Origin of the sequence: Archangium sp. (assembly GCF_036277355.1) — a bacterium.
GTDB lineage: Bacteria > Myxococcota > Myxococcia > Myxococcales > Myxococcaceae > Archangium.
Window position 1 is genome coordinate 56712 of record NZ_DASUNC010000051.1, and the last position, 55899, is coordinate 112610.

The window sequence follows — 55899 nt, forward strand, 5'->3', positions numbered from 1 at the left end:
CTGCTGCTGGCGGCCTGGGTGGACGTCCTCCACCTGCTCGATGTGGCCTTCAAGCACGGCTACAACTCGTTGGAGACGCTGTTCGTGGAGATGGACCGCTGGCAGAAGATGGTGGAACCGGCCATGACCGCACTGGCCTCGCAAGAGCCAGGGCAGGTGGATGCAGCGGCGCAGGACCTGCCCGCGCTGATGGGCCACCTGTCCGGCGAATTCAACGTGACGGCGCAGCGCCTCCACTCGGGGCTGCGGAATATCCAGAAGGTGATGGCGCTGGCGCAGCTCATGGAGATGGTGACCATGGTGTCGGCGATGAAGTTCTCGCTGCCTCGGCTGGGACCGTCGGTCCCCGTGACCCTGGGAGTGGGCATGGTGATGGGCGGCGACGGGGTGATGATGGGCACACGCATCGTCGTCTCCGCCGAGTGGGTGGAGATGATGCGGCGGCTGGTGCGGGCGGGTGTCCTCTCGCTGCCAACCGTGAGCGCGGCGGTGCGGATTCAGGCCGGCCAGGTATTGATGGCCGAAGCACACGACGAGCTACCGCGCGGCGTGCGCGAGGCGCTGGGCGACAGCCCCGAAGTACGGGGCATGCGGGTGACGGGTAGAACGGGGGCAGGCATGGCCGAGCCACCGCGACACCACGTCCTGCCCAAGGAGTTCCGAGAGTGGTTCGAGAAGCGCGGCTTCACCGGCGAGATGAGCATCGACCAGTTTTGCGTCAAGCTGGAGCAGGCACACCATCAAGCCATCCACGGCGGTGGGAACTGGAAGCTGGGGCGCCTATGGCCTGGTGAATGGAACCGGATGATCATGGAGACACTGCTCGAAGCCGAGACGACGGCCGGCCGGATGTTGACGCAACATGAGATTCTGGGAACAGTCGCGAAGCGAATGAAGGACTACGACATCCCCATGAAGTTCCTCCCGTGGAGGGGGCGATGAGCGACGGGCAGTCCTGGCAGGGCAACTGGAAGGTACGCCTGTATGAGCGGGTCCGCGAGCGCGGCTACGATTCGCTCACCGCCTTCGCGGATGCACGCCCTGCTGTCCCGCTACACTTGCTGGCTGAGGAACTCGGCAAGGATGATGTCGCGGGTGTGCAAGTATTGAACGGGCTGCTCGCCGAGGCGGAGCGGCGCAAACAGCTCACGCGTTTTGTGCGCGATGTATTCACACGCCTGTGGTCCCAGAGCGTCCCTGACGGCTGGCCGTCCGTGCTGGACGACGCGAACCGATTCAAGGTTGCCGAAGCGCTCGGCTCGTGGATTGCCTACACTCCGGAAAACCACAAGGAGCGCGCCAGACAGGTCAGGACAGCGCTCCTCGCCACGCCGCCTCCGGCCGGTTGGCGCCCGCTCGGCCCCGACGACGAGTTGCTGCTCACACTCCTGCCCGATGAGGAAGCCTGAGCAGCGGAGCTCCGCCCCGTTCACCGGCGCTCCGGGTACCTCCGCCGGAACTCCTCGCGCAGGGACTCGAGGTAGGCCGGGGCCTCCGGTGTGCCCTCCGCGGGCGCCCAGGGCGCGAAAGCCTTGTCATGGGCCGGTGCGTACGGCCCGTTCTTCACCTCGTAGATGACGGTGTCCGGCGCCAGGGCCACCAGCCCGTGGAAGATGCCCGGAGCGAGGTCCACCCCGAAGTGCTCGCCCCCCGCCTCCAATGACAGACAGTCGCGCACGCGCCCATCGTCCTCGAAGGTGAAGAAGGCCAGCGCCCCGCGCAACAATATCCACGCCTCGGCCTTGGGCGGCTCCAGGTGCCGGTGCGGCCGCACGTAGCTGTCCGGCTGGACGACGTTGAACATCCGGTGCAGCGGATCCGCGTCGCTCTTGTGGAACGGTTGGATGATGCGGCGGCGGAGGACCACCAGCTCCCCTTCCGGGGCATCCAGGGCACGTCGGTAGGAAGCGCTCATGGCCCCGAGCGGAGCACAGGTGCGCTCCGCCGGCCAGCCCGCACCTCGCCTCCCTCACGGATGCGGCGGGTGGGGCGCTTCCTGTCCTCCCAGGCGGCGCAGACTCGCCTGGGCCCGTTGCTCATAGACCCGCATCCCGTGCTCCCGCGCGAAGCGGATGGCCTCGAGGAACGCCGCACGCGCCTCGTCCTCGCGGCCCGCCAGCCGCAGCAGCTCGCCCCGGACGCGGTGCAGCTCCGGCAGGTACGAATACTCCTCCGTCACCGCCGGCCACGTGAGCGCCTCGTCCACCGCGGCCAGTCCCTCCTGCGCCTGTCCCAGCCTCAAGTGGATGTGGGCCAGCATCCCCAGGTTGTGGTGCATCCCCGCGACGATGCCCGAGCGCTGCCACCCCTCCAGCACCTGCCGCATCTGCACCAACCCCTCCTGCGGCCGTCCCAGCTCGGCCAGGGCCCACCCCCGCATCGCCGCGGGCCACAGGTACCACAAGAGGAAGCGGTGCTCGCGCGCGAGCGGAATGCATTGCTCGACCAGGCCCAGCGTCGTGCGCGCATCCCACCGCAACTGGCTGCCGATGGCGCAGTACGTCAGCGCGAGCGCCGTCGTGTGCGGGTGGCCGATGCGGCCCGCCAGCTCCAGCGCCTCGCGGGTGAAGCGCTCGGCCCGCTCCTCCTGTCCGGACACCGAGAGCGGCAGCGTCGCGTACGCCAGTGCGCCCACGCGCGGGTTCACCCACTGCCGGATGGCGAGCGCCCGGTGCTGCTCGAGGCTCACCTCCGGCACCGCCAACGCCTGCTCCAGGTGCTTCAGCGCGGTGTCCACCTGCCCCCAGGTGAACAGGTCCGTGGCCATCATCCGGTGCCCCATGGCGAGCAGCTCCGGCTTGTGCTGGCGCTCGCCCAGCTTCACCAGCAGCTCGGCCACCTCGTGCGAGTCGTGCGACTTGCCCCGCGCGAAGTAGTACGCGAAGGAGCCCCAGAAGCTCAGCTCCAGGCGGGGCAGCTCCTCGCCCACCTCGCGGAAGAGGGCCTGCACCCGTGTGTACGTGCGCTCCACCTCGGGCGAGCGGTAGCCCTGCACCTGCACCAGCGGCATGCCCAGGGCGATGAGCAGTTGCAGCTCGTCGCGCGTCAGCACCGGGGCATCCGGCAGGTTGCGCAGCAGCTTCAACGCCTGCGACAGGTGGCTCACCGCTTCCTCGTTCGCCGAGCGCTGGCTCGCCCGCATCCCCGCCAGCTTCCAGTAGTGGATGGCCAGCTTCAGCTCCCCGGCCTCGGTGTAGTGGTGGGCCAGCAGCTCCGGCCGCGTCTCCGCCACCGCGGGGAAGTGCGTGCTCAGGGATTGGGCGATGCGCTGGTGGTACTGCCGCCGCGCGCTCCGGGGCAGCGACTGGTAGGCGGCCTCCTGGATGAGGGCGTGGCGGAACTGGTAGCCGGGCTCGGACTCGTCGTCCCGCGCCTGGAGCAGCCCCGCGGCCATCAACCCCGCCAGGTCCCTGCGCAGCACCGTGCCCCGGAGCCCCGTCAACTGCGCGAGCAGCGCCGAGGAGAAGCTGCGCCCCACCACCGCGCACAGCTGCGCCAGCTGCTTCTGCCGGCGCGGCAGCGAGTCCAGCCGGGCCAGCAACAGCTCCTGCAGGGTGACGGGGATGGAGGCCGACGCCCCGCCCTCCAACATCACCCGCGTCATCTCCTCCACGAAGAGCGGAATGCCGTCCGTGCGCTCCACCAGCTGCGCCACCACGTCCGCGGGCAGCTCCTGGCCCCGCGTCACCTCCCTCACCAGCTGCTCGGTGCGGGACGCGGACAGCCGCTCCAGGGGGATGCGCTGGAAGGCCGCGTGCTGGGCCCAGGGCGGGCGGAACTCGGGGCGGGCACTGAGGACGAAGAGCAGGCTCGCCCGCTCCACGAAGCCAATCAGGAAGCTCAGCAGCTGCAGCGTGGACGGGTCCGCCCAGTGCAGATCCTCCACCATCACCAGCACCGGACGCTCGCCCGCGTTCTCCATCAACAGGGTGGCCAGGGCCGCCAGCGTCTCGTCCTTCTGCCGCTGGGGGGTGAAGCGCAGGTGCGGCGAGTCCTCCCGCACCGGCAGCGACACCAGCGAGGCCAGCAAGCGCACCTGCATGGGCGTCAGGCCCCGCTTCTCCAGGTGCCGCTCCACCGCGCGCAGGTTCTCCTGGGGCGAGCGCTCCGGGCTCAACCATACGCGCTGCAGCATCTCGATGACGGGGTGCAGGGCGCTGGTGCTGTACTGGTGCCAGCACTGGAGCCGCAGGAGGATGGGCTTGTCCGGCAGCACCCGCTCGCGCAGCTCCTGGATGAGGCGGGACTTGCCGATGCCGGCCTCGCCGCACAGCAGCACGTAGCCGCCATGCCCCTCGCGGGCCCGCGCCCAGGCGGCGAGCAACTGCCCCAGCTCCTCCTCGCGGCCCACCAGCGGGCTCAACTCGCCCGTGGGCAACCGGGTGCCGGCCGCGCGCGAGCGGCCCAGCACCTGGTGCACCTCGAGGGTGCGCCGCCCGTCGAAGGCCCGGGCACCGAGCGGCCGGGTGTCGAAGGCGCGCCGCACCAGGCTGTGGGTGCTGGGGCCCACCACCACCTCGCCCGGCCCGGCCTGCCGCGCCAGCCACGCGGCGATGCGCGGCGCCTCGCCCTGGATGGTGGGCGTGTGCCCCCGAAGCTCCGGGAGGATGTCGTCCAGCACCACCGGGTCCGTGTCGACGCCCACCCGCACCGCCAGCTCCGCGGACGTCCCCGGCGGCAACCGCGCCTGGAGCGCCGCGAGCACCACCGGGGGCAGCTCCAGCCCCGCCCGCACCGCGCACTCCGCGTCGCCCTCCTTCGCCACCGGGTAGCCGAAGCACGCCAGCACCTCGTCTCCCAGGCACAGGGTGATGAAGCCCCCATGGCCTTGAATGGCCTCGGAGGCCGAGCGGTGGAAGGCCGCCTCCAGCTCGCCGAAGTCCTCCGGGTCCAGCGCCTCGGCCAGCGCGCTGAGCCCCGTCACATGGCAGTGCAGCAGCGTCACCTGCCGGCGCTGCGGGGCCGTCGAGCGCTGCGGCGCCCGGCCCGGCCGCAGGTTCTCCTCCAGCTCGCGCAGCTCCTCGCGCAGCTCCTCGGCCGGCAGCAGGCGCTTCTCGGGGTCCTTCTCCAGCAGCACGGACAGCAGCGACTCCAGCTCCCAGGGCAGCTCCGGGTTGCGCTCGCGCGGCGAGGGCACCGGCTCCAGGGAGAGCACCTTCGCGCGCAGCTCGCCCACCATCAGGTGAGGATAGGGCAGCTCTCCGGTGAGCAGCTCGTACAGCATGACGCCCGCGGCCCAGATGTCGGTGCGCGCGTCCACCTTCTCCCCGCGCCACTGCTCCGGGGCCATGTAGGGCGGCGTGCCGGCCGTGGGCAGCTCCGGCTGCTCGGAGGCCAGGCCCGGCGCGGGCGCCAACCACGCCAGTCCGAAGTCCAGCAGCTTCACCGTGCCCTGGCGGGTGATGAAGACGTTGCTCGGCTTGAGGTCGCGGTGGACGATTTGATGCTCGTGCGCGTGCGCCAGGCCCGCGGCCACGTCGCGCATGATTTCCAGCGTGCGCGTCAGCGGCAGACTGCGCTCCCGGCGCACCAGGTCCGCGAGCGACTCGCCCCCGAGACATTCCATGACGAGGAAGGGGACGGTGGGCTCGCCGGGCCCCCCGCTCCACTCCGACACGTCGAAGATGCGGACGATGTTCTCGTGGTCCAGCCGCGCGATGGCCCGGGCCTCCCGCAGCCCCATGCCGGCCAGCTCCTCGCGCGGGAAGAGGAACTTGAGGGCCACCACGCGCTGCAGCTCCTCGTCCTGGGCCCGGAAGACCTGGCCCATGGCGCCCTCGCCCAGCGACTCGAGAATCTCGAACCGGCGCCCGTCCGCGCCTCCCAGCCGGTCTCCCGGCAGCAGCCGGCGGAACGGCGTGGGCACGTCGGAGCTCAACACCTCGTTCAGGAACGAATCGCCGAAGTCCAGCTCGTCGTCGAAGTCGAAGTCGCCATCGAGCTCCAGCCCCTCCTCGAGCCCCTCCTCGAGTCCGGCCTCGGCGTCCTCCCCATGGGGAGCCCCCGGCTCCTGGCCGTCCCGCGCGCCATTGCGTCCCATGGTGCTTCCCCCCGCCCCTCTCGATGAAAACTAGGGGCGCCCAGAAGGCCGGGCAACGCGCCCACCCGGCGGGGAGGGGGAGACGTCGCCTTTCCACCGTCATTCCCGCCCGGCTGGCTGGCCTTGACGGCGGACCCCTCCGCGTCCAGCAACGGAGCAGGCGGGCCCTTCTCGGGGAGAAGTGGCCATCCCGTGCAACGCGCACCAAATCACACACATCACACCAGGGAGACGTGGACTCCACCGGTTAGAGGCGGGAACCGGAGCTCCCTTCCTGGAGAAGCCCGGATCGCTCTCTCTCTCCCCTCCCTGCGGAAAGGACAGGACGAATCATGAGCACCATTCTTCTCGTTGATGACGAACCCGAGCTCCTCGATCTCTACACGGAAGTGTTGGAGCTGATGGACCATCGCGTGCTGCGTGCACATGATGGAAGGGAGGCGCTGGAGATCGCCCACGCGCGGCGGCCGGACCTCGTGGTGACGGACTGGCAGATGCCCCGGATGAGCGGGGTGGAGTTGTGCCAGCGGCTCGTGCAGGACGAGCAGCTGTGTGACGTGCCCGTCATCATGCACAGCGCCGCGACGGATCCCCACGCGCCCGGTGTGACGGCGTTCCTCTCCAAGTGCTCGGAGCTGAGCGAGTTTGAAGAGGTGGTCAACCGGGCGCTCTCGGACTCGGGCGTGTACCCGCAGGGGCCGCCGCCGCGCGGTCCGTACCTGGAGTGGGAGCACGAGCAGGTGTGCTCCATGGGCCAGTAGGGCCCGGACAGAGCGGGTGACCGAGCGGGCCGGAAGAAATTCTTCCGGCCCGCGTGCTTTTCGCGGGGTGGCCCCCTCTATCCAGGCAGGAGGCCACACATGCCACGCATCGACTCTGGAATCAGCCGGGAGTTCACGGATCTCATCGCGCCGCACAGGGCCTTGTTGAGGGGGCTCGCGCACAAGCTCTGCCGCAACGGCGGGGTGGAGCCCGAGGATCTGATGCAGGACACGCTGGAGCGCGCGCTGGTGCACTTCGAGCTGTTGCGCGGCTGGAGCGAGGGCACGCGCCGCGCGTGGTTGTGCACCACGCTCCAGCGGCGCTTCCTGGACCACTGCCGGCGCCAGCGCACGGAGAGCCACGAGGGGCCCACGTTGGAGCTGCTGCAGGCGCCCGTGCTCGTGCGCGAGCCGCGCCAGTGGCACCCCTGGGAGCGCGTCTCCGAGGAGGAGTTGCACCAGGCCATCTCATGTCTGCGCTCCCCGCTGCGGGAGGCCTTCGAGCTACACACGGCGGGCATGCGCTACAAGGACATCGCGAAGCGGCTCGGCACCACGCCGGGGACGGTGGGCTTCTGGCTGCACCAGGCCCGGCTCGAGCTGAGGAGCCTCTTGCGGCCGCTCGCCACGGAGCGCGCGGAAGAGCTCGCGGCCTGAGCGGCCAAAGCCAGACAAAATCCCCGCACAAGAATTCCCACACCGCGCGTCATGAAGCCGGCACCCGCTGCCAATCAGTAAAACCCCCAAGCCCAAAGACAGACACCCATGAACTCGCCCATGCGTCAGACGAATCCCGTTGCCCCGAGCTCCTCCTCCTCCTCCCGCGCCGGCGGGAGCCGCCAGGGCTGGCGCCCGCGCCTGGTGCGCACGCTGGCGGAGCACCCGAAGCGCGACTACTGGCTGGAGCGCGTCCCCGAGACTCCCGGCCGCTACCAGGTGCGCGGCGTGACGGGCGTCATCTTCATCCTCTTCGGGCTGATGAAGTCCTTCGACTTCACGCTGCCCATCCTCGTGGGCGCGCCGGGGCTGCACGTGCACACGGGCGTGGAGGGCTTCGCGCAGTTGATCGCCGGGCTCGGCATCCCCTTCCCGCTGTTCAACGCGGCGATGGTCATCACCATGGAGATAGTGCTCGGCCTGGGGCTCATCCTCGGTGCGTGGATGCCCGCGACGCGGCTCATCACCCGCCTGTGCGCCCTGCCGCTGGCGGTGGACATGATGATGGCGCTGCTGGTGGGCATCCGCCAGGTCCAGGGCAACCCGGTGGTGCTCGGGGGCTTCCCCATCATGAATCAGTTCTGGCGGCTGCCGCTGGAGCTGGGCCTGCTGGCCGGCATGGTCTACCTGCTGTGGCGGCCCGCGGCCCGGGCGGTGGCCCCGCGGCTGGTGCCCGTGCCCGCGCGTGAGGGCTGAGCGGCGGGCAGGCGAGCACCCCGCGCCCTGGTCTCCTGGCGAGCGGCGGGCCAGGAAGCCGGGGTGCTCGTGTATTCGAAGCAACCGCACGGCTCAAACCTGGAACTCCAGGAAGGAGCTACAGGCCCGCCCTGCTTCCCACCGAGCAGGGGACCGAGGCCACCGAGCCGTTACACGGCCCGTGCGTAGTTTCACCCCCGCACCACAACGCAGCACGGAGGGGTCTCCATGACACCGACTCTCACGACCAGCGCTTATGTGCTTCACAACCTCGGCCTCGCGGCGGGCTTCGGCGGTTCGCTCTTCGGCCGTGTCGCCCTCAACCCGTCGGCCCGGCTCATCAACGACAAGCAGGAGCGGGCGAAGATCGTCAACGCGGCCTGGAACGGCTACAACATCATCAACGCCGTGGGCCTGGGCGCCACCGCCCTCACCTGGCTCATCGGCCGCTCCAAGATTTCCGGCCGCTCCATCTCCGCCAGCGCGCGCAAGCTGGTCCTCGTGAAGGACTTCCTGATGGGCGCCACGCTCGTCAGCGGTGTCATCAACCTCATCGGCGGCGGCTTCCTCGCCAAACGCGCCCTCCAGGACGGCATCGCCATGGAGTCCGGCGGCCAGGCCGCCGATGACGCGCCGGATGACGTGAAGAGCGCCACCAGGCTCGTCAACTGGCTGGGCGTCTTCAGCCTCGCCACCATGGCCGGCCTCATCGGCGTGTCCACGTGGCTGGACAACACCGCCCAGGCCAGCGGCAAGTGGAAGTTCATCGCCCGCGCCCTGCCGTGAGCACGCTGCCGGCGCAATGACAGACACATGACAGACCGTTGAAGCCACGGCCTCCGCGCGCCCTGCGAGCGGGGGCCGTCGTGTTTCCGCGCCGTGCAACCCGCCCCCGGGCGAGCCGCTCGCCCGCCTGCTCTCCAGCGTGGGCAGCGGCGGTGGGCGGGCCGGAGTGGCACGCAAGCCCGCTCCCCAGCGGCCCGCGCGGTGCACACCCTCTGCCGCGAGGGGGGGTTGAATGGGCTGGCGGGAACGGACTCGGGTCCTGGTATGTGCGTGTGCGGTTCTCTTCGTGGCGGGCTGTGATTCCACCGGAGGCGAGGTGGAGCCGCCCGCGTCCGAGGCGCCCGCGACGGAGACGCCCGTGCCCGATGACGTGCCCACGCCGCCGCCCGAGCCTCCGGTGGTGGTGACGCCCGTCGAGCCGCCACCTCCACCCGAGGAGCCGAGGCCGCCACCGCCCATGTTCCAGCCGGGCTTCCACCAGGCGCTGCGCTGGTCCTACAGCACGGGCGGCGTGACGTTCCGCCTGCGCGTGCCGGTGGGCCGGGCCGGAGAGCGGGTGCGGCTCGCGTTCCGCGCGGGAGATGGGAGCCTGGTGCTGCGCAAGGCCACGGTGGCGCTGGCGGGGCCGAATGGCTCGCTGGCCTCGGCGCCGGTGGCGGTGACGTTCTCCGGCACGCCGGGCTTCTCCGTGGCCGCGAGGACGCGCGTGGTGTCCGACCCCGTGCCGCTGCCCGTGCAGTTCCGCGACGAGCTGGCCGTGTCCTTCGAGGTGCAGGGCGCGCTGGGCGTGAGCGCCATCCATGCGCTGCCGGGCAGCTATGTGCGCTCGGGCGCCTACGCGGGCGTCACGGGCCCGCTGGGGGGCACGCCGTGGGACAGGGCCGTGGGACTGGCCACGGTGGACGTCGAGGGCCCGCCCGCCCGCGCCTTCGTGGCCCTGGGGGACAGCATCACCGAGGGCTACATCGACGAGCAGGACGACACGCGCCAGGCCTGGCCCTCCGTGGCCCAGGCGCAGCTGGGCGTGCCCATCGTCAACGCCGGTGTGTCGGGCCAGGGCTTCTACGACGCGCTGCGGAACCTGGACGCCGAGGTGCTCTCGCTCCAGGGCATCACCGACTGCATCGTCCTGCTGGGCACCAATGATTTGAGCGCACTGGACATGGGCGGCCTGAAGTCGCGGATGAACACGCTCGTGTCGCGGCTGCAACCCTTCTGCCGCCTCTGGGTGGGGACGCTCCTGCCCAAGGAGAAGAGCAACCACGGCAGCTACGAGGTGGTGAAGCAGCAGCGGCTGGAGCTGAACGCGTGGATTCGCGCCACCTTCCCGGACGTCATCGACTTCGAGGCGGTGACGCGCCAGCCGGGCAACGTGCACCTCTTCCTGGACGGGCTGGAGGTGGACGGCATCCACCCGAGCGTCGAGGGCCACCGCGTCATGGCCACCGAGGCGGCCCGGGTGCTGCGAGAAGCAGGCGTGCAACCTGGCCCGGGCGTGCTGCGGCCCGCCGAAGGGGCGCCCTGAGGGCACCTCCAGGTCGAACGGCTCGCCAGGAGGAGGGCGGGCCGTTATGTCTCGCGGTGCCGGACCCCCGGCACGGCCCCATGACGAACACCTGGTACGACGCAGTGGTGGTGGGCTCCGGCTTCGGCGGACTGGCCACGGCCCTGGAGCTCACCCGGAGGGGCGCCCGTGTGGCGCTCTGCGAGACCCTCAACTACCCGGGAGGCTGCGCCAGCACCTTCCGCCGGCATGGCTACGCCTTCGAGGCGGGCGCCACCCTCTTCTCCGGGCTCGACGAGGAGCAGCTCTTCGGGCGGTGGGTGCGCCAGCTCGGGCTGGACGTGACGGTGGACTGGTTGGATCCGATGGTGGAGCTGCGCACCCCGGCCATGCGGCTGGAGGTGTACCGCGACCGCCAGCGGCTGATTGAGCAGCTGTGCGCCTTCCCCGAGGCCCCCGCGGACGCCGTGCGCGGCTTCTTCACGCTGCAACAGCAGGTGGCCCAGGCGCTGTGGCCCCTGTTCGATGATCCTTCGCTGCTGCCGCCGCTCGACGTGCGCGCGCTGCTGCGGCATGCCTCGCGAGCCCTGCGGTACACCCCGCTGGTGCGCTGGATGGGGCGGCCCCTGGGCTCCGTCCTGGAGCGGCTCGGGCTGCTGCGCTTCACCCCGCTGCGCACGTACCTGGACGCGCTCTGCCAGATTACCGTGCAGTGCGCCGCCGCCGAGGCCGAGGCGCCCTTCGCGCTCGCGGCCATGGACTACTACTGGCGAGGCACCGGGCACGTGCGGGGAGGGATTGGCCGGCTGGCCAGCGCGCTCGCGGGGGCGGTGACCGCGGGGGGTGGCGAGGTGCTGTACACCAACCGGGTGAAGTCGCTCGAGGCCGTGCCAGGAGGGTGGAAGGTGTCGGCGCGCCGGGGCGAGCTGCTCGCGCGCCACGTGGTGGCCAACGTGCTGCCCCAGGGGCTGACGCGGCTGCTGGGCCTCCCGCCCGAGCAACTGCCCCCACGCCTGCGGGAGCTGGCCGGACGGGTGGCGGATGGCTGGGGCGCGGTGATGTTGTACCTCGTGGCGCGAGCGCCCGGGGACGCGTCACCGGGTGCGCACCACCTGGAGCTGGTGCAGAACGAGCAGGCCCCCTTCGTCGAGGGCAACCACCTGTTCGCCTCGCTCAGCGGCGAAGCGGATACGGGCCGGGCGCCGCCGGGACACCGCACGCTCACGGTGTCCACCCACGTGCCGCTGCGCTCGCTGACGGGGCGGCCCGAGGAGGAGCAGGCGCGCATCATCTCCACGATCCAGGAGCGGATGCGGCAGGGATTGAGGCGCCTAGCACCCGAGTGGATGGAGAACCTGCAGCACGAGATGACGGCGTCCCCGCGCACCTTCGAGCGCTTCACGCAACGCGAGGCGGGCGCGGTGGGCGGAGTGCCCCGGCGGGCCGGGCTGTACCACTACCGCACCCTGGGGCCGAGGCCCGTGATGGACGGGCTGTGGCTCGTGGGGGACTCGGTGTTCCCGGGGCAGAGCACGCTGGCCACGGCGCTCGGAGGCGTGCGCACCGCCGCGTGCATCGCGCGCGGGTGACGCCCCGGATGGCTCAGTCTCCCTCGAAGCGCACGCCCGCGGCCTTCGCCTCGGCCACGAGCGTGTCCACCTTCTCGAGGTAGGCCTCCATGTCCGCCTTTCGCTCCAGGCCTCCCGAGGACATGTAGCGCACGGTGCCGAAGATCTCGCGCTCGCCCCAGGGCCGGTCGTGCAGGCCGAACAGCCAGCCCACGTTCGCGTAGGAGTTCGCGTCGCGCCCGTCCAGGAAGTACCGGTTGTTGAGGGCCAACGTCGTGGCGTGGGCGTGCTCGGGGGTGCTGCTCCACTCCAATATCTTCTTCCCCCAGTACATGCGCATGGCGTTGTGCATGTAGCCCGTGTAGCGCATCTCCCGCGTGGCGGCGTTCCAGTACGGGTCGTGCGTGCGCGCCTGCTCCAGTTGCTCGCGCGAGTACGGGTGGCGCCGCTCGTCGCCACGGTGCTTGTCCAATGTCTTGCGCGCCCAATCGGGCACGCACGCGAAGGTGTCGTAGTGGGGCGAGTACTCGGCGAAGTTCTGCGCCAGCTCGCGCCGGACGATGAGCTCCTCGAGGAAGCTCTCGCGCTGGTTGTCCGCGGCCTTGGACTCGCGCGCCGCGAGCGCCACCTCCACCGGGCTCACCTGACCGAAGTGGAGGTATTTGCTCATGTGCGAGACGTGCGTCGTCTCCGGGTGGGGCCGGCTCTCCTCGTACTCGGGGAGGTGCTCGGTGAGGAACTTGCGCAGCAGGCGCTTCGCCTCGCTCGTGCCGCCCCGGAAGCGGTGGCTCACGGGAGGCACGGTGCGGTCCAGGTCCAGCTTCGCCAGCACCGCGTCGAGGTCCTCCAGATCGAGTCCCTTGACACCGAGCCCCAGCGAGTCCGTCTTCAGCGGCGTGGGCGAGAGCTCCACGAGGTACGCGCTCCAGAGGCGGTGGATTTTGGGGCGGAGGGTGCGCGCGGCGTACTCGGCCTTGCCCGAGGCGGCCTCCACCGGCACCACCACGTCGCCCTCGACTTGAATCACCGGGCAGGAGGCCTTCTCCGCCACGGACTTGCGCCACAGCTTCTGGTGACGCAGGTAGCCCCGGTCACACACCACGAGCGCGGCCTTCTTCGCGAGCTTCAGCGCCACCTCGTCCGGAGCACCGCGCTGGAGCACGAGGGGAATCTTCCGGCGAGCCAGCGTGCGCTGTGCGTCCTGGAGCCCCTCCAACATGAAGCGGTAGTGACGGACGTTGGCCTCGGGGTAGCCGTCCATGAGGCCGAAGCCCACGAGCAGCGGCAGCTTCGCCTCGTTGGCACGTTGGATGGCGTACTCGAGCGCCGGGTTGAACTCCGCCCGCTGGCTCTGCTGCATCCAGTAGAGGATGTAGTCGCCGGTCCTGGGCTCGTGCGTGTTGAGTTGCTGGATGCGGCTCTCTTCGATGGTCCTGCTCGCCATGGCTCCCTTTCTATAGAAGCGCCCGCTCCACGGCCAGGAATGACCCTTCTCCGTGACGGAGCTTCCGCGTTAAGAGAGAAGTAGAAAGCCCTCAGGAGAAGGATTCATGCGCTGGCGAGGCGTGCTCATGTCCACGGTGTGGATGGTGATGGGGACGGGGTGTCCAGAGACATGGCGGGAAGGTGGCACCATCGACCGGGCCATGGCGAAGGACCTCGCGGAGGAGATGCACCGGCATGACTGCTACTTGAGCGAGGAGGAGTGGAAGAGTCGATGTGAGGTTCCCCCAGAGCTGTGGGAGGACAAGAAATGCCCTCATGCGTGTCAGTTCGAGGTCGACCCATGAGCCGTTGGCGCATGGCGCTGGCCCCCTTGCTGGGCCTCTTCCTGCTCCTGCCCCTCGCCTGGGCCATCCATACGGCCATGCTCGGAGGATTGCGGCCGGCTCCCGAGGTGAAGCTCGTTCCGATGCTCTCCCCCGGAGAGCGCCAGAGCCTGATGAGCTACCAGCGCCCTTGCAAGGGCCGCGCGGACTGCGAGCCGCCGCTCACGTGCTTCTTCAATGCGCGCTCCATGTGGAGGTACTGCACCGACAGCCGGTGCATGACGGATCAGCAGTGCTCGGAAGACATGGTGTGCCGCACGATGGAGACGCGGAAGGGAGGTCCCCGCCTGCGCCAGTGCACGCTGGTGGGCGTGCGCAAGGAGGGGGAGCCATGCCTGGACATGTCCGATTCACGAGAAGCGTCATGTGAACGGGGCCTGCTGTGCCAGGACCGCCGGTGTGGCCGGCCCTGCCGGGTGGAAGAGCCTGAAAGCTGTCCGGAGGGATTCTTCTGCCGCGAGGGCCTCGATGGGCCTTCCTGCCTGCCCACGTGTGAGGGCCGTGCGTGTCCAGAGGGCCAGGACTGCATCCAGCCCAGCGGCGAGAAAGGTGTGTCGGTTTGCGCGCAGGTGTATGGCCAGAACTGCCAGCGGACGCCCTGCCCCGAGAGCCAGAAGTGTTCCATGTGGAATGTCTTCGACCATCCGCGCGAAGCCTGGGGGACGTGTCTCATCCGTTGTGGTGAGGAGCACACGCCTGCCTGCCCCGAGGGATTCGTCTGCCAGATGCATTATTGCAGGAAGAGCTGTGACCCGGCCGTCCCCGAGGCCTGCGGGCCTCATTACAAATGTGACCGCCTCCACACGAAGTCCGACTGGACGTGCGAGCCGGACTGGTGAGGCGCGCCGCTGGCTCTACCGGCGCAAGGACCGGGGCTCGCGCGTGTTTCGCGAGCGCGCCGAGACCGGCATGTAGCACTTGCCCCTGTACTCGGCCTGTTTGTCGTGACAGGGCGGGCGCTTGGCGAGTTCCACCCAGCAGCCCCCGTTGATCTCCACCTCGCCCTCATTGGGGATGCAGGGGGCCTTGGCCTGGTCGTCGAACGGCCTCCCAGGCAGGGGATAGGCGATGGCGCCCTGCCCCACCGCGGCCTTGTTGATCAGCGCGGGCGCACGGCGCACGGGCGAGGGCCGCACGGGCACCTCCCGCTCCACGACCCGAGGGCTCATGTCCCAATTGAACCCATACACCTCCATCTCCACCAGGTGGACGGCCAGGCGCAAGCACAGGTACACCAGGAAGCAGACCGCGAAGGTGCGCCCGCGGCTGGCGCGCGTCCACCTCCAGGCGCGCCCTGCCCGGTGCCGCAGCGCCTCCAGCGGCCCCATGGGCGGGCGCGTGAGGTGGACCCGCGCCTCTTCCCCGTTCCCCAGCCGCTCGACGGCGGCTCCGAGCAACTCGAGCGCCCCGCGCAACTGCGACAGCCTTCCCGAAGCCGGAGCCTCCTCCACCTCCAGCGCGACGTAGGGCGGCTCGGCCTGGGAGCGCAGGCGCACTCGCCATTCCTCCTGGGGCTCCACGGGCGCGCGCTCGCTCGGGATGAGCACCAGGGCCGGTTTGTCCGTGAGCACGTTGCGCGCCTCGTAGACGCGGCCCAGCTCGCGGCTCTCCGGCTCCGGCTGGCGCGTCGTGTACCGCCGGATGAGCTTGAACGGCCCCAACCACCCCTTGAAGAACCGGCTGCCCGCCATGAGCACCTCCTCGTCCCTTCTCTTGTAGCGCATCTCCCGCCTGGCGGCGTTCCAGTATGGTCAGAGCCCCCATCCAGCCCCTGGACTCCCAAGGGCGGAAGGAGCCGGACATGAAACCAAGAGTCACTCACGCCCTGTCTCTGTTGATGTGGGTGGCACTGTCGCTCGGGGCCGCACCCGCGGGAGCCCAGCAAGCGCTGCCGGTGCTGGAGCCGGTGGAGGTGCGCGGCTACCAGGGGGAGGAGGGGCAAGGGCTGCGGCTGCGCTTCCAGAGGGTGAAGCCCCACCCGGCACTGGCGCTGTGGACGGTGGCGCAGGCCCGGGAGGTGGTGGCGGCGCTGGAGGAGGAATTCCAGCAGACACCCGCGAGGCCTGGACTGACGCTGCTGCCGGAGGCCCACACGCGGGCGAGGGCCGGCCTTCCACCCCTGCCAGACCTGCGGCCCTCGGCACTACTGGAGAGGCGGGTGCGCGAGGAGTACGAGGCGCTGTTGGGTGCGGCCCTGGTGGAGCTGCCCGGCTCGCTGGAGAGTGCCCGGTGGTTCCAGGCGCTGAAACTCTCGCCGCGCTACATGGGCGAGGGCGTGCGCGAGGCCGCCGTGCAACTCTTCAGCTCGCCCGCCGTGCTGCTGTCCGTGGGCACGTCCCTGGCCCTGTATGCGCTGGCCTGGGCGGCACCCGAGCCCGTGTTCTCCAAGGCGCTGGCGGGAGCAGTGACCCTGGCGCTGCTGCTGACGTACAGCGCCGCGGAGCTCTACAACGTGGGGCTGGCCTGCCTGATGCTGTACCGGGAGGCGGAAGCAGCGAGGACGCAGGAGGAGTTGGAGGCGGTGGCCGAGCGCTTCGGCAAGGCGCTGGGAGGCGTGGGGCTGCGAGTGCTGGTGACGGTGGCGGGGGCGAAGCTGGCGCGAGGGCTGCCGGAGGTGCCGAAGGGCGGGCTGTGGGCGAGTCTGTCACCGCCGCGCTTCGCCCTGGCGGGAGTGGGCGCGCGGGGAAGCGTGAGGGTGGCGGCGGGGACACGGGCTCAGGTGAGCGTGGCGGACGGGACGGTGGTGCTGATGGGCGTGACGGGGAGCACGGCGGCAACGGCGGTGACGTCGGCGGTGAGCGCGACACGGACGACGGGGGCCTGTGCGGAGTCGGGGCGGGACGGCCACCAGCGCCACCACCTGTGCACCAACAAGAATGACATCTCCGAGAGCAGCGGCGGCCCCTGGACGCCCCGGTTCGAGGAACTCTTCGAACGAGCCGGAATGAGCCTGGATGACCCGGCGAACATCGTCTACCTGCGAGACCACAAGGGACCCCATCCCGAGGCATACCACGCCGAGGTGTTCGAGCGATTGGAGCAGGCGTTGTCGGATTGTTGGCCCCGGGCTGATTGTCGAGCGAAGCTCGTGGACGAGCTCGACAGGATTGCAGGGGAGGTCTGCAAGCAGGGCTCCAAGCTCAACAAGCTCGCCACGAGAAAGCAATGACAGCGCAGACACAGCATTATAAGCTATACGACGATGTCTATATCCCGGGGCGCTGGCACTTGAGGATGCCACTCTTCGCGGATGGCGAGCCCGAGAGAGGGCGTGAGGAAGACGACCAGCGCGAGTTGTTCGACGTCTGGCGATTCAAGAAGGGCCGCGTCCTGGAGATCGACCAGCCCATCCGCTTGACCATGAAACCGGCGGGCCTCGCGCTCGAATTCAGTCATGCCATGGGGGTTCCCATCGTCCACCGGCGGGTCGTCTCGCTCTTCGAGCGTCTGGGACTCCAGAAGGACGTGCAGTTCATCCCCGTGGAGATAGAAGGACAGACGGAGCCCTGGTTCATCCTCAATGCCTTGCGCATCATCCGGTGCATCGACGATGCCAGGTGTGAGGAGGTGCTCTACTGGCTGCCCGAGGACAACCGCCCGGACAAGCTGGGGCAGTACCGCAACGTCGCGGGACTGAAGGTGGACCCGGAGAAGATTGGCGACGCCCACATCTTCCGTCCCTGGGGCTGGAAGGTCGTCCTCATCGTCTCCGAGCACGTCAAGTCCGCCATGGAAGCCGCGGGCATCTCCGGCGCCAGATTCCTCGAAGTCTGAAGACAGCCGGCCCGAAGCCGGAGCCTCCTCCACCTCCAGCGCGACGTGGGGCGGCTCGGCCTGGGAGCGCAGGCGTACCCGCCATTCCTCCTGGGGCGCCTCGGGCGCGCGCTCGCTATCGCCCCAAGGCTGGCATAAGAGCCCCGTCCCCTCCCTGGACTGCCAAGGGCGGAAGGAGCCAGACATGAAGCCGAGAGTCACGCACGCCCTGTGCCTGTTGATGCTGGTGGCCCTGGCGCTCCGGGCCACACCGGCCGGAGCCCAGCAAGCGCTGCCGGTGCTGGTGCCGGTGGAGGTGAGCGGCTACCAGGGGGAGGCGGGGCAAGGGCTGCGGCTGCGCTTCCAGCGGGTGAAGCCTCACCCGGCGCTGGCGCTGTGGACGGTGGCGCAGGCCCGGGAGGTGGTGGCGGCGATGGAGGGGGAATTCCAGCAGACACCCGCGAGGCCTGGGCTGACGCTGCTGCCGGAGGCCCACGCGCGGGCGAGGGCCGGCCTTCCACCACCGCAGGACCCGCGGCCCTCGGCCCTGGAGAGGCGGGTGCGCGAGGAGTACGAGGCGCTGCTGGGTGCGGCCCTGGTGGAACTGCCCGGCTCGCTGGAGAGTGCCCGGTGGTTCCAGGCGCTGAGGCTCTCGCCGCGCTACATGGGCGAGGGCGTGCGCGAAGCCGCCGTGCAACTCTTCAGCTCGCCCGCCGTGCTGCTGTCCGTGGGCACGTCCCTGGCCCTGTATGCGCTGGCCTGGGCGGCACCCGAGCCCGTGTTCTCCAAGGCGCTGGCGGGAGCGGTGACCCTGGCCCTGCTGCTGACGTACAGCGCGGCGGAGCTCTACAACGTGGGGCTGGCCTGCCTGACGCTGTACCGGGAGGCGGAAGCGGCCAGGACGCGCGAGGAGTTGGAGGCGGTGGCCGAGCGCTTCGGCAAGGCGCTGGGCGGCGTGGGGCTGAGAGTACTGGTGACGGTGGCGGGGGCGAAGCTGGCGCGAGGGCTGCCGGAGGTGCCGAGGGGCGGGCTGTGGGCGAGTCTGTCACCGCCGCGCTTCGCCCTGGCGGGAGCGGGCGCACGAGAAAGCGTGAGGGTGGTGGCGGGGACACGGGCGCAGGTGAGCGTGGCGGACGGGACGGTGGTGTTGATGGGCGTGACGGGGAGCACGGCGGCAACGGCGGTGACGTCGGCGGTGAGCGCGGCGCGGACCACGGGGGCCTGTGCGGAGTCGGGGCGGGACGGCCACCAGCGCCACCACCTGTGCACCAACAAGAATGACATCTCCGAGAGCAGCGGCGGTCCCTGGACTCCTCGGTTCGAAAAAATCTTCGACCGGGCGGGGATGAGCCTGGATGACCCGGCGAACGTCGTCTATCTGCGAGACCACCAGGGGCCCCATCCCGAGGCTTACCACAGTGACATTCTCGAGCGATTGGAGCGGGCGCTTGGAACCTGCAGAACCTCCGCCGATTGCCGAGCGAAGCTCGTGACAGCGCTCGACAAGATTGCAGGGGAAATCTGTACACCGGGCTCCACACTCAACAAGCTCGCCACGAGGAAGCCATGACAGCGCGGACACGCTATTACAAGCTATACGATGACGTATACATCCCAGGGCGCTGGGATTTGGATTTTCCACTCTTCGCGGATGGCGAGCCCGAGAGAGGGCGCGAAGAAGATGACCAGCGCGAGTTGTTCAACATCTGGCGGTTCAAGGAGGGCCGTATCCTGGAAATCGACAAGCCCATTCCCTTGACCATGAAGCCAGCGGGCCTCGCGCTCGAATTCAGTCACGCCATCGGAGTTCCCGTCATCCACCGGCGGGTCGTCTCGCTCTTCGAACGTCTGGAGCTCCAGAAGGACGTGCAGTTCATCCCCGTGGAGATAGAGGGGCAGACGGAGCCCTGGTTCATCCTCAATGCCCTGCGAGTCATCCGGTGCATCGACGACGCCCGGTGTGACGAGGTGTTCTACTGGGGACCCGAGGATGACGAGCCCGACAGGCTAGGCGAGTACCAGAACGTTCGAGGGCTGAAGGTGGACCCGGAGAAGATCGGGGACGCCCACATCTTCCGTCCCTGGGGCTGGAAGGTCGTCCTCATCGTCTCCGAGCACGTCAAGTCCGCCATGGAAGCCGCGGGCATCACCGGGGCCAAATTCCTCGAAGTCTGAGCCCCAGCCTGTACTGTTTTCCTTGTTTTTACATTTATAACAGGAAAACCATGGTAGACAGGCTGACTCCGTGACGAGCCGTCCCCGGGGGGTACCTGGCGAGCGGACTCTCGGAAAGGAAGGCAGCCTCGATGCAGCGATTCTTTGGAAGACTCCTCTCGTCGTTCTGGGTGGCCTGTCTCTTCTGGTTGAGCCTCTCGACCCTGATGGCTCCGGCGGCCCGGGCGCAATCGATGGCCGCGGGAGTGAGCTGGAAGGGCCACGTCGACACCACGCTCGACTTCTCGGAGTTCTTCGCGGCCGACCATACGTATGTGCTGCGCTTCATGCCGCAGTTCCCCAACGCCTATGAGGGCCCCTTCATCGCCGAGAATGGCGGAGGGCGCCTCCTCATCGGCCAGGGGGACTATGGCGTGTCCGGAACGAAGCTCCTGCTGGCCGTCGGCTCGGTCTCCAGGAGCTACGCCGTCACGCTGAAGGCCGGCGAGTGGCATCACCTGGCCGTGACCGCGACCACCAGCGGCACGACGCGCGTCTTCACCGCGTATCTCAATGGGGTCGCGCTCTCCACGCCCCTCTCCGTCTCGAGCACGGATGCCCAGTTGCCGAGCGGCACGCTGCGCCTCGGCAAGCGGACCACCGGCCAGACGGTGAATGGCCGCAATGCGCAGTTCTACGGCTTCCTGGATGACGTCGCGGTCTTCAACCGGGCGCTCTCGGCCTCCGAGATTCAATACCTGATGACCAACGTCTCCCAGCTCACCGGAAACGAGAGCGGGCTGCTGGCCGGCTACACCTTCAACCAGGGCACCCTCCCGGCGAAGCTGGCCCGGCCCGTGACGTTCCAGGGCTCGGCGCGGCGCATCGCCGTGTCCAGCAATCGTAGCAACACCGTGGACGCGCCCGCCCTGCCGCTGCCCACCCAGCAGGTGGAGATGACGCTCCCCTTCAAGACAGGCGAGGCGTGGCAGGTCATCCAGGGCTATGACACCGCGGGCGGCTCGCACAAGGGCTATGCCTCGTTCTGCTGGGACTTCGTCCTGGCCGACAAGCCGCAGAGCGGCGTGTACCCCAACGGCTCGGATGGCGCCCCGCTCTACACCGCCGCGCCGGGCAGCGTTGTCACCGTCGAGGAGAGCGGGGTGTCGGGCACCGGCAATCGCAGCAACATGGTGGAGATCGAGCAGGCGCCCGGGGAGATCGCCGGCTACCTCCACATCCGCAAGGACAGCGCCGACGTCACCGTTGGCGCCGCGGTGACGCGCGGCCAGAAGTTCGCGCTGACCGGAGACACCGGGGCCTCGGTGGGCGCGCATCACCTGCATCTGGCGACGACCGACATGCGCGATGGCACCGCCGGGTTCGTCACCTTCCCGGTCGTCTTCTCCAACTACGAGGTGCGCGACGCGCTGGGCAATTGGAACCACGTCTTCCGGGGCATCCCGCAGCCGGGCGAGGTCGTCCGCGTTCCGGCCAATCCCACGGCCCGCTACAACGCCGTCTGGCAGCGCACCACCGTGGCCGAGCAGAAGGCGGAGGGGCTGCGGTACGCGGACTTCCGCGCCGCCTATGACGAGCTGTGGCCCGAGGGTTGGCGCCTGCACCAGCTCCAGGCCTACGTGGTGAACGGCCAGGTGCTCTACAACGCCGTGTGGCGCCCCGGCACCTCGAGCGAGGTCCAGGTCTACGGTTGGTCCTATGCGGACTTCCGCGCGAAGTATGACGAGCTGTGGCCCCAGGGCTGGCGCCTGCACCTGCTGCAGTCCTACGTGCTGAACAACCAGGTCTTCTACAACGCCGTGTGGCGTCCCAGCACCTCGGGCGAAGTCCAGGTCTATGGCTGGTCCCATGCGGACTTCCGCGCGAAGTACGACGAGCTGTGGCCCCAGGGTTGGCGCCTGCACCTGTTGCAGTCCTACGTGCTGAACAACCAGGTCTTCTACAACGCCGTGTGGCGCCCCAGCACCTCGGGCGAGGTCCAGGTCTACGGCTGGTCCTATGCGGACTTCCGCACGAAGTACGACGAGCTGTGGCCCCAGGGTTGGCGCCTGTACCTGCTGCAGTCCTACGTGCTGAACGGCCAGGTGCTCTACAACGCCGTGTGGCGTCCCAGCACCGCGTCGGAGATCCAGGTCTACGGCTGGTCCTCCCAGGACTTCCGCGCGAAGTACGACGAGCTGTGGCCCCAGGGCTGGCGCCTCAAGCTGCTGGACGCCTACCAGCCGTAACACCCGCCCAGGTACCGCCCCCCGTCCTCTCTCCCGGAGGGCGGGGGTTCAGTGCTTCTGAAGTAGCGCACCCGCGCCTCACTCCGCGCCCTGGACCGCCCCACTCCGCTCCCGCGCCGCGTGCCACGCCAGCGCGCCAAACGTCCCCGCCAGCGTGCTCAGCAGGCCTCCCGCCGCCAGGAACGCGCCGCTCAGTCCCACCGCGCCAATCAACGGCTGCGCGAGCAGCGGTGACACGAATTGTCCCAGGAAGAGGCTCGTCGTCAGCAGGCCCATCACCCGGCCTCGCGCGGCCTCCGGTGCCACCTCGCCCGCCCAGTTGGCCATGTTCGGCGTCAGCAAGCCCTGCCCCAGGCCCGACACCGCCAGCCCTCCCACCACCGCCGCGTACGACTGGGACATGCCCACCAGCACGTAGCCCAGCGCCATGCACGCGAAGAGCACCGCCATGATGCTCCGGTACCCGAGCACCTGCCTCACCCGCGCGTAACGCAGCGACACCACCGACCCCACCACCGTCGACACGCCCACCGCCAGTCCCGCCAGCGCCGAGGACTGCACCCCCAGCCGCCTCAGCAGGAAGGGCAGCTGCACCGGAATCAGGTAGAAGATCATCATCCCCGTCATCGCCAGCGCGTAGACCTGCCACAGCGTGCTCCACGGCAGCGCCACCTTCGCCGCTCCGCCGGCCGCCGCCCCACGCTTCACCTCCGGCTCGGGCAGGAACAGCAGGATGAGCGGGAGGACCAGGAAGGCATACAGGTAGACGGCGAACGGGGCCCGCCAATGGATGTCGGCCAGCAGGCCCCCGCCCAGCATGAACACGAAGCCACCCACGCCCATGAAGGCCGCCTGGCGCCCCAGCACCACGCCCCGCTCGGGGCCCGCGTAGTAGTCCGCGATGAGCGCCGCCGCCGTCGTCATCAGCCCTCCCACCGCCAGCCCCAGCAGCGCCCGGCACACCAGGATGAGCGGCAGCGACGTGAGCACTCCCGGCAGCGAGCCCGCCACGCCATACAGCGCCACCGCCGCCACCAGCAGGCGCTTGCGGCCGAAGCGGTCGATCAACACCCCCGCCAGCGGCGCCCCCATCGCGGTGAACAGCGCCGGCAGCGACACCACCAGCCGCACCCACAGGTCAATCCCTGGCACCCACTCGAAGGCCATCCGCAGCCGCGGCAGCGAGGGCGAGATGGCGGCGCTCGCCATGATCGTCATCATGCTCACGAGCAACAGCGTGAGCAGACGCAAGGCCGGGTGGGGGGTGCGCATCCCGGGTTTCTAGCCCGACGCTTCCCCTCGACTCCAGACCCCCCCGGGCACCTCCCCGGCTCAGAGCTCCTTCACCGCCTTCACCACGTTGTCACCCACACTCCCCGAGTGGATGATTTGAAACCCAGGGTTGCGGCAGATGAGCATCGGATGGGGCGGATGACCACCGGCTCCCCCTCCTTCATCCTCCACCGCTCCACGTACTTCACCGGGTACGGGTGGATGGCCAGCCGCGGCAGCTCCTCCTCCTCCACCTCCGGGCCGTGGCGCGTCCAGCTTCCCCCGGATGGCCTCGAAGGCCTCGCGCACCTCCCGCGCCGTCCCCAGGTTCAGCTTCACCCCGCCCACCTCCGACTTGTGGGTAATCCGATGCGAGTGCAGCTTGAGCACCACCGCAGTGGAGCGCACGGGACATCGGGTAGGCTTGCGCCGCCATGGCTCGCCGCAAACAGTCCGATGAGGCCACCGCCCGCGTCCGCAACCTGATCGCCCTCGACGCCGCCAACATCATGCGCCGGCTCGAGGCCCGCCGCGGGGAGATGTTCGTCCTCTTCTCCCGCCTGCGCAGCCGCGAGCCCATGCTCAGCACCCTCTCCACCCGCTACGCCTCGGCCACCTTCCACGAGCTCGTCCACCTGCCCGTCCTCGAGCAGTCCGTCGTGGACCACTTCTACGAGTGTCTCGACACGCTCCGCTGGTACTTCACCTATACCGAGGACATGCCCAGCACGGCGCAGCAGACCTTCAACACGCTGCACCGCCGCCTGGAAGAGGCCCACCGCAAGCTCGTCGCGACACTCGGCCACCCCGTGTCTCCCGATGGCACCACCGTGGTGGAGGGCGAGGTGCTGCGCCGCACGGACAAGGCGCTTCCCTGAAGCGAGTGAGCAGCCGAGCGACAGGCTGCTACGTGCCCCGGCTTCTCGGCCGGTTCCTGTCTCGGTGGGAGTCTTTCGTCTAGAGTTCCCCGCCGCATGTTCCAAGCTTCTCGTGGCAGGCGGTGGGCGGTCGTCCTCCTCGTTCCCTTCCTCCTCGGTGCCCTCCTGTGGGCGTCGTCCTGGTCAGCTCCCGCGGACCCACCGGCTCCCCGCCACGCCCGTGCTCCGCGCGCCCCTCGTCCCGCCGCCTCGCCCGAGAAGTCCCTCCGGCTCGCCCAGGCCTCCGCTCCCGCCCAGGCCGCCCCGGCTCCTTCCGCCCCGGCTCCCGCCGTCAGCCGCGCGCTGCCTCCGCCTTCTCCCCGAGCCCTCAAGCTGTACCAGCTCGGCAAGAAGCTCGGCGTCCACGAGCCCCACCTCGAGGACCCCTGTGTCGCGCCCGCCGGCACCACCTGCGCCCGCACCGCGCTCTCCCCCTTCTTCGAGTCCCTCGACGCGCTCTCCTCCCGCGCGGCCTCCTCCCCCACCGTCATCTCCGCGTTCGGCAACTCGCTGATCGCCGGTGATCGCATCGTGGACGTCATCCGCGAGGAGCTCGGCGCCACCTTCGGAGACGGTGGGCGCGGCGTGCTCGCCGTGGACCGGCTCGCGGCCTATGGGCCCCGCGTCCGCGCCGGTTTCGCTCGCGGCGGTTGGGAGCCTCGCACCCTGGGCGAGCTCAAGCTCGCCGAGCTCCCCTTCGGCATCACCGGCATCTACCACCGCTCCACCACCACGAAGGCCAGCAGCCGCTTCGCGCTCGACCGTGAGCCGCGGGGTACCCTGTGGTGGCTCGACGTGCCTCGCGCCGGCCGCCTCTCCGTCCACGCCGATGGTCAGGAGCTCGCCCGCGCCGAGCCCCAGGGCTCCGGTCAGGCCCAGGCCCTCTCCTTCGACATCCCCGAGGGCGCCCGTCACCTGGAGGTCGTCGCCGAGGGCCGTGGCGCCACGGTGCTCGGCGTCGTGTTGCAGCACCAGCGTCCCGGCATCGTGCTCGACACGCTGGGCGTGCCCTCCGCCGACGCCAACCTCTTCCTGCGTGCCCGCGAGGACATCTTCCGCGCCCAGCTCGCCGAGCGCTCCCCGCGCCTGCTCCTGTTCATCCTCGGCGGCAACGAGGCCAAGCGTCTCGAGTGGGGCCGCTCCAAGCTCACCGAGGTCGAGGAGGGACTGCGCACCTTCGTCCGCCGCTCGCGCGCCGCCGCTCCCGGCAGCGCCTGCCTCGTGGTGGGCCCCATCGACGCCGTGCGCGGCGGCAACGGCCCGAGCAAGCTCGTCCAGCGGCCCTACCTCGACGAGGTCATCTCCATCGAGCGGCAGATCGCCCTCTCCGAGGGCTGCGCCTTCTTCGACATCTTCTCCGCCATGGGCGGCTCCGGCTCGCTGGCCCGCTTCGTCCAGGCCGGGCTCGTCCACGAGGACCTCGTCCACCCGCGCGGCCATGGGCTCGACATCCTCGGCCAGCTCATCACGGATGCGCTGCTGCGCTCCTGGGTGGACGCCGCGGACCCGCGCCGCCAGGCCGCGCTCGCCCCGCCGCTCCAGGCCTCCGAGGAGGCGCGGTGAGAGCACTCCTCGCCGCCCTCCTCCTCCTCTGCTTCACCGCGCCACTTCCGGCCCCGGCCCGCGCTCGCCCCGCCGCCGCAGCGGCCCGGGAGAAGGACGCGCCCTTTCCTCCCGAGGTACAGCGCGCGCTGGATGCGCTCGTGCGCGCCGAGCTCGCCAAGGGGCCCTACGCCGGGCTCTCGGTGGGCGTGCTCCACGGCGGCATGCGCTGGGTGCGGGGCTATGGCCTGCGGGACCTCGCGCACAAGCTGCCCGCCACGCCCCGGACGACGTACCGCATGGCCTCCATCACCAAGTCCTTCACCGCCGTGGCGGTGATGCAGCTCGTGCAGGAGGGCAAGCTCGAGCTCGACACGGACGCGCGCACCTGGGTGCCCCAGTACCCCGAGAAGCCCTGGACGTTCACCGTCCGCCAGCTGCTCGGCCACCTCGGTGGCGTGCCCCACTACGACGGGCCCGAGGCCGCGGAGAACACCCAGCCGCTCGACACCGCGGGCGCCCTCGCCCTCTTCGCCGACAAGCCGCTCGCCGCCGAGCCCGGCACCCAATTCGTCTACACCACCTGGGGCTACAACCTGCTCGGCGCCGCCGTGGAGAAGGCCTCGGGCCAGGGGTACGGCCGCTACCTGAAGGCCCACGTCTTCGGCCCCGCCGGCATGCGCCACGCCGCGCTGGATGACCCGCGCACCCGCGACAAGCAACACGCCGTGGGCTACCGCCCGCACCGGGGACAGCTCGTCCCCTCGCACTTCCTGGATGTCTCCAGCCGCTTCGCCGGCGGTGGCACCCGCGCCTCCGTGGAGGACCTGCTCGCCTTCGGCCAGGCCATCCTCCAGCACAAGCTGGTGCCCCTGGAGACCGCGCGGATGATGCAGTTCTCGCAGAGCACCCGCGAGGGCCAGCTCACCGACTACGGCCTGGGCTTCGCCACCTACCCGCTGCGCGGCCACTACATGGTGGCCCACGCCGGAGGCCAGCCGGAGACCACCTCGCTGCTGGTGATGCTGCCCGCCGAGGACGTCGTCATCGCGATCGCCAGCAACCTGGAGGGCGAGGCGAAGCGGCAGCGGCGCATCTCCACCCGCATCCTCGAGACGCTGCTGGAGGACGGGCTCGTCCGCCGCGACGCGCACCTGGTGGACCCGGTGGATGCCGTGGTGCACGAGGGGCTCGCCCGGCTCTTCACCTACGGACTCTCGTACCACCTGTGGGCCACCCGTGGCCCCGGCGTGCTCCCCGAGCCGGGGGACATGTCCGAGGCCTTCACCCGCGTGTCCGCGCTGCTCGACCGGGCCACCCTCGCGCAGGACCCCGAGGCCGCGCTGCGGCGCGTGCGCGAGGCCCACCAGCCCCGCGAGGGCTCGCTGCTCATCCGCGTGGGCGCGCACATGGCCCTGACGCTGGAGAAGACCTTCGGCCCCGACAAGCTCCGCGAGTACCCCCAGCGTGGCCCGCTCGCCTTCTTCACCGACTACCTCTCCGCCTGCGAGCAGGTGCCCTGTCCCGCTCCGCTGCGCTTCAGCGAGCCGCTCCAGAAGGACGGGCGGCACTTCGACGAGGTGTGGCAACGCGCGCAGGTGTCCGAGCTGCGGCGCGTCCGGCTGGACGAGGTGAAGGACCCCGAGGCGCTCTGGCCCGCAGTGGAGCTGGCCACCGCCAACACCTCCCTGCACCCGGACTACGTGGACGAGATGGTCCGCATCGCGGGCCTGCTCGGCAAGCGCGGCAGGAAGGAGGAGCAGCTGCGCTGGCTGGAGCGCGCCGTGGCCCTGCATCCGCGGTCGGCGCCGGCCCGCGAGGCGCTCGCCAAGGTGAAGGCCCCCGGGACGGAGACACCGGAGCTGCCCGCCGCCACCGCGCCCCGCCGCGCCACCGATGGCAGCAGCCCCGTGCCCGATGACGCCGGACTCCTGCCCGCCGCGCGCCCCGCGCCGCAACCGTCCCAGGAACGCGCCGCGGACCAGGGGGGCTGACCCGCCGGGGAGCCCGAAACTGGCCCCTGTTCTTGACTTTTCATATTTCGCGAAATCTTATCTCACCGGACTCCGGGTGAAAGCCGTTCGACCTGGAGTCCATCCCCCCTGCGATAAGGAAGAGCGAATGACGTCGTTCCCCCGATGGAGCCCCCTGCTGACCTCGGCCCTGGCCCTGAACATGATGGCGGGATGTGGTGGTGGAGCTGTCGAGCCCTCCAGCGCGAAGCATGCGGAGGGCGTGTATGGCGAGTACCAGGCCGCGGCCCAGGGCCGCATCACCTTCGAGGTGCAGACGCTGCAGTCGGGCGCGCTGCGCGAGGTGGCGGAGCAGCCGGTGAACGCGCTGGTGGGCGTACCGGACTCGCACCTGCGCATGAGCTTCCGCGGCACGGACATCACCTCGCTGAGCCTGGAGCAGGGCCGTCCGGCCGGTGACGAGTGGGCCGCCCCGGTGAGCCTGAAGACGTTCGACACGCTGGGCCACCCGGTGGACACGGGCAGCTACCGGCTGCTGGCGGTGCGCACGGCGCTCGACGGCGTGCGCTCCGAGCACCGCGCGCTGGAGGTGTGCTGGACGGCGGACCGCTACTGCCTGGTGATGGACCCGGTGGTGCAGAACCTGGAGACGCTCGCGGACACGCGGCGCCGGCTGGTGGCCGAGGGCTGGGCCCCGGTGGAGCAGCTCGTAGCGGCCCCGAAGCCCTCGGGCGTGGCGGCGCTGGCGGGCGTCTGCACGCTGAACTCGGCCATCACCAGCACCACGAAGTCCAGGAGCTACCCGGGCTACAAGGTGACGTACAAGAACCTGTACGGCATCACCGTGGTGGAGAAGACGGTGGGCGCCCAGCAGGTGGGCATCTCCTGTTACAAGAACAGCGCGGGCGCGTGCGTGAGCTCGGGCTTCGGCTACAGCAACGCGTCCAGCTGCTGGGCCAACGTCGGCTTCTCGTGTGACTGCGAGAACACGGGCAACCTGGTGGGCGCCTCCGCCGACGGCGCGGCCACCAAGGCCTGGTCCGAGACGCGCTGTGCCCATCAGGCCATCCTCACCGCCTCGGCCGCCTTCACCCTCCAGGGCTCGGGTGCCAGCTTCAACGTGAACTGGCAGACCTCGGGCTCCGTCGACAGCAACGGCGGGCAGATGTACGACGCGTGCTCGTGGCACTGAGCCCCCGGCGCGGCCGCTTCAATCCCTGACACCGCGCCCATGACAGTCCCCTCGCCCCACCACCCCTCTCCCTCCGGGAGAGGGACGGGGTGAGGGTATCCGTCCCCGTCCTCCTTCCCCGTGCCCCCACTCGGAGCCACTAACGACCATGCTCGAGCTGCGTGCCTGCATCGATGTCGAGGACCTGGACAAGGCCATCGCGTTCTACACCCAGACGCTCGGATTGAAGCCCGGGCGCCGGAATGGATCCGAGTGGGCAGAGCTGCTCGGAGCCACCTCGCCCATCGACCTGCTCGCCCGGCCGGCCGGGAGCCCGTCCAGCCCCGGGGCCTCCTCCGTGCGCGACTACCGCCGGCACTGGACCTCCGTCCACCTCGACTTCACCGTCACCGACCTCGACGCCGTCGTCCAGCGCGCCCGCGCCGCGGGGGCCTCGCTCGATCGCGACATCCAGGAGCGCAAGTGGGGACGCATGGCCAACCTCGCCGACCCCTTCGGCAATGGCTTCTGCCTCCTCGAGTTCCGCGGCCGCGGCTACGACGAGGTCGTCGGCTCCTGAACGCAGCCCGCCCGCCCGCTGTGCTCGCGGCCTGACGTGCCATCGGGCTCCGGTGAATCCGTTCGGGCCAGCGGGTCCTCTCCATGGAAGACTGCGCCGCCATGCGAGCCGTGCTTCGCTCATCGCTCATCCTCCTGACGCTTGTGCTGTCCACCGCCGCCGGTGCGAACCCTCCGGCTGGCAAGCCCAAGGCCTTCCACGCCCGCGTCCCCGATGAGGCGCGGGTGGAGCGTGTCCTCCAATCCCTGTCCCCGCGCGAGAAGGTGGGGCAGCTGCTCCTCGCCTATCCGCAGGTGGGCAAGGAGAACCCCGTGGAGGTAGGCGGGGTGCTCTTCGTGGGCGGCACGCTCCGCAAGCTCGACGCCGCGAAGGAGCGCATCCGCTCCTCCAGCGCGCGCGCGAGGATTCCTCCCTTCTTCGCGGTGGACATCGAGGGCGGTGGCTTCAACCGGCTCAAGGCGCACCCCTCGCTCAAGGGGCTCCCGCTGGCCCGGGAGATGGCCGTGATGGAGGACGCCGAGGTGGAGGCGTGGGGCGTGCGCGTCGGCAAGGCGATGCGCGAGGTGGGGCTCAACATGAACCTCGCGCCCGTGTTCGACGTGTCCCCCAAGGGCCACATGTTCCGCAACGGGCGCGCGTTCTCCGGGGACCCCGAGGTGGTGAAGCAGAAGGCCACCGCCTTCGCGCGTGGCCTGGCGAAGGCCGGCGTCGTCTCCATCGGCAAACACTTCCCGGGTTATGGGGACCTCGACGCGGACTCGGACCACGAGCAGGCCGTCGCCGATTGGGACGAGGAGCGCGTGCGCCTGGAGGCGGCGGCGTTCCGTGCCGCGGACCGGTACCTGGGCGGGGTGATGCTGTCGAACGTCGTGTACGCGAAGCTCGGAGCGGGGCCGGCCATCCTCGAGCCCGCGCTCGTCTCCATGGCGCACGAGAACGGGTGGATCTCCGTCACCGACGACGTGGCCATCCGCGCGCTCGCCGAGCGCATCGGCGCCGAGCGTGAGGAAGTGGTGCGCCGGGCCTTCCTCGCGGGCAATGATCTCATCCTCACCACCGAGCCGCCGGACTGGTCGGGCGGGCTGGACTACTTCGGCATCCTGACGAAGCTGGCCGGGTCGGAGCCGAAGATGGCCGAGCAGCTGGACGCGGCGGTGCGGCGCGTGCTGCGCATCAAGGACCGGATGGGCCTGCTGGACGGCATGTAGCGAGCCTTCCGGTTTCTTGAGCCCGACGGAGGTTCGGACTGAAGTGCCGGAGTCCATGGCACTGAATTCGAACCCGGTAGCGCCTCACCGGAGCGCCCGTTGGCGGCTCGCGCGCCTGCTGCTGACCAGCCTCCTGCTCGGCGCCTGCGCCACCCGTCCCGGGCATCCTGGCGCTGCGCCTCGCGGAGACTTGCGGCTCGATTCGGAGACCGTCGCCCGCATGCGTTACGCGGGCCTCGTGCGCGGCACGGGTACGGCGGTCTCCTCCACCACGCTGGCCGTGGGCGCCACGCTCGCGCTGGCCACGCCGGTGGTCCTGGCTGTGTACCACCACAACCGGGACAAGGTGCTCGAGCTACAGGAGAGCCTCGCGGAGTGCGCCCGGATGGCCGAGCATCGGGTCAATTCCGATCACTTCGGCGACCGGCCACCCACGCGGGAAGAGTGTGGCGAGGAGTTGGAGGTAGACGGCTGCGCCGAGCCCATCACCCGGGCCATGCTCCTGGGCAGGCAGAAGCACGACCTCGCCCTCGCCTGCGCTCGCGACGTCCTCACCCGGCTCTGGCCCGCCCCCTTCAGCATCGAGCAGCGTTACCGCTACTACCGGGCCAGCAAGATTGTCGCGACCATCAGCCGAGAGAAGGAGCAACAGCTCATCGAGCAGCGTTGTACCGAAGACCTGTGGGGCAGCATCAAGCCCGATATCGTCCTCCATTCGGACTACAACCTGCTCCAGGCCGCCATCATCATCGATCTCAAGTTTCCCTGCCCCCCGTCCAAACCTCCAACTTGGAGGAGATACGGCCCGAAGAGCGCATACCCCAACTCGACTCAAGGGGAAGTCTATAAAAAGGCACTGGGTGGAGAGGTCGTGCTCCTCACTCCAGACGGATATTACTGATGAACCAGCACCTGCCCATCCTTAGAGTGCAGACAGCCAGGGGCTACCCGGTGGCCCGTGACGGCATCGTCATCTGTTTCTTCATGCACCGTTCTCATGGTGCCGTGGCACACGCGCTATGGCGAGCCCTACAGACCTACCGCCGAGCCATCCTTCCCCAGGCCCTGAGTTGGTACGCCGATGACAACGGGGACTGGCAACCACTCGACGAGAAGGGCTGGAAACACATTCGAGAGGAGATCCTCGAACGACGATGGCCGGCGGCTTGTCACATTGACCTGGAGGAGCACTGCGATGCTCCAAGCGGCTACAACTTCGAATACGACGGACTCTGGCTCGACGCTCCGCTGTTCTACGATCAGGACACCACCTGCGCCGTGACCTTCACCCTACCCACTGAATACATGGTGGAGCACGGCCCCGCCCACGTGCGTGCCCTCGCCCTCGAGCTCGCGCGCGAGCTGCCCTTCAGCTTCGGCTATGCCAGCTTCGCACTCGTCGCACCCGACGGGCGATGGTTCGCGGCCCCCAACACCATCGGCGCGCTGCGAGACCGCTATCCTGGCCTGGACATCTATAAGCTCCGGGAGACCAGCAAGGACATCGGTACCAACGCCCGGGGTGCCTACTGGCTCACCTTCCTCGGTCTGCCCCTGCTCGGCCGGCTCGGTGGGCTCGAGGTCCTCCGGCGGCGCCTGCCCTTCCCGGAGGTCTCCCTTCAAACCCTGCCGCCCCTCGAGGGCGAGCGCGTGCTCGTCACCCTCAGCGAGTGGCCCGAGGCCATCGACACCGAGCAGCACGAGCGCCCTTCCCCTCAACTCCTCGCCCTCGGCCACCTGCTCGAACCCCACCTCCACGAGGAGCGCTCCAACTGGTTCTACTTCCTCAACAATAATGACAGACAGGACATGCGCCGGTGGATCCGCCGCTTCTGTCCCTGAGCCTCCCCCACGGGCTCACCGCTTGCGGCGGCGCGTCTAGCGCTAGCACCCAACGCGCAAAAAGGCCGGAACGGGAGACCCGCAGATGACACTGAGTCCCAACCCGATCTCTCCACGCCCGAACTCCTCCAAGCGGCTCACGCGCGTGCTGCTGACCAGCCTCCTGCTCGGCGCCTGCGCCACCCGTCCCGGGCATCCTGGCGCTGCGCCCCGCGGAGACTTGCGGCTCGACTCGGAGACCGTCGCCCGCATGCGTTACGCGGGCCTCGTGCGCGGCACGGGCACGGCGGTCTCCTCCTCCACGCTGGCCGTGGGCGCTACGCTCGTGCTGGCCACGCCGGTGGTCCTGGCTGTGTACCACCACAACCGGGACAAGGTGGTCGAGCTACAGGAGAGCCTCGCGGAGTGCGCCCGGATGGCTGAGCATCGGGTCAACTCCGACCACTTCGGCAACCGGCCTCCCACGCGGGAAGAGTGTGGCGAGGAGTTGGAGGTGGACGGCTCGCGCTCATCATCGACCTCAAGTTTCCTTGCCCCTCATCCAAAGATCCGACGTGGCGCTCGTATGACAAGAGAAGTGCTTATGACGGATTGACCCAAGGGCAGGTCTATCAACAAGCACTGGACGGCAAGGTCTTCATGCTCACACCAAGAGGGTTCTTTTGATGAAGGAGCACATTCCCCATATCCGGGTACGAGCGGACAATGGGTTCCTGGTGGCTCAAGATGGCCTCATTCTCTGCTTCTTCATGCGCCGCTCCCACCAGGAGGTTGCTCCTCTTGCGTGGAGGGCCCTGCAAACGTATCTGCGGGCCATCCCGCCTGGGGCTCTGAGCGGGTACGTCGCTTGCGAGGGGGGACTGCTGCCTCTCGACGAGGAGGGATGGGAAGACATCCGTCAGGACATGCTCGAACGCCCCTGTCCGGTCTCTCGCAGCGTCTATCTACGGGAGCACGTCGAGCAGGTGGGCAGTTACAACTTCGAGTATTACGGCCGCCGGCTCGATGCGCCCATATTCGCCCGCGACGAGTACTCCACCAGCGCCGTGAGCTTCACCTTCCCCACGGGGTACCTGATGGAGCATGGCCCTACCCGCATTCGAGCCCTCGCCCTCGAGCTCGCTCACGAGCTGCCCTTCAGCTTCGGCTACGCCAGCCCCGTTCTCGTCGCGCCCGACTATGGGTGGTACGCAGCTCGCGGCGCGGTTCGAGCACTACGAGACCGCTACCCGGGATTGGATGTCTACGACCTCGAGGAGACCAGCCGGCGCCTCGGAACCCGTGCCCGCGGCGTCTATTGGCTCACCTTCCTCGGCCAGCCGCTGCTCGGCCAGCTCGGCGGGCTCGAGAGCCTGCGGCAGCGGCTTCCCTTCCCGGAAGTGTCCTTCCATTCGCTGGATGATGAGCGTGCACTCCTCACCCTCAACGAATGGCCCGACGCCATCGACACCGAGCAGGAGCCCATTCCACCCCAGTTCCCCGCCCTCGCCCGTCTGCTCGAGCCGTTCATGTACGAGCAGGAGGTCACCGGCTGGTTCTTCCACGATGACAAGGAGGGGATGGAGGACATGCGCCGGTGGATCCGCCGCTTCTGTCCCTGAGCCTCACCGTTTCCGTCGGCGTGTCTCCCGCTCGTAGCTCTTGAGCTTGCGGTACAGCGTGGTCGCGCCGATGTCCAGCTCCTGTGCGGTGCGCGTCCGGTTGCCCCCGTTGTGTGCGAGCACCGCGAGGATGTACTCGCGCTCCACCGCCTCCAGCGTGCGCACCCCTCCCGTCAGCGCCGGCACCGGCAGCGCCGCCCGCACGTCCTCGGGCAGGTCCTCCAGCTCCACCCGCGCCCCCCTCGAGAGCGCCACCACCCGCTCCATCGCGTTGCGCAGCTCGCGCACGTTCCCCGGCCAGTCGTAGCGCTGCAGCTGGTCCGCCACCTCCGCCTCCAGCCCCGGCGCCGAGCGCCCCAGCTGTCTCGCCGCGTCCACCAGGAACACCCGCGCCAGCGGGAGGATGTCCTCGCGCCGCTCCCGCAGTGGCGGCACCGTCAGCTCCACCACGCGCAACCGGTAGTACAGGTCCTTTCGGAAGCGCCCCGCCGCTACCTCCTCGGCCAGTGGCCGGTTCGTCGCCGCCACCACCCGCACGTCGATGGGCCGGTGCGTGTTCTCCCCCACCCGCCGCACCTCCCGCTCCTGCAGCGCCCGCAGCAGCTTCGCCTGCATGCCGAGCGGCATCTCCCCAATCTCATCCAGGAAGAGCGTCCCGCCCGCCGCCGCCTCCAGCAGCCCCACCCGCTCGTGCGTCGCCCCCGTGAAGGCCCCTCGCGCATGGCCGAACAGCTCCGCCTCCAACAGCGACTCGGTGAGCGCCGCGCAGCTGATGGCCACCAGCGGCCCTCCCGCTCGCGCCGACTCCTCGTGCACCAGCCTCGCCACGCGCTCCTTGCCCGTGCCGCTCTCGCCAATGACGAGCACCGTCGCCTCGCTCCTCGCCGCCCGCCGGGCCAGGTCCACCACCCGCCTCATCCCCGGGCTGCGCGCCACCAGCCCTCCCGGCCCCTCCGGCTCGCCCACCACCTGCTCCAGCGCCCTCGTCCGCGCGCGCAGCTTGCGCTCCGTGCGCTTGAGAGCGCTCGCCACCTGGTGCAGCGAGGCGTCCAGCGCCTCCCCCTGGAAGTACGGCAGGTGCTCCTCCAGCTGGCTCCCCCACTCCTCCAGCGTCCGGCCGGCGAAGTGGCAGGCCGCATCCCCCCTCGCCACGCACCGGTCCTCCAGCACGTAGATGGGCCGGCCCGTCACCCGGCTCATGTAGCCGCTGGCGAAGCCACACTGCGTCCAGCACGAGGGCGCCTCCGCCCGCCCCAGGTGCAGCAGGTGCTGCTCCGCTTCATACGAGTACTCGACCGTGGCCCCACCGGGCCCCATCGGATTGTTCTCCTCCGGCCGGACGCGGATCAGCCCCTGCAGCGTGTGGATGAGCGCCCCGGCCGCCTGCCACTCGGCCTCGCCGCTCAACGGGAAGCCGGTGCGCAGCGCCTCCGCCATGCGCCAGCCGTGGGCGAAGCCGAAGCGTGTCAGCACCGCCCTCGCGCCCGTGAGGCCCAGCATCTCCACCAGCTGCTTGCGCATCATCCCCATCGCCACCGCGTCGAGGATGAGCGCCCGCTCGCCCGCGAAGCGCACACCCTCCCGCGGGTCCACCTCTAGCAACGTCTCGATGCTCAGGTCCCTGGCTCGCATGGGTGCCCCTTTCATTTTGGAAGAATGGCCGTGCCCCATGCCAGACGAACCACTCAGTGGCTCAAACGGATACGAGCGATCTCACCGGTCGCGGTGCGCACCCGCAGGGTGTCGTCCATATCCTGCGCGCTCCAGGAAAAGAGGCAGGGGTCCGTCGGAGCGCCATACGGGTTGAGTTCGAGCAACGTGACCGGCCCGTCGCCACCGCGTGGGATGACCAGATCGAAAACGGCTGTCGTCACGTGGCTCCGCGCGGTGAGGAGCGGGAAGAACGTGAGGATCCTCTCTCTCAAGCACTCCAGCGTCTCCTTGGCGTCCAACCCTTCGAAATGGCTGTCATGGTGATACTGCGACACGCCCACCCGCTGCCCCTCCCGGATGAAACAGCGGAACTCCGACTCGGGAGGGATGTCGCACCACCGCCTGAGGAAGATCCACGGGGTATAGGCTGCCCTGAGGCACCGTCGGAGCTCGAAGGCGATTCGCTCGGAACCGTTGGTCAGCAGGTGCACGGCTTGTGCGCCGTTGAAGGCCCGGTTGCGCATCAGCATGCTGGCCAGCGTGTCCTTCGGGCTGCGCGAGCCCAAACGGACGAAGGCGCCTTGGGGAAACCGCTGGAGCGCATCGTCCAAGCGCGCCGTCAACCCCTCGAGGGCCTCCGGGCTGCTCCTTTGGAAGCAATGACCATGGATGCCATTCAGCCTCCCCAGGGCATGGACTTCCGCCCACGAGAGCCGCAGTCCCTGTTGCTCGAAGGACAACCCCGCCAGTCCCTCCGGCCAGTTCTCCAGCCAGGTCTCGGACAAGCCGGCGAGTGGGGCGGGAAACATGTCAGCGGAGCTTGTAGAGGAGGAGTTCCTGGAAGCTGTCAGCGATCACTCCCACGTTCGCATCACCGGGTATCTCGCCCTCCTCCACCTCCCAGTCCTTGACCCAGAACAACACCTTGCCCGTCATCGGGCCCGAGTGGGCCAGCAGGATGAGGTTGCCACCCGGATCATAGGCGATGGCGAGGGTGTCCGCGGGAATACGTCCCTTGAACACCACCGTGTTGTAGTCCAGGAAGTTGGCCTTCTCGCCTTCGTAGATGGAGAGCAGCCGGGAGATTTCGGAAGTCCTCCAATCCTGTCCGCACTCCTGGTCACTCCGCCACGAGATGTCGAACCCGGCCGGCACGGGCCGCCCTCCGTTGTATTCCAGCATGAAGCTGCGGTAGTCCGCCGGGAACGTGACGCCGAGCTGGCGTTCCACGGCGGCGAGCTTCTCTCCCGGCAGTGGGCCTTCGGGTCTCACCAGCTTGATCTTCATTTCCGCGCGCCTTCCCGGACGGAGTCGTCCTGTCGCACATCAGTAGGTCGGGTCCTTCGCCAGCGAAACACCGCCGGAATGAGGGACATTGCCGTGCAGATCGGAGGGAACGAGCTCCATGGTGGTGCCGTCCTTGTCATGGTGCCACGTCCATTTGCCCGGCAGGTCATCTTCGTGGAAGTCACCCACTCCCAACTTCTCCTTCATGGCCTTCCTTGCCCGTTGGAAATCAGCCGCGCGGTCACCGTTCGGGCTCAGCTCGATCTCGACCCGGGCATCGACGGTCCTTCCATCAGGTGACCTGGCCTTGTAGGTGTACTCCGAGAGATGGGGATAGCCCTCCTCGAACTTGATGGGCTTCCCACCGGTCACCGATTCGATCCTGGCGACCTTGTCCTGATGGAGACCCGACTTGCTCGGATCCCAATCCCCGTGGCCCCGCTCGCCATGGACCCAGCCTTCCTTGGGGCTCTGGGTTGCAAACCGGTTGCCCCCCACCGGGCAGCCCTCGATGACGGCGTCCTGGATCTGCTTTCCCTTCTCCGCGGCCCGTTTGGCGCGGATGGCCGCCGCGTCCTTCTTGAGTGCCTGGGTGAGGACCTGCCGGGCCCGGAGCGCGTTGTCCGCGATTCGCTTCCTCAGGTGCAGGATGCGCCTGGCGGCCCGGGTCCCCTTCACGGATTTGCCGATCGCGTCACCCGCGTAGGGCAGCATGGAGATCAGCGAGAGCCCCGCGCCAATCCAATCGCCTTGCGCCGCACTCCGTGCGAGACCAATGGCGTCGCTGATCGGGGTCGGATCGACGATACCGATCGCATCGATCGCCACATCCTTCAACACCTCCTCCAGCTCTTTTCCCAACCTGGCGGCGTCAGCCTCCAAGGTACGGAGCTGCTCCTGGACCTCGGGACTCCGGGCTGAGCTTCCCATGGCACCTCAGTCGGGGGGTTGAAGTTCGGGAAACCAGGTCTGACGGTGCAGGCTGCCGGCAACTTCGTCCCAGACCTTCTGCGAGGTGCGTGCGAACACCTCGTCCCATCTGCGTTCGGGTGGAATCCGGACGTCCTCCAATACGGAGCGGATGGCCGGGTGGCGGTAGAACTCCGGCCCCACCTCGAACATGACCAGGACGAAGCCCGCGATGTCCTCCGGCCGAGCCAACCCGAACCCCCGAGCCCGGCTGATTCCGCCTGAGATCATCTCCATCAGGATGTCGTCGGGAAGGCCGTCGACCAGGGACCGATAGTCGCTCCGGACCACCCGAAGGAGCGCCTGAGGGAGCATCCCGTTCAACATCCGCCTGAGTTGCTCGCCACCGATTTTCAGGGTCACGGGCGCACGCTCCTCGAAGGAGGAAAGCGCGAAAGAGGTTAGTCGGTGTCCGGCTCCAACCCCCCACGGACTCAGAGCCCATCGCTTGCTCCCAACGGTCCCATGCCTTGCAATGAACAGTCCGGAAGAGCGCACCGGGACGGCTCGCCCTCCACAGCCGCGCTCGACATGCCCCCAAGGGGACCCTTTCATTTTGGAAGAAGGGTCATTCGTTTCGACCGGTGCGTCCAGCCCCCCTGCTCCCAAGTCCTCGGATTCCGTGGCCCCCTGGAATGGCCCGGAGTTTGCTGGGTTGTGCAGCCAGGAGGACCCCATGTCGTTCAAACGGGAGACGTTGGAGGACGGCTCGGTCCGGCTGTCGAGCGAGCGGTGCAGCTTCACCTATCACCGGCCGCGCCCGGGCGTGGTGTTCATGCGCATCGTGGGCAACGACAAGGGCGAGTTCGGCACCGCCCCCATGGACGAGCTGCGCGAGGACATCAGCCGCTACGCCCCCATCGAGCTGTTCATCGAGATGGATGAGCTCACCGGCGCCAACCTGCCCGTGCAGGAGGCGTGGACCGCGTGGTTCAGCACGTACCGCCCGGCCCTCAAGAGCGTGAGCATCCTCACGCGCAGCAAGTTCATGCACTTCACCGCCGAGGTGGTGAAGTTCTTCTCCCGCACCGGTGAGCTCATCCGCGTCTACCTCGAGTCGCAGCCCTTCGAGGAGGCGCTGAAGCGCGCGGCGCCCGACTTCCCGGGGCTCGAGGCCGCACGGAAGCTCGGGCCATAATCACGACCCGGAGTCACACCACGCGGCCCCGCATCACATCCACCAGCCACTGCCAGTAGGGCGTGAGGGGATAGCGGAAGGCCACCAGCGCGCCCACCAGCGCCCAGCCCCAGGCCGCCCACCAGAGGCGCGGAGCCGGTGCGGCCGGCGCGGGCCGCTCGGCCGCGAGCACCAGGGCGGGCACCACCAGCGGCAGCACGTGCCAGTAGCCGTGCGAGCGGTCCATGAGGGCCACCAGCGCTCCCGCCACCCCGCAGAGCGCGGACCACACGTACCGGTGACGCAGCAGGTACCCGGACACCCCGAGCGCCAGGAGGAGGAAGGCCGGCGGCGAGGACTTGCCGCGCAGCAGGTGCGAGACGTGCACGGGGTTGTCGGCGGGAATGGTCTCCAGCGTGCCGGAGAGGGCCGCCGCGCTGGCCGCCGCGGTGAGCACGAGCCCCACCGCCACCGCCCCCGACGCGAGCGCCCTGCCCCGCCCGGCGCGCCACGCCGCGAGCAGCGCCCAGAGTCCCACCGGAGCGAACACCAGCGCGCGGAAGTGCACGGCCGCGCACAGGCCCAGCAGCACCACCGCGGTGGCGGCCCGCCCCTCGCGCAGCGCCAGGAGCGCCGCCGTGCCCACGAGCACGTACGCCACGTCGTAGAAGCCGTTGGCCCCCGAGCCCACGAGCCCGGGCAGCAGGAGCAGCGCGCCCCCGGCGAGGGCCCACCGCCCATGCGGCCGCAGCAGCACGAGCCCCAGCACCCCGGCGGCCACCGCCACCGCGAGCCACTGGAGCGTCATCAGCCGGTGCGCCGTCGTGGGCGCGAGGTCCCCCCTGCGCTCCAGCCAGCCCAGCGGCCAGTGCAGGAGCATCCCGAGTGGCGGATACGGCGCGGTGCGGTCGGGAAACAGGCCTTCGTGCGCGGGGCAGGGGAACAGGCCGTGCGCGGCCTCGCCATACGGCTGCCGGTAGATGGCGAAGCCCCGCTCCACGAGCGCCTGCGACTCGGCCATGTGCCGCAGGTGGTCCGTGTAGTGATTCGAGAGCTCTCCCGCCGGCGAAGCCAGGAGCGCCTGCGCGCCCAGCAGCCCCAGCACGAGCAGGGCCACGAGGGCGGTATTGCGGGAGGGCCTGGGCAGCGAGCGCGCCATGGCCCCTCCCTATCAGAAGGCGCAGAAGTACAGGGCCTCGGTGTCCTGGTGGAGGAGCTCGGCCTTGTCGCCGCGCCGCACGGCCACCGTGAAGACGTGCCCCTCGTAGCGGCGGGTGCCGAGCACCACCACCACCGGCCCCTCCTTGCCCAGCTGGAAGGCCGCCTCGGGGCGCGGCACGCCCACCGCGTCCTTGCCGTAGAGGTTCAGCGGCGTCTGCTCACTGCCCTCCATCTCCCCCTTGGACATGGAGTCCGTGCCCACCTTCTTGCCCCCCAGCAGCACGGTGAGCTGTCCGCGCAGCTTGCCCGTCTTCGTCAGCAGGAAGCCGAGCCCCCCGGCCTCGTAGGCCCGCACATCCTTGCTCGCCGCCTTCTTGCCCTTGGGCAGCGGGGCGCCCAGCGTGTTCGCCGGAACCTCCTTCACCGGCAGCGCGGCGAGTCCCTCGGTGCCGCCGGGCGGGAGCACCCAGACGGGGCCCTCGGGCAGCGGCTTCGAGGAGGAGAAGCCGGCCAGGGTGGCCACGTTCCCGTCACACCCGTAGAGCTCGTCCGAGGTGCCCAGGTAGGTGCCCTCGCTCGCCCCCTCGGAGGAGACGAGCCGCACCTTCGTCCCCGCGGGGACGGACTTCCACACGTCGGTGAAGAGCACCACCTGGGCCTTCGGGTGCCTGGGCGTCCAGTACGCCCGGGTCTTCTCCACCTCGGGCTTCACCGTGGCGAAGCCCAGCCACCCGGGCAGCCCCTGCCAGCGCGCCTCCGGCAGGGAAGCGGGAGCCTTGGCCGCCGGGGCCGCCGCCGGCGCCTGCGCCCGAGGCGCCGGAGCCTGGCTCCCATCCGCGAGCGCCACCACCACGAGAACGACGAGAGAGAAGGTGTTCATAGGGGCCGGCAGCCTAACCGCACGGAGCGCCGATATGCCCGCTCTTCCCGTGCGTTACGGGCTCCAACGAGCTCCCAGGCCGGTGGGGGACAGCCGCACCGCGGCGTGACTCAGCGCTTCTCCAGCTCCTCGGGGTGGAAGACGCGCGAGGCCACGCGGTCCAACACCTCGTCACCCCAGACGACGCTCGCCTTCGCCAGCCGCTTCATGTCCTTGGCGAAGGCATTCCCGTCCGGCACCTGCGTGTAGTCGCGGCTCAGGAAGAGGCCCCGGTTCTCCCGCTCGTAGTCCACGGTGCCACCGCCGGTGTCCGTGCCCTCCCGCGCCTCGGCCTGGAAGCCCTCCAGCACGCCCGGCTTCGGCGGCTCCTTGAAGCGGTACACGAGCGCGCTGCACTCCAGCGTCTTCGTGTCCTCGTGGTACTCGAAGTACACCTGCGCCGGGCCCACGGTGATGCCGCCGAAGCCCTGCTCGTTGAGGCCCGGGCTCAGCACCGCCCCCTGCGAGCGCGCGTACCAGCGCAACAGCTCCCGCGCCGACTCGCGCGTCATCACGCCCCCGCTCACAGGCGGAGGCGGGGCCATTCCCACCGCGGACAGAATCCACTGCAACATGGCGCGAGGCTCCGTCAGTTGAACTGGCCGGCGCGGGCCTTGTCGAAGTCCACGCGCTGCGGCAGGTACGCATCGCCCAGGCCGTGCGTGCCCGAGATGCCCGAGCCGTGCTCGAAGCGGTGGATGACGGCGCCCTTGCCGCCGTTGCGCGCCCACTCGTCCACGCCCGAGCCGTTGCCCTGGCCGAACCACGTGGGGACGATGTCCTTGTTGTTGACGTAGTGCACGTACTGGGGGCCGTCCGGGAAGTTCGCCGCGGCGCCACCGAAGGTCTCCACCTGCACCTTGCTCAGCAGCTTCTCCACGTCCGCCTTGGACATCCCATCTTCGATGCGCAGCCGGTTGGCCACGTCATTGAGGGCGCGGCTCGTCACCAGGGCGCCCTGGCTGTGGGCGAACAGGTGCACCCCGCGCCCGGCCTTCAGCTCCGAGTAGACGGTGTCCGCCATGGAGTCCACGGCCGGGTTGGTGCCCTTGTCCAGCTTGTCCTTCACGCACTGGGCGAGGTCCGCCACCATGCCCTCGGTGGCGTTGTGGATGCCGACGACCTTGGCCCCGGTCTTGTCGGCGATCGCCTGCATGCTGTTGAACTGCTGGTCCTTCGTGTTGGAGATGCCGTTGACGTAGATGAACGTCTCGGTGGGGTTGGGGTTGTTGCGCGGGGTGACGCCGGGGATGTCCTTCAGCGGCGTGCCCGGGGGGAACGTCTGGCCGCCCGCGCCCACCAGGTGCCCGTCGTACACGCGGTCCGGCTTCGAGCCGCCCAGCAGCTGGTTGTTCAGCGACCGGAGCTTGTTGGAGGCCTTGTCCTCGAAGCCGTCCACGAACTGGCCCACGCGCTGGGTGGTGTCGGCCACCTTGTCGGTGACCGTGTTGGCCACCTGCTGCGTCTTCTCGACGGCGTTCTGCGCGCCAGTGCGCACGGTGTTGAAGAGGTTACGGCCGCGCTCGATGATGCTCATGGGGGCTCCGGCGGAAGGGCTCGGGAAAATCCGTTGAGGGATTATCGCGATCAGGAGGGCGGGAGTTGCGTTCCGGGCCCCTGACGCCTCGCGTCACACGGCCGCGTCGATGGCGCGGCGGACGCGGGCCCAGTCGAAGTTGTCGGCCGGGTCCGTCTTGCGGCCCGGGGCCACGTCCCGGTGCCCGAGGATGTTCTCCCGGGGCACCATGTAGCGCCGGGCCAGGTACGGCACCAGTTGCTCCAGCGCCTGGTACTGCGCCTCGGTGAAGGGCGTCTGGCCGGTGCCGTCGTTGGTGATTTCGATGCCGATGGAGCGCGCGTTGACGCTGGGCTCCGTCTGGCCATGCAGCGACGAGCGGCCCGCGTGCCACGCCACCATGCTGTCCGGCACGAGCTGGTAGACGGTGCCATCGGGGCCCACGAGGTAGTGCGCGCTCACCCGGTTGGAGCCGCGCACCCAGCGCAGTGTGGCGAGGTCCACCCGGGCGCTGTTGGTGGAGGTGTGGTGCAGGACGATGGCGTCGATGGGCACGCCCCGGCGGGACTCCTGGTTCCGCGAGGGCTTGGACACCACGGGGGGCTTCTTCACGGGCACCAGCGCCTTGAGGAGCGCGGCGCGCGTCCGGGGCCCGTACTCGCCGTCCTGGGTGAGCCGCCAGTCCTTCTGGAAGCGTGTGAGGGCCAGCTTCGTCTTCGGCCCGAAGTCCCCGTCCGCCTTGCCGCTCAGGTACCCGAGCTGGAGCAGCACGGACTGGAGCCGCGACACGTCCGGGCCCCGGGCGCCCTCGGACAGCGGGCCCTCGGGGAGCGGCGGGGTTCCAGAGGAGGAGGCGGCGCTGCCCGAGGCGCCCAGAGCGGAGGCATTCGACGTGGCCATACCGGGGATTATCGCCCCCGGCCCGACCCCGCCGCCCTCCGGGCCCGGCCGGACCTCCAGTAGCCAACACCTCCTCGCGACAGAGGGACGCTCTGTCGTCTCCCGGACGTCCGGCGGGGCCCCTGACCGCCCTTCCGCCTGGTCCCGTTGGACGGTCCTTTCCGGATTTCGTATGTTGGTTCAACTTCATGAACGCGCGCTCAACCAGCCCCCGGAGCAAGCCCCAGTCCATGCGGATGCGGATGAAGGAGGAGGCGCGGGCCGCCATCCTCGACGCCGCCGAGCAGGTGCTGGCCGAGCAGGGACAGGCCGCGCGCATGGACGACATCGCCGCGCGCGTGGGCGTCTCCGTGGGGACGCTCTACAACTACTTCGAGGACCGGCAGCAGCTCCTCACGGCCCTGCGGGAGCAGCGCGGGCGCGAGCTGCTGGCCCTGCTCGACGCGGAGCTGGAGCGCACCCTCCCGCTGCCCTACCGCGCGCGGCTGCACGGCTTCCTGCGCTGCATCCTCGAGTACTCCCAGACGCACTTCCGGCTGTTCTCCCTGCTGCTGGAGGACTCGGTGCGGCGCGATGCCTCCCGGGAGGAGGAGCTGGAGCGCCACCTGGCCATGTGGCGCGAAGCCGCCCTGCGCCTCGAGCACCTCGGCCAACAAGGCATCCGGGAAGGCGCCCTCCGGCCCGAGGATGCCCCCCACTACCCCGCGCTGTTGCTGGACATGATGCACGGCCTCGTCGTGCGCCAGCTCCTCGCGAAGCAGCCCGCGCCCTCAGACGAGCTGCTCGCGCCCCTGCTGCGGTGCTTCCTGGAAGGCGCCGCCCCGCGCTGAGCCGCCCCCCCTTCTTCGCCTCTGCCGTTCCCCCCAAAGGAGCAGTCCATGAGCCTGCTGGAGAAGTTCGACGTCCTCAACCCCGAGGTCATCAACAACCCCTACCCGTACTTCACCGAGCTGCGCGAGAAGGCGCCCCTCTTCTGGCTCGAGAGCCTCCAGGCCCACGCCGTCAGCCGCTACGAGGACGTGGCGTACATCCTGAAGAACCCCGCCCTGTTCTCCTCCGTGGACATCCGCGTCAACGGCCGGCTGGCCTCGGAGCGCTCCCCCCTGGATGGCTCGGTGTCCAACCTGGTCAACTCGGATCCGCCCATCCACACGCGGCTGCGCGGCCTGGTCAGCCGGGCCTTCCTGCCCAAGCGCATCTCCGAGATGGAGCCCCGCGTGCTCGAGCTGTCCCGGAGCTTCGTCGCGGAGATGACCGCCCGTGACGAGTTCGACTTCATGGACGGGCTGGCCTCGCCCCTGCCCGTCACCGTCATCTCGGAGATGCTCGGCATCGAGGTGTCCCGGCGCCGTGACTTCAAGCGCTGGAGCGACTCGCTCATCCACTCGGGCGCCCAGACGCTGCGCGACGGCAAGCCCCCGGAGGAGGCCGTCCGCAACGCCAGGGAGATGAGCGACTACATGGCGGAGATCGCCGAGAAGCGCCGCCTCGAGCCCAGGGGAGACCTCATCTCCCTGCTCGTGCAGAGCAGTGACGGCGTGGAGGCCCTGAGCCCCCAGGAGGTGAACTCCTTCGCCATCATCCTGCTCATCGCCGGCAACGAGACGACCACGAACCTGCTGGGCAACTCGCTCCTCTCGCTCATCCGCAACCCGGAGCAGTACGAGTGGCTGCGGCGCAACCCCACGCGCGAGGCCTGCGCCCGGGTGGCCGAGGAGACGCTGCGCTACGACTCGCCCGTGCTGGGGCTGATGCGCCGCACCACGCAGGAGGTGGAGCTGAGCGGCGGAAAGCTGCCCGCGGAGTCCACGGTGGTGGTGCTGGTGGGGTCCGCCAACCATGACCCGCGCAAGTTCGCCAACCCCGAGCGTTTCGACCCCCAGCGCGACACCCACGGCCTGATGTCGTTCGGCCACGGCATCCACTTCTGCCTGGGCGCCCCGCTCACGCGCCTGGAGGCCCCCGTGGCGCTCGAGGAGCTGATGGAGCGCGCCCCGCGGCTGGGCTTCGCCTCCCGCCAGCCCGAGCGCATCGACTACGGCCAGTCGTTCTTCCTGCGCGGGCCCCGCTCGCTCTGGCTGAGCAAGAACTGAAGCGTCCACACCCCGGAGAACACACCGATGACTCCTGAAATCAACCTCGAGACCCGGGAGATCCGGGCCAACCCGTACCCCACCTACGCCCGCTTGCGGAAGGAGTCACCGGTCGTTCTCTACAAGCACCCCATCTTCGGGAAGACCTACTACCTCACGCGCTACAACGACATCGTGAGCTCCTTCACGGACCCCCGGCTCGCCAACGACCGCCGCAACGTCCTGGAGGGCAAGAAGGATCCCATGGACCGCTGGTGGGTGCCCAAGCTGTTCCGGATCCTCCAGAACAACATGCTCTCCAAAGACGCGCCGGATCACCGCCGCCTGCGGGACCTGGTGCACAAGGGCTTCACCCCCCGGCGGGTCGAGGAGATGAAGCAGACGGTGGAGAAGATCGTGGGCGAGCTGCTCGACACGGCCCAGAAGAAGCCGGCCGTGGACCTGCTCGCCGACTTCGCGCTCCCCCTGCCCCTGACGGTCATCTCGGAGATGATGGGCGTGCCCGACGAGGACCGGCTGACGTTCCACCGGCAGATGGGCGGCCTGCTGGACAACCTCACCACCCCCGCGGGGTTCCTGCTCCAGACGCCCAACGCCTTCAACATGATGCGCTTCTTCCGCAAGCTCATCCGCCTGCGCCAGACGGAGCCCCGGGATGACCTGCTCACGGCGCTCGTGCAGGCGGAGGAGCAGGGAGAGCGTCTCAGCGAGGACGAGCTCATCTCCATGATCTTCCTGCTGCTGCTGGCGGGGCACGAGACCACGGTCAACCTGATTGGCAATGGGACGCTGGCGCTGCTGCAGCACCCGGAGCAGCTCCAGAAGCTGCGCGACAATCCCGAGCTGATCGGCTCCGCGGTCGAGGAGCTGCTGCGCTACGGCAACCCCGTGGACCAGCCCTCGCCCCGCTACGCCCGGGAGGACATCCAGCTGGAGGGGCACGTGATTCCGAAGGGCGCCACGGTGATGTGCCTGCTGGCCTCGGCGAACCGAGATGAGTCGGTGTTCGAGAACGCGGACACGCTCGACATCACCCGCAAGCCCAACCGCCACGTGGCCTTTGGCATGGGCGTGCACTACTGCCTGGGGGCGCCCCTGGCGCGGCTGGAGGGAACCATTGCCCTCCAGCACCTGGTGCGGCGCTTCCCGGACATGAAGCTCGCCGTGCCCGCGGAGCAGCTGCGCTGGCGCGGCTCCATCGGGCTGCGGGGACTCAAGGCCCTGCCGCTGCTCCTGTCACCGTTCGGAGCCCCGGCCGCCGTGCGCGAGGCCGCCTAGCCGCGTTCCCCCCTGGATGGCGGAGCGGCGGGTTGGGTTCCCGCCGCTTCCAGTAGAGGTTGCCCGCCGCCTCCCAGGGGGGCGGTCCAACCACTGGGAGCGTCGGTACGCGAAGGCGGCGAGAAGCTCGCCAGGCGATGCATCATGCCAAGCCTGCGGGTCACCGCCGCGATGAGCGGCGCCGTGACGGGTCTTACGACTTTGTCGAGCGCCGCCGCTGCCGCCTGCTCTTCGCGAGCGCGGCACGGAGCATCTCTCGCCGCTGCATCCCTGCATCGTCGGGCGGCGGTGGCTCTTCGAGGCGGGGAAACGACAACGCGACCTTTCCGCCGAACGGCGCGAAGACCTTGTTGAGCGTTTCGAGCGTCGGGTTCGCGTTCGGATCGTCCTCGAGCGTCGCGACGACGCTGGTGGCGAGCCTCACGGCTTGTGCGAAGGTCTTCCGGTCCATCCCCAGCATCGTGCCGCGGAGGATGCGCGAGGCGTCTCCGAGGCTGAACTCTCCGGTGGCGACCATGGCGGCGAGCTCTTCCAGCAGCGCCTTGCGTTCGAGCGCAGTCAACCGGGCGACATCGGCGCGCTTCATAGGAGACCCCACGTGCGCAGGCGCTTCTCGGTGCCGCGGAAGTCGAGCCCCGCGAAATTCAGCGTTTCCTCCGGCAGCCCGAGGTCCGCGAGGAGCTCGCGGAGATTGCGAAGACGCGAAGCAAGGTCGTGGAGTCCCTCGCGCAACGACGTCTCCTCCGGGCCGAAGCTTCGAAGGAGCCCACCCCAGTCCACATCTCCTCCGGCTTCGTACCCCTCCCACGTCGTGGTGCGGGTGATTCCTTCGAGGTCCATCCTCATCGGCGCGAAGTCGAAGATGGGCGCGAGGCGGACGGCACTGTCCGTCTTGAGCACGGCGATGTTCCTGCAGTGGTTGTCCGAGTTGCCGAACACCAGATTCAGCAGGTCGCGCTTCAGGTACTCGAGGCGCACCGCCGGCCAGACCGTCGCGGGAACGACGTCTTTCAGTGCACTCAATGCCGCTTGGTGCTTCTGGAAAGAGCCTGGCTCCGCCTTGAGCAGCGAGTAGAGGGACTCGAGTCCGTACCGGATTTCGCGGCCGTCCCGGCGCGCGACGTCAAAGCGGGGAAGCCAGAGGCTCGGGCCCGAGGGACCTTCGTGAAGCGCGAGCCCGTCTTGCGCAATGGTTTCGATTCCGAGCGCTGCGAGCGCTTTGTAATACACGAATTCCGACCGAAGGATGTTCCGGTCGCGTTCGCCACGGCTGCGCGCGAACTTGACGAGGTAATGCCGATCTGGACAGGCGGGCTCATCCTGCCAGACGTCGATCCACACCTGCTCCGCGGCGTCGCAGCGGAGCAGGAGCTTCGGCGAATCGCCGCCGGCACCTGTCGCGCCTCCTACCTGCGCGCCGGCATGGGCGGCGTACTCGATGAAGGCGTACTCGCGGTCGATGACGGCCTGGCGAGGGAAACGCTTGGGAGGTTCCTTCTTCGCGGGAACCGACTCCTCGATTCGAAGATTGCCGACCGGCGCAATCGTGCCACTCCGCAGGATTTCGAAGTCACTCGCCGCCTCATCCGCGAGGCCCAGCCGCCGCAGCCACCAGCGACGGGCACTCCCCATCGGTTGCAGGTCATCGAGAAACGCCGGCCAACGGCGCCAGACCCTGGGGCTGAACTCGACCGGGAGATTGAGACTTATTGCCGCAAGCGGCGGCGGGTCGGCGATCCACCGGATCAGGTACTCGTGCTCGTACTCGAAGATGCATCCTCCGCGTCGACCCTCCCGGACCGTAGGGAACTCGAGCAGCGCTGCCCGCTGCCACGACCCGTCGATCAACGCTTGGAGATGGAGCTTCACATCATCCTTTATAACGGATTCAAATCGCGCCAGCAGGGCTTTTAATCCGGTATACCGGTTTATCTAGCCCAGGGGCGGTGGTTTCTCCGGGTCGGAACGAGTCCTTTGACACCGTTCCGGAGCTGGCGGAGACGACTCGCGTCCTCACGCCTCCGGTCAGTCGTCGTCGACGCTTCCAACGGGGGCGCCAGAGGAAGGGCCCGCGCCGGGCCGCGCGGAGACATAGGCCGAGGCGGCACCGTGCCTGTACACCAGCTCCCCCCCCGCCTCGCCGGTCAGCACCGCCAGCACCCCCATGGCCAGCGAGCCGGCCGTCACGCCCACGGCGAGCCCCCGGCGAAGGCCCTCCTTCTTCAAGACGAGCGCCCCGAGCGCGAGCGCCAGCACGGCTCCCGAGGTCCAGACGAAGGCCTCCGCGAGCTCCTCGTGCCGCTCGATGGCGGACTCGGGGACGAGGCGCTCCACGCGCTCCTCCTCCCGCTCACCCGTCTGGAGGGAGGCCAGCCCGCCGCCCACGACCGCGAGCAACAAGGCCACCACCACGGCCCAGCCACCGGGGGACCACTTGCCGCGCAGCGCGGCGAGGGTGAGCCCCAACGCCAGCAGGGGGAGGATGAAAGCCAGCCCCAGCGGCAGATGGACCAGGGCGGGATGGAGGGGTAGGTTCGACATGGCGGATCTCCTTTTTTCTTCTTCGCTTCGCCGCCTGGAATAGCCGCGGGCGCCATGTCCCTCCATCCAGCAAAAGACGCAGCACCGGGAAACCCCAGGGATTCCAAAGCCTTGGAGCCATCCTTTGCGTCGGATGACGCAGAGGTTCCCTCCCGGTGGGAACGCGTGGTCCCCGGGGTGCTCTTCGCCGCCATCGCGGTGCTCATCGGGGTGGATGTGGTAGGCGACCAGCTTTCCGGTGCGAGTGGCCTGCACCTGGGCGCCGAAACCGGGGTGTTTCTGCTCGCCTTGTCGGGGCTCGCCTGGCTGTGGAGGCAGGTGCTCCTGTCCCGGAGACGGACGAGGCAACTCCAGCGGCGGCTCCTCGACGCACGCGCGGATGTGGGACGCCTGCGGGCGGATGCGGCCCATTGGCGGAGCGAGGCCCAATCGCTCCTCCAGGGGTTGGGCGTGGCGATCGATCGTCAGTTCGCCCAGTGGGGGCTCTCGGCGGCCGAGCGGGAGGTGGGACTGCTCTTGCTCAAGGGGCTGGCGCTGAAGGACATCGCCGAAACCCGGGGCACCAGCGAGCGCACCGTGCGCCAGCAAGCGCTGACGGTGTACCGCAAGGCCGGAGTCGCCGGGCGGGCGGAGCTCTCCGCCTTCTTCCTGGAGGATCTGCTCCTGCCTCAAGCCGCCCAGCAGGGGAGCTGAGTCGCGCCCCCAGGACGGGCTCCACCCCCTCCACCCGGCCCTGATTCACCCCGGAGAGGGTGTCAAAGAACTCTCCCTCGTTTCGAGTCCTTTGACACCGTCTCTGCCCAGCGCCTCGCTCTCCAAGAGCTATCGCAGTGACTCCAGCGCCAGGCTCGCGTTCGTATAGAGCATCGAGAAGTGCGCGTGCTCGCGACCCAGACGATGGGAAGGAGTGGCCTCGGCCTGGCTCCGCAGGTTCACGACCTGCTCCATCGCATGATTCCGTAAATGGCGCAGCGCGGCCTCACGGGTCTTGTCGGTCACACGGGACACCAGCGATTTCGGGATCTCCACGGCCAGCAGCCGCCCCTCCCGCTTCTGCAGGACCTTGACGCCCTTTGGATCGTCGAAGAGCAACCCGAGACAAAACTCGTCCAGCAGCAGGTATCCTCTCTTGTTGGGCAGTTCCCCCACGGGCGGAAGGAGGTCCTCCATGATGATGAGGGCACCGTCCTGTGCCAGCACCGCATCCATGTCGCGGAAAACCGTCAGCCAACTCTCCGGCTCGATCTCATGGAGGACGTTGCAAAGGATGACCAGGTTGATGCCCTGCCTGTACCTGGCGCTCAATTGCGCCATGCTCTCCCAGTAGTACTCCCCAGCAGCCCCTGGCTGTGTGAGCGCCACGATTCTCGCCTTGCAGGCCTCCCTCACCTCGGGCTCGGTGAATCGGGGGTGGTTATACGCGAAGTACTCGAGCCGCTGCTGGAGCGCGCTCCCGTCCTCTGCGGCGAGGCGCTCCCGGAGCGCGCTTCCGAAGCGGCCCTTGCCCGCCGAGTAATCCAGGATCCGGATCGACTGGTGGGTGGCGAGCCGCTGGTTGAGCATCTCGATGAATTGCGCTTGCTGCTTGTCGCCCGTCTTCGGGTCCGCGATACCGGCGGGCAACACGCATTGCGCGGCGAACTCCATGAAAGCGATCTCGTCCGCGTCGGACAGGAAGGTCGCGAGGCGCTCACGGCCCTCCTTCCCGCCCAGCAACGATTCGACGACCGAGGTGACCTTGTTTCCCGCGAACTCAATGGCACCGTCTTTGACGAAGTGCACCGAGTCCATTCCACCCCAGGCCAGCAGCGGAACGGAGTGGGTCGCCAACCAGATCTGCCCCTCGGGACCCAACACCTCGTCCCGTAGTTTCGTGAGTGCCCGGATGCACGCATCGTGGTGGAGATGGCTCTCCGGCTCGTCGATCAGGACGATCGCGTTGGAGAGGTCTTTTCGTTGCCGGTGAAGGCTGATCGCCCACGTGAGCAGGATCCTCTCCCCCGTCGAAAGCTCATCCGTCACGAACTGCCGACTCCGGAAGGTAGGGAGGACCTCCGTGTCTTCCAGGGTGAAGCCAATCTCTCCATCCAGGAGCGCACGCAGGATATCGTTGAAAACCCTGGCATCCTGCAACTGCCTGGCGAAGCCCTCATGGTTCACCATCCGAGGATGCTCGGAGTGGTACAGCGCTTGTGCGATCTGCGTGCAGTAGGCGTCCATCCCGCTGAAGGCGGAATCGAAGCCCACAAGGCTCGTGGCTTGTGCGGAGGTCTTGAGGTTCGCAGGGCTCATGTCTCGCGCACTGCGGATCCCTCTACCCTCCTTTGGATACAAGAGTGGAACCAGGGTGGCCTTGCTCTTGCCATTCACCGAGGAGAACCGAGTGTGGCGGAGCGCTTCGCTCTTGCCCTCGGCTTCCGAGCACTGTCTCTCATAGTGGGCAATCCGCTCGGAGTGGTCCTCCGGGTTCGCCGAGACTTGAAGCTTGGTCAGCTCATGTTGGGTCGCGTGAAAGATCGCCTCGTACTCACCGATGGTCCGGTCTCTGAGCAAGAAGATCTCCTGAACGAACCGAAGGTATCTGGATTTACCCGAGCCGTTGGGGCCGGCCAGGATGACAACCCTACCGAGCCGCTCGAGCTTTCCTCCGCGAAGACCTAGGTTCTTCGCGAGATGGGAGGGAAAGAGAATCTGGGTGATCATGGAGTGTGGCCTCGAGAATTAACGCCACCGTCCTACACCATCCCAGGCGACCGGGCGACCCGATGCGAAACCGGAGGCCGGGGATTCGCCCCAGCCCTGTCAGGGTGTCAGAGGATTCGAGTGAAGCGACCCGGCACGACACGCGGCGGAAATGAGAAGCGCGGAAAGCCGGCCGAGAAATGCAAACTGCTTCAAGGCCCGGCGCGCCGAGGCATGCCCCAACGGCCGCGGGCTGCGCTCGAGGTGCTCGGGCCGGATATGCGGGTGCTGTGCCCGCACGACCCAGGCCCCCAACACAGGCGTGTTCCGTGCACGAGCCTCGACTTCCACCCCCTCCACCAGTTCCCGCACCGCGCTCTGCCTCTCCTCACCCAGTCCTTCCCAGCACGGCAGGGGCGCCACCTCCAACTCCACCGGCTCGGCGATTTCCTCTGGAGCCGAGGGGCAGAGGAAGGCCGCTGACTCCTCGAGTGGAGAGAGTCCATCATCAAGGCGAGTAACGGCTGAAGACATAGTCGCGACTCTTGACCGCCTCGTGGCAGGGAAAGCAGGTCTTGAGCATCGCATCGTCGGCGGGTTTGCCGTCGTCGAACTGAGCGTATCCCCAGCCGCCAGTCGCGGCGTATTTCTTCGAGTCCTTCACCATGAACTGAACCCCGTTCTTCGGGGGCCCGGCCACGAAAGATTGGGGACGGCCGAAGACCTTGTTGTTCTCCTCCGACGGGACGTAGTCGTAAGCAAGCCGCGCGATGATGGTGCCATCGGGGAACGGGATCGTCCCTTCCCGGTAGGCCTTGATTGCTTTATCGTTGCCCAGAACCGCGCGGATGTCGTTGAGCTCGCCTCTCTCCTGGGCCACGGTGATGAGCCTCCAGTCGCGGTATCCAGGGGGGAGCTTCTTGACGAAGACCGGGGTGGCCTCTTCAGTGGCCTCTCCGGCTGCGATGGCCGCGGGGACGACGACACCGACCACCGTTGCAAGGACAGCCAGCAAGAGTCCGATCCGCTTCACGAGACCTCCTCTTTTCTATTTCGGATGTCGGTGGCGCTCACCTACGGCCTGAACGCCGCTCGGCGGGACGCACTTTCATCGAGTCCTGATGGCCACACCATGGAACGGCGGGGTGAGGAGGATGTTCGCTGACGGCCGACGTGCCGGCGAAGCTCGCGCTTGCTGCGCTGGTGGGCAGCAATGACTCTGGCCAGGTGGGAAGGCCGTGCCGCGCACCTCCCTGCAAGCGGCGAGGCCGAGCGGCGTCCGGCTCGCGCGGCAGCCAGTCGGCGAGCCGACCCATCCCGCGCTCGCCACCGGCGCCGCAAGCGCCAACTCACGGAGTGCCCACCGGAGTGCGAACGACGTGCACCGCGCATGACTTCGAGCGTTGCGCACTAGCCGTTTCCTCGCGCAGGTCTCACGTTTGACCTGGGTGTGCCCCCCCCCGCATCGAGCGGCGGCGCATCCCAGGAGGAGCGCTCTCATGGACTCTGAATCCATGCGAGGGGCCGAGCCCTTCTCGGCAGAGAGGACCCGCCTCCCCGGTGGGCCCACGCGAGGAGAGAGGCAGAGGCGTTCGCTTCGCTCGTTCCTCCGGACGTCGTCCCTGCCGGGGTCCAGGTGGAGGGCGTGCGCCTCCATCACCCCTTCCCCCCGCAGTCCCCCCAGGAGGCAGTCATGAGTGTCACCACCGTCATGAGTCACACCGAGACCCACGCCCCGAGCGCCGGGAGGGTCAACCTGAAGCTCGAGGCGGTCGTCCTTCCGGTCTCGGACCTCGACCGCGCGAAGAAGTTCTATCTGGGGCTCGGGTGGCGGCTCGACGCGGACTTCAGCAAGGGCAATGCCCGCGTGCTCCAGTTCACCCCTCCGGGCTCCCCGTGCTCGTTCCAGTTCGGCACCAACCTCACGTCGGCCGCGCCCGGCTCGGCCCAGAACCTGCTCCTGGTCGTGTCCGACATCGAGGCCGCGCGCAGGGAACTGGTGGGGAGCGGCGTCCAGGTGAGCGAGGTGTTCCACTTCTCCCAAGGACCGGCCCCCTTCGGCGACAAGGTCCGTGGGCCCGCGCCCAACCACCAGAGCTACGGCTCGTACGCGTCGTTCAACGACCCGGACGGCAACACCTGGCTCTTGCAGGAGGTCACGACCCGGTTCCCCGGGCGGGTGGACCGCTCCCAGATGTCGTTCAGCTCCGCGAAGGACCTGGCGAGCGCGCTCCGGCGCGCGGCGGCTGCCCACGGCGAGCACGAGAAGCGCAGCGGCAAGGCCGACGAGGACTGGCCCGACTGGTACGCGCGGTACATGACGGCGGAGGAGTCCGGAGAGCCATTGCCGTCGTGAGGGAATCCCATGACCCCTGTCCTCGACCCCCAGACCCGAACCGGAGCGATTCACCCCGCTCCAGCGCTCCCGCTCCGAGCTCGTTCGCAGCGCTCCCGCCGAGCGCTCTCCACCGCCGTGGTGGGTTTCGCCGGAGCCCTCTGCCTCGTCGGCGCTCCCCCCACGGCGCGAGCCGAGGTGCTCACCCTGCTCCCGCAGAACGCGGACGGGCTCGAGCAGACCTACTCACCGGCCTACGACTACGACAAGGACGGCTGCTACGCCACGGCCGCCATCGGTTCGGACGGCCGGCTGAACAGCGGGCTCGGCCTCGGAGGTGCGGTCAACGGTCACTGCCGGGACGCCCCGCAGCTCCAGAACGCGAATACCTACTCCCGCGCGAAGTGCAACAACGGCTGGTGCGCCATCATGTACGCGAGCTACTTCGAGAAGGACCAATCCTCGAACGGCGTCGGCGAGATCGCCGGCGGCTCGAACGGTCACCGTCACGACTGGGAGCACGTGGTCGTCTGGGTGCAGAACAACCAGGTGCAGTACGTCTCCCGTTCGGTCCACGGCCACTGGCAGGTGGACGACCGGTCGCACGTGCGCTTCGACGGCACGCACCCGAAAGTCGTGTACCACAAGGAAGGTGGCTTCACCCATTACTTCCGCCTCGCGAACGCCGATGACGACGCGGTCGAGAACGTGACCGGCGGCTGGTTCTACCCGCGCCTCGTGGGCTGGAACGGCTACCCGAACGACTTCCGGGACCGCCTGATGAACACGGACTTCGGCTCCGCGACGATCAAGATCAACGACCAGAACTTCAACAAGGCACTCAGCGACGCGAAGCCCGCGGGAATCTCCTTCGACCCCAACGCCTAGCGAGAACCCGCCGGAGAGGGTGTCCCGGAGAGGGGGAGAGGGTGTCAAAGAACCCGGAGAGGGTGTCAAAGAACTCGAGCAACACCACGTGGCACGACACGTGGTGGAAAGGAGAAGAGCGGAAAGCTGGCCGACAAATCTCCTCGCATCCACCGAGCCGCCGCCTCTCGGAACGCCGCGACGAAGGCCCGGTACTGCTCACGCAACTCCTTCAAAGCCTGACGCGTCGAGGCATGCCCCAACGGCCGCGGGCTCCGCTTGAGGCGCTCGGGCCGGGTATGCGGGTGCTGTGCCTGCACAGCTGGCGCCCCCAAGACGGGCGTATCCTGTGCGCGAGCCTCGGCTTCCACCTCCTCCACCAGTCCCCGCACCGCTCTCTGCCTCTCCTCCTCCCCCA

Annotated in this window: 54 protein-coding genes (2 of these 54 running past the window's edge); 32 read left to right on the plus strand and 22 right to left on the minus strand. The window is 69.0% G+C overall.

The features are described from left to right. Both VFZ09_RS13685 and VFZ09_RS13690 read left to right on the plus strand, forming a co-directional pair. On the plus strand, positions 1-942 hold the 3' portion of the coding sequence (locus VFZ09_RS13685; RefSeq protein WP_329727995.1) for a DUF2380 domain-containing protein. The gene continues 504 nt to the left of window position 1, outside the view; only the last 942 of its 1446 coding nucleotides appear in the window; the start codon falls outside the window, past its left edge; the stop codon is at positions 940-942. Beyond that, the gene (locus VFZ09_RS13690; RefSeq protein ID WP_329727996.1) at positions 939-1409 is read left to right on the plus strand and encodes an NUDIX hydrolase; all 471 of its coding nucleotides are present in this window, start codon (positions 939-941) and stop codon (positions 1407-1409) included. Before VFZ09_RS13685 ends, VFZ09_RS13690 begins: the two co-directional genes overlap by 4 nt. 20 nt (positions 1410-1429) lie before the next feature. On the opposite strand, the gene VFZ09_RS13695 is transcribed toward VFZ09_RS13690, so the two are convergent. Both VFZ09_RS13695 and VFZ09_RS13700 read right to left on the minus strand, forming a co-directional pair. Next, positions 1430-1915 (minus strand): WbuC family cupin fold metalloprotein, encoded by a 486-nt coding sequence (locus VFZ09_RS13695; protein WP_329727997.1) that lies wholly within the window; start codon positions 1913-1915, stop codon positions 1430-1432. Positions 1916-1969: 54 nt separating this feature from the next. Then, complete coding sequence (locus tag VFZ09_RS13700; protein ID WP_329727998.1) at positions 1970-6040, minus strand: protein kinase domain-containing protein; 4071 nt, start codon at positions 6038-6040, stop codon at positions 1970-1972. Between the two features lie 332 nt (positions 6041-6372). Here VFZ09_RS13700 and VFZ09_RS13705 point away from each other — a divergent pair, with 332 nt between their 5' ends. The 6 genes from VFZ09_RS13705 (at position 6373) to VFZ09_RS13730 (ending at position 12093) form a co-directional block, all read left to right on the plus strand. Beyond that, a complete protein-coding gene (locus VFZ09_RS13705) occupies positions 6373-6801 on the plus strand; it encodes a response regulator (protein ID WP_329727999.1) in 429 nt (142 codons plus the stop codon). 99 nt (positions 6802-6900) lie between these two features. Further along, a complete protein-coding gene (locus tag VFZ09_RS13710; RefSeq protein WP_329728000.1) occupies positions 6901-7458 on the plus strand; it encodes an RNA polymerase sigma factor in 558 nt (185 codons plus the stop codon). A gap of 108 nt (positions 7459-7566) precedes the next feature. Next, entirely contained in the window at positions 7567-8214 is a 648-nt protein-coding gene (locus tag VFZ09_RS13715) for a DoxX family protein (protein WP_329728001.1), read from the plus strand. A gap of 228 nt (positions 8215-8442) precedes the next feature. Continuing rightward, entirely contained in the window at positions 8443-9000 is a 558-nt protein-coding gene (locus VFZ09_RS13720) for a hypothetical protein (RefSeq protein WP_329728002.1), read from the plus strand. A gap of 286 nt (positions 9001-9286) precedes the next feature. After that, the gene (locus VFZ09_RS13725; RefSeq protein ID WP_329728003.1) at positions 9287-10525 is read left to right on the plus strand and encodes an SGNH/GDSL hydrolase family protein; all 1239 of its coding nucleotides are present in this window, start codon (positions 9287-9289) and stop codon (positions 10523-10525) included. Between the two features lie 80 nt (positions 10526-10605). Further along, positions 10606-12093 carry an NAD(P)/FAD-dependent oxidoreductase gene (locus tag VFZ09_RS13730; RefSeq protein WP_329728004.1) on the plus strand — a complete coding sequence of 496 codons (1488 nt, stop codon included), beginning with the start codon at positions 10606-10608 and terminating at the stop codon, positions 12091-12093. Positions 12094-12106: 13 nt separating this feature from the next. Here the strand turns inward: VFZ09_RS13730 and VFZ09_RS13735 are convergent, their stop codons facing one another. Next, positions 12107-13516, minus strand: coding sequence for a deoxyribodipyrimidine photo-lyase (locus VFZ09_RS13735; RefSeq protein ID WP_329728005.1), 1410 nt, complete (start codon positions 13514-13516; stop codon positions 12107-12109). A 106-nt stretch (positions 13517-13622) separates the two neighbouring features. Between VFZ09_RS13735 and VFZ09_RS13740 the strand changes: the two genes are divergently transcribed. Together VFZ09_RS13740 and VFZ09_RS13745 are read left to right on the plus strand one after the other, a co-directional pair. After that, positions 13623-13862, plus strand: coding sequence for a hypothetical protein (locus VFZ09_RS13740; protein ID WP_329728006.1), 240 nt, complete (start codon positions 13623-13625; stop codon positions 13860-13862). Next, positions 13859-14740 (plus strand): hypothetical protein, encoded by an 882-nt coding sequence (locus VFZ09_RS13745; RefSeq protein WP_329728007.1) that lies wholly within the window; start codon positions 13859-13861, stop codon positions 14738-14740. Before VFZ09_RS13740 ends, VFZ09_RS13745 begins: the two co-directional genes overlap by 4 nt. A gap of 15 nt (positions 14741-14755) precedes the next feature. Here the strand turns inward: VFZ09_RS13745 and VFZ09_RS13750 are convergent, their stop codons facing one another. Further along, positions 14756-15625, minus strand: a complete 870-nt coding sequence (locus VFZ09_RS13750; protein ID WP_329728008.1) for a hypothetical protein — start codon at positions 15623-15625, stop codon at positions 14756-14758. 77 nt (positions 15626-15702) lie between these two features. Between VFZ09_RS13750 and VFZ09_RS13755 the strand changes: the two genes are divergently transcribed. The 5 genes from VFZ09_RS13755 (at position 15703) to VFZ09_RS13775 (ending at position 22057) form a co-directional block, all read left to right on the plus strand. After that, positions 15703-17070, plus strand: coding sequence for an AHH domain-containing protein (locus VFZ09_RS13755; RefSeq protein WP_329728009.1), 1368 nt, complete (start codon positions 15703-15705; stop codon positions 17068-17070). A 65-nt stretch (positions 17071-17135) separates the two neighbouring features. Then, entirely contained in the window at positions 17136-17675 is a 540-nt protein-coding gene (locus tag VFZ09_RS13760) for an imm11 family protein (protein ID WP_329728010.1), read from the plus strand. Between the two features lie 184 nt (positions 17676-17859). After that, positions 17860-19224: an AHH domain-containing protein gene (locus tag VFZ09_RS13765; RefSeq protein WP_329728011.1), complete on the plus strand. Its 1365-nt coding sequence runs from the start codon at positions 17860-17862 to the stop codon at positions 19222-19224. Continuing rightward, positions 19221-19829 (plus strand): imm11 family protein, encoded by a 609-nt coding sequence (locus VFZ09_RS13770; RefSeq protein WP_329728012.1) that lies wholly within the window; start codon positions 19221-19223, stop codon positions 19827-19829. The genes VFZ09_RS13765 and VFZ09_RS13770 overlap by 4 nt, the downstream gene beginning before the upstream one ends. Before the next feature lie 131 nt (positions 19830-19960). Continuing rightward, a complete protein-coding gene (locus tag VFZ09_RS13775) occupies positions 19961-22057 on the plus strand; it encodes a LamG-like jellyroll fold domain-containing protein (protein ID WP_329728013.1) in 2097 nt (698 codons plus the stop codon). A 78-nt stretch (positions 22058-22135) separates the two neighbouring features. Here VFZ09_RS13775 and VFZ09_RS13780 read toward each other — a convergent pair whose 3' ends face one another. Next, positions 22136-23329, minus strand: a complete 1194-nt coding sequence (locus VFZ09_RS13780; protein ID WP_329728014.1) for an MFS transporter — start codon at positions 23327-23329, stop codon at positions 22136-22138. Between the two features lie 60 nt (positions 23330-23389). Next, complete coding sequence (locus VFZ09_RS13785; RefSeq protein WP_329728015.1) at positions 23390-23737, minus strand: acetate--CoA ligase family protein; 348 nt, start codon at positions 23735-23737, stop codon at positions 23390-23392. A 26-nt stretch (positions 23738-23763) separates the two neighbouring features. On the opposite strand from VFZ09_RS13785, the gene VFZ09_RS13790 reads away from it, so the two are divergent. The 10 genes from VFZ09_RS13790 to VFZ09_RS13835 all read left to right on the plus strand — a co-directional run bounded on the left by VFZ09_RS13790 (position 23764) and on the right by VFZ09_RS13835 (position 34163). Next, on the plus strand, positions 23764-24207 hold the full coding sequence (locus tag VFZ09_RS13790; protein WP_329728016.1) for a hypothetical protein: 444 nt from the start codon (positions 23764-23766) through the stop codon (positions 24205-24207). Between the two features lie 96 nt (positions 24208-24303). After that, the gene (locus VFZ09_RS13795; protein ID WP_329728017.1) at positions 24304-25809 is read left to right on the plus strand and encodes a GDSL-type esterase/lipase family protein; all 1506 of its coding nucleotides are present in this window, start codon (positions 24304-24306) and stop codon (positions 25807-25809) included. Further along, complete coding sequence (locus VFZ09_RS13800) at positions 25806-27782, plus strand: serine hydrolase domain-containing protein (RefSeq protein ID WP_329728018.1); 1977 nt, start codon at positions 25806-25808, stop codon at positions 27780-27782. Before VFZ09_RS13795 ends, VFZ09_RS13800 begins: the two co-directional genes overlap by 4 nt. Before the next feature lie 127 nt (positions 27783-27909). Next, positions 27910-28953 carry a hypothetical protein gene (locus VFZ09_RS13805; protein WP_329728019.1) on the plus strand — a complete coding sequence of 348 codons (1044 nt, stop codon included), beginning with the start codon at positions 27910-27912 and terminating at the stop codon, positions 28951-28953. 148 nt (positions 28954-29101) lie between these two features. Further along, a complete protein-coding gene (locus tag VFZ09_RS13810; protein ID WP_329728020.1) occupies positions 29102-29512 on the plus strand; it encodes a VOC family protein in 411 nt (136 codons plus the stop codon). A 101-nt stretch (positions 29513-29613) separates the two neighbouring features. Beyond that, positions 29614-30720: a glycoside hydrolase family 3 N-terminal domain-containing protein gene (locus VFZ09_RS13815; RefSeq protein ID WP_329728021.1), complete on the plus strand. Its 1107-nt coding sequence runs from the start codon at positions 29614-29616 to the stop codon at positions 30718-30720. 55 nt (positions 30721-30775) lie between these two features. Beyond that, positions 30776-31621, plus strand: coding sequence for a hypothetical protein (locus VFZ09_RS13820; RefSeq protein WP_329728022.1), 846 nt, complete (start codon positions 30776-30778; stop codon positions 31619-31621). Beyond that, entirely contained in the window at positions 31621-32562 is a 942-nt protein-coding gene (locus VFZ09_RS13825) for a type VI immunity family protein (protein ID WP_329728023.1), read from the plus strand. Before VFZ09_RS13820 ends, VFZ09_RS13825 begins: the two co-directional genes overlap by 1 nt. A gap of 85 nt (positions 32563-32647) precedes the next feature. Then, entirely contained in the window at positions 32648-33157 is a 510-nt protein-coding gene (locus VFZ09_RS13830; RefSeq protein ID WP_329728024.1) for a hypothetical protein, read from the plus strand. Positions 33158-33311: 154 nt separating this feature from the next. Further along, a complete protein-coding gene (locus VFZ09_RS13835) occupies positions 33312-34163 on the plus strand; it encodes a DUF3396 domain-containing protein (protein ID WP_329728048.1) in 852 nt (283 codons plus the stop codon). A gap of 3 nt (positions 34164-34166) precedes the next feature. On the opposite strand, the gene VFZ09_RS13840 is transcribed toward VFZ09_RS13835, so the two are convergent. Genes VFZ09_RS13840 through VFZ09_RS13860 form a run of 5 tightly spaced genes read right to left on the minus strand, consistent with a single transcriptional unit; the run spans position 34167 to position 38435 of the window. Further along, on the minus strand, positions 34167-35795 hold the full coding sequence (locus tag VFZ09_RS13840; protein WP_329728025.1) for a sigma-54-dependent Fis family transcriptional regulator: 1629 nt from the start codon (positions 35793-35795) through the stop codon (positions 34167-34169). Positions 35796-35848: 53 nt separating this feature from the next. Beyond that, positions 35849-36601 (minus strand): hypothetical protein, encoded by a 753-nt coding sequence (locus VFZ09_RS13845; RefSeq protein ID WP_329728026.1) that lies wholly within the window; start codon positions 36599-36601, stop codon positions 35849-35851. Between the two features lie 25 nt (positions 36602-36626). Next, a complete protein-coding gene (locus VFZ09_RS13850) occupies positions 36627-37103 on the minus strand; it encodes an SMI1/KNR4 family protein (RefSeq protein ID WP_329728027.1) in 477 nt (158 codons plus the stop codon). 39 nt (positions 37104-37142) lie between these two features. Next, on the minus strand, positions 37143-37985 hold the full coding sequence (locus VFZ09_RS13855) for an HNH endonuclease (protein WP_329728028.1): 843 nt from the start codon (positions 37983-37985) through the stop codon (positions 37143-37145). A gap of 54 nt (positions 37986-38039) precedes the next feature. Continuing rightward, entirely contained in the window at positions 38040-38435 is a 396-nt protein-coding gene (locus VFZ09_RS13860) for a hypothetical protein (RefSeq protein ID WP_329728029.1), read from the minus strand. Between the two features lie 313 nt (positions 38436-38748). Here VFZ09_RS13860 and VFZ09_RS13865 point away from each other — a divergent pair, with 313 nt between their 5' ends. Next, the gene (locus VFZ09_RS13865; protein WP_329728030.1) at positions 38749-39210 is read left to right on the plus strand and encodes a hypothetical protein; all 462 of its coding nucleotides are present in this window, start codon (positions 38749-38751) and stop codon (positions 39208-39210) included. Positions 39211-39223: 13 nt separating this feature from the next. Here the strand turns inward: VFZ09_RS13865 and VFZ09_RS13870 are convergent, their stop codons facing one another. The 5 genes from VFZ09_RS13870 to VFZ09_RS13890 form a co-directional block, all read right to left on the minus strand. Next, complete coding sequence (locus tag VFZ09_RS13870; protein WP_329728031.1) at positions 39224-40348, minus strand: hypothetical protein; 1125 nt, start codon at positions 40346-40348, stop codon at positions 39224-39226. A 12-nt stretch (positions 40349-40360) separates the two neighbouring features. Beyond that, positions 40361-41230, minus strand: coding sequence for a hypothetical protein (locus tag VFZ09_RS13875; protein ID WP_329728032.1), 870 nt, complete (start codon positions 41228-41230; stop codon positions 40361-40363). Positions 41231-41340: 110 nt separating this feature from the next. Next, positions 41341-41781: a type III secretion system chaperone gene (locus VFZ09_RS13880; protein ID WP_329728049.1), complete on the minus strand. Its 441-nt coding sequence runs from the start codon at positions 41779-41781 to the stop codon at positions 41341-41343. A gap of 77 nt (positions 41782-41858) precedes the next feature. Next, positions 41859-42806 carry a hypothetical protein gene (locus VFZ09_RS13885; RefSeq protein WP_329728033.1) on the minus strand — a complete coding sequence of 316 codons (948 nt, stop codon included), beginning with the start codon at positions 42804-42806 and terminating at the stop codon, positions 41859-41861. A 93-nt stretch (positions 42807-42899) separates the two neighbouring features. After that, positions 42900-43685 (minus strand): peptidoglycan recognition protein family protein, encoded by a 786-nt coding sequence (locus tag VFZ09_RS13890; RefSeq protein ID WP_329728034.1) that lies wholly within the window; start codon positions 43683-43685, stop codon positions 42900-42902. Between the two features lie 188 nt (positions 43686-43873). On the opposite strand from VFZ09_RS13890, the gene VFZ09_RS13895 reads away from it, so the two are divergent. Genes VFZ09_RS13895 through VFZ09_RS13905 form a run of 3 tightly spaced genes read left to right on the plus strand, consistent with a single transcriptional unit; the run spans position 43874 to position 47056 of the window. Continuing rightward, complete coding sequence (locus VFZ09_RS13895) at positions 43874-44515, plus strand: TetR/AcrR family transcriptional regulator (RefSeq protein ID WP_329728035.1); 642 nt, start codon at positions 43874-43876, stop codon at positions 44513-44515. Positions 44516-44563: 48 nt separating this feature from the next. Continuing rightward, positions 44564-45778, plus strand: coding sequence for a cytochrome P450 (locus VFZ09_RS13900; RefSeq protein WP_329728036.1), 1215 nt, complete (start codon positions 44564-44566; stop codon positions 45776-45778). Between the two features lie 27 nt (positions 45779-45805). Then, complete coding sequence (locus tag VFZ09_RS13905) at positions 45806-47056, plus strand: cytochrome P450 (protein ID WP_329728037.1); 1251 nt, start codon at positions 45806-45808, stop codon at positions 47054-47056. A gap of 193 nt (positions 47057-47249) precedes the next feature. Here VFZ09_RS13905 and VFZ09_RS13910 read toward each other — a convergent pair whose 3' ends face one another. The 3 genes from VFZ09_RS13910 to VFZ09_RS13920 all read right to left on the minus strand — a co-directional run bounded on the left by VFZ09_RS13910 (position 47250) and on the right by VFZ09_RS13920 (position 49597). Then, the gene (locus VFZ09_RS13910) at positions 47250-47642 is read right to left on the minus strand and encodes a hypothetical protein (RefSeq protein ID WP_329728038.1); all 393 of its coding nucleotides are present in this window, start codon (positions 47640-47642) and stop codon (positions 47250-47252) included. Next, on the minus strand, positions 47639-48925 hold the full coding sequence (locus VFZ09_RS13915) for a type II toxin-antitoxin system HipA family toxin (RefSeq protein WP_329728039.1): 1287 nt from the start codon (positions 48923-48925) through the stop codon (positions 47639-47641). Before VFZ09_RS13915 ends, VFZ09_RS13910 begins: the two co-directional genes overlap by 4 nt. A 156-nt stretch (positions 48926-49081) precedes the next feature. Further along, complete coding sequence (locus tag VFZ09_RS13920) at positions 49082-49597, minus strand: DUF2231 domain-containing protein (protein WP_329728040.1); 516 nt, start codon at positions 49595-49597, stop codon at positions 49082-49084. Positions 49598-49762: 165 nt separating this feature from the next. Here VFZ09_RS13920 and VFZ09_RS13925 point away from each other — a divergent pair, with 165 nt between their 5' ends. Next, entirely contained in the window at positions 49763-50290 is a 528-nt protein-coding gene (locus VFZ09_RS13925) for a LuxR C-terminal-related transcriptional regulator (RefSeq protein ID WP_329728041.1), read from the plus strand. A gap of 129 nt (positions 50291-50419) precedes the next feature. Here the strand turns inward: VFZ09_RS13925 and VFZ09_RS13930 are convergent, their stop codons facing one another. After that, positions 50420-52300: an AAA family ATPase gene (locus VFZ09_RS13930; RefSeq protein ID WP_329728042.1), complete on the minus strand. Its 1881-nt coding sequence runs from the start codon at positions 52298-52300 to the stop codon at positions 50420-50422. Between the two features lie 487 nt (positions 52301-52787). Continuing rightward, on the minus strand, positions 52788-53312 hold the full coding sequence (locus VFZ09_RS13935) for a cytochrome P460 family protein (protein WP_329728043.1): 525 nt from the start codon (positions 53310-53312) through the stop codon (positions 52788-52790). Between the two features lie 660 nt (positions 53313-53972). Here VFZ09_RS13935 and VFZ09_RS13940 point away from each other — a divergent pair. Together VFZ09_RS13940 and VFZ09_RS13945 are read left to right on the plus strand one after the other, a co-directional pair. Next, on the plus strand, positions 53973-54635 hold the full coding sequence (locus tag VFZ09_RS13940; protein ID WP_329728044.1) for a VOC family protein: 663 nt from the start codon (positions 53973-53975) through the stop codon (positions 54633-54635). Between the two features lie 177 nt (positions 54636-54812). Then, the gene (locus VFZ09_RS13945) at positions 54813-55502 is read left to right on the plus strand and encodes an NPP1 family protein (protein ID WP_329728045.1); all 690 of its coding nucleotides are present in this window, start codon (positions 54813-54815) and stop codon (positions 55500-55502) included. A 65-nt stretch (positions 55503-55567) separates the two neighbouring features. Here VFZ09_RS13945 and VFZ09_RS13950 read toward each other — a convergent pair. Next, on the minus strand, positions 55568-55899 hold part of the coding region annotated (locus tag VFZ09_RS13950; protein WP_329728046.1) for a hypothetical protein (this coding region is incomplete at its 5' end). The annotated region continues 662 nt past the right edge of the window; 332 of 994 annotated nt are visible.

Bases quoted from the DNA above. Each gene is read 5' to 3' on its own strand.
- VFZ09_RS13690 (WP_329727996.1), top strand. From the start codon at position 939: ATGAGCGACGGGCAGTCCTGGCAGGGCAACTGGAAGGTACGCCTGTAT.
- VFZ09_RS13695 (WP_329727997.1), bottom strand. From the start codon at position 1,915: ATGAGCGCTTCCTACCGACGTGCCCTGGATGCCCCGGAAGGGGAGCTG.
- VFZ09_RS13700 (WP_329727998.1), bottom strand. From the start codon at position 6,040: ATGGGACGCAATGGCGCGCGGGACGGCCAGGAGCCGGGGGCTCCCCAT.
- VFZ09_RS13705 (WP_329727999.1), top strand. From the start codon at position 6,373: ATGAGCACCATTCTTCTCGTTGATGACGAACCCGAGCTCCTCGATCTC.
- VFZ09_RS13710 (WP_329728000.1), top strand. From the start codon at position 6,901: ATGCCACGCATCGACTCTGGAATCAGCCGGGAGTTCACGGATCTCATC.
- VFZ09_RS13715 (WP_329728001.1), top strand. From the start codon at position 7,567: ATGAACTCGCCCATGCGTCAGACGAATCCCGTTGCCCCGAGCTCCTCC.
- VFZ09_RS13720 (WP_329728002.1), top strand. From the start codon at position 8,443: ATGACACCGACTCTCACGACCAGCGCTTATGTGCTTCACAACCTCGGC.
- VFZ09_RS13730 (WP_329728004.1), top strand. From the start codon at position 10,606: ATGACGAACACCTGGTACGACGCAGTGGTGGTGGGCTCCGGCTTCGGC.
- VFZ09_RS13735 (WP_329728005.1), bottom strand. From the start codon at position 13,516: ATGGCGAGCAGGACCATCGAAGAGAGCCGCATCCAGCAACTCAACACG.
- VFZ09_RS13740 (WP_329728006.1), top strand. From the start codon at position 13,623: ATGCGCTGGCGAGGCGTGCTCATGTCCACGGTGTGGATGGTGATGGGG.
- VFZ09_RS13745 (WP_329728007.1), top strand. From the start codon at position 13,859: ATGAGCCGTTGGCGCATGGCGCTGGCCCCCTTGCTGGGCCTCTTCCTG.
- VFZ09_RS13750 (WP_329728008.1), bottom strand. From the start codon at position 15,625: ATGCGCTACAAGAGAAGGGACGAGGAGGTGCTCATGGCGGGCAGCCGG.
- VFZ09_RS13755 (WP_329728009.1), top strand. From the start codon at position 15,703: ATGAAACCAAGAGTCACTCACGCCCTGTCTCTGTTGATGTGGGTGGCA.
- VFZ09_RS13760 (WP_329728010.1), top strand. From the start codon at position 17,136: ATGCCACTCTTCGCGGATGGCGAGCCCGAGAGAGGGCGTGAGGAAGAC.
- VFZ09_RS13765 (WP_329728011.1), top strand. From the start codon at position 17,860: ATGAAGCCGAGAGTCACGCACGCCCTGTGCCTGTTGATGCTGGTGGCC.
- VFZ09_RS13770 (WP_329728012.1), top strand. From the start codon at position 19,221: ATGACAGCGCGGACACGCTATTACAAGCTATACGATGACGTATACATC.
- VFZ09_RS13775 (WP_329728013.1), top strand. From the start codon at position 19,961: ATGCAGCGATTCTTTGGAAGACTCCTCTCGTCGTTCTGGGTGGCCTGT.
- VFZ09_RS13780 (WP_329728014.1), bottom strand. From the start codon at position 23,329: ATGCGCACCCCCCACCCGGCCTTGCGTCTGCTCACGCTGTTGCTCGTG.
- VFZ09_RS13790 (WP_329728016.1), top strand. From the start codon at position 23,764: ATGGCTCGCCGCAAACAGTCCGATGAGGCCACCGCCCGCGTCCGCAAC.
- VFZ09_RS13795 (WP_329728017.1), top strand. From the start codon at position 24,304: ATGTTCCAAGCTTCTCGTGGCAGGCGGTGGGCGGTCGTCCTCCTCGTT.
- VFZ09_RS13805 (WP_329728019.1), top strand. From the start codon at position 27,910: ATGACGTCGTTCCCCCGATGGAGCCCCCTGCTGACCTCGGCCCTGGCC.
- VFZ09_RS13810 (WP_329728020.1), top strand. From the start codon at position 29,102: ATGCTCGAGCTGCGTGCCTGCATCGATGTCGAGGACCTGGACAAGGCC.
- VFZ09_RS13815 (WP_329728021.1), top strand. From the start codon at position 29,614: ATGCGAGCCGTGCTTCGCTCATCGCTCATCCTCCTGACGCTTGTGCTG.
- VFZ09_RS13820 (WP_329728022.1), top strand. From the start codon at position 30,776: ATGGCACTGAATTCGAACCCGGTAGCGCCTCACCGGAGCGCCCGTTGG.
- VFZ09_RS13825 (WP_329728023.1), top strand. From the start codon at position 31,621: ATGAACCAGCACCTGCCCATCCTTAGAGTGCAGACAGCCAGGGGCTAC.
- VFZ09_RS13830 (WP_329728024.1), top strand. From the start codon at position 32,648: ATGACACTGAGTCCCAACCCGATCTCTCCACGCCCGAACTCCTCCAAG.
- VFZ09_RS13835 (WP_329728048.1), top strand. From the start codon at position 33,312: ATGCGCCGCTCCCACCAGGAGGTTGCTCCTCTTGCGTGGAGGGCCCTG.
- VFZ09_RS13840 (WP_329728025.1), bottom strand. From the start codon at position 35,795: ATGCGAGCCAGGGACCTGAGCATCGAGACGTTGCTAGAGGTGGACCCG.
- VFZ09_RS13850 (WP_329728027.1), bottom strand. From the start codon at position 37,103: ATGAAGATCAAGCTGGTGAGACCCGAAGGCCCACTGCCGGGAGAGAAG.
- VFZ09_RS13865 (WP_329728030.1), top strand. From the start codon at position 38,749: ATGTCGTTCAAACGGGAGACGTTGGAGGACGGCTCGGTCCGGCTGTCG.
- VFZ09_RS13870 (WP_329728031.1), bottom strand. From the start codon at position 40,348: ATGGCGCGCTCGCTGCCCAGGCCCTCCCGCAATACCGCCCTCGTGGCC.
- VFZ09_RS13875 (WP_329728032.1), bottom strand. From the start codon at position 41,230: ATGAACACCTTCTCTCTCGTCGTTCTCGTGGTGGTGGCGCTCGCGGAT.
- VFZ09_RS13880 (WP_329728049.1), bottom strand. From the start codon at position 41,781: ATGACGCGCGAGTCGGCGCGGGAGCTGTTGCGCTGGTACGCGCGCTCG.
- VFZ09_RS13885 (WP_329728033.1), bottom strand. From the start codon at position 42,806: ATGAGCATCATCGAGCGCGGCCGTAACCTCTTCAACACCGTGCGCACT.
- VFZ09_RS13890 (WP_329728034.1), bottom strand. From the start codon at position 43,685: ATGGCCACGTCGAATGCCTCCGCTCTGGGCGCCTCGGGCAGCGCCGCC.
- VFZ09_RS13895 (WP_329728035.1), top strand. From the start codon at position 43,874: ATGAACGCGCGCTCAACCAGCCCCCGGAGCAAGCCCCAGTCCATGCGG.
- VFZ09_RS13900 (WP_329728036.1), top strand. From the start codon at position 44,564: ATGAGCCTGCTGGAGAAGTTCGACGTCCTCAACCCCGAGGTCATCAAC.
- VFZ09_RS13905 (WP_329728037.1), top strand. From the start codon at position 45,806: ATGACTCCTGAAATCAACCTCGAGACCCGGGAGATCCGGGCCAACCCG.
- VFZ09_RS13910 (WP_329728038.1), bottom strand. From the start codon at position 47,642: ATGAAGCGCGCCGATGTCGCCCGGTTGACTGCGCTCGAACGCAAGGCG.
- VFZ09_RS13920 (WP_329728040.1), bottom strand. From the start codon at position 49,597: ATGTCGAACCTACCCCTCCATCCCGCCCTGGTCCATCTGCCGCTGGGG.
- VFZ09_RS13930 (WP_329728042.1), bottom strand. From the start codon at position 52,300: ATGATCACCCAGATTCTCTTTCCCTCCCATCTCGCGAAGAACCTAGGT.
- VFZ09_RS13940 (WP_329728044.1), top strand. From the start codon at position 53,973: ATGAGTGTCACCACCGTCATGAGTCACACCGAGACCCACGCCCCGAGC.